The organism is Planotetraspora thailandica (genome assembly GCF_016863335.1).
Lineage (GTDB): Bacteria > Actinomycetota > Actinomycetes > Streptosporangiales > Streptosporangiaceae > Planotetraspora > Planotetraspora thailandica.
In genome coordinates, this window is sequence record NZ_BOOR01000037.1 from 1 (window position 1) to 57,671 (window position 57,671).

46 protein-coding genes, 1 tRNA gene and 1 pseudogene (1 of these 48 running past the window's edge) are annotated in these 57,671 nt (G+C 69.2%); 18 read left to right on the forward strand and 30 right to left on the reverse strand.

What is annotated here, in order from left to right; translation table 11 throughout:
- The first annotated feature begins 222 nt into the window (after positions 1 to 222).
- The 4 genes from Pth03_RS24075 to Pth03_RS24090 all read left to right on the forward strand — a co-directional run bounded on the left by Pth03_RS24075 (position 223) and on the right by Pth03_RS24090 (position 3,972).
- Entirely contained in the window at positions 223 to 804 is a 582-nt protein-coding gene (locus Pth03_RS24075) for a CGNR zinc finger domain-containing protein (RefSeq protein WP_203946640.1), read from the forward strand.
- The gene (locus Pth03_RS24080; protein ID WP_203946641.1) at positions 801 to 1,355 is read left to right on the forward strand and encodes a GNAT family N-acetyltransferase; all 555 of its coding nucleotides are present in this window, start codon (positions 801 to 803) and stop codon (positions 1,353 to 1,355) included. Before Pth03_RS24075 ends, Pth03_RS24080 begins: the two co-directional genes overlap by 4 nt.
- Positions 1,356 to 1,575: 220 nt before the next feature.
- Positions 1,576 to 3,528 carry a cytochrome P450 gene (locus Pth03_RS24085; protein WP_203946642.1) on the forward strand — a complete coding sequence of 651 codons (1,953 nt, stop codon included), beginning with the start codon at positions 1,576 to 1,578 and terminating at the stop codon, positions 3,526 to 3,528.
- A 108-nt stretch (positions 3,529 to 3,636) separates the two neighbouring features.
- Positions 3,637 to 3,972 carry a DUF2834 domain-containing protein gene (locus Pth03_RS24090; RefSeq protein WP_203946643.1) on the forward strand — a complete coding sequence of 112 codons (336 nt, stop codon included), beginning with the start codon at positions 3,637 to 3,639 and terminating at the stop codon, positions 3,970 to 3,972.
- 165 nt (positions 3,973 to 4,137) lie between these two features.
- Here Pth03_RS24090 and Pth03_RS24095 read toward each other — a convergent pair whose 3' ends face one another.
- The 5 genes and pseudogenes from Pth03_RS24095 to Pth03_RS24115 form a co-directional block, all read right to left on the reverse strand.
- Entirely contained in the window at positions 4,138 to 4,296 is a 159-nt protein-coding gene (locus tag Pth03_RS24095) for a hypothetical protein (protein ID WP_203946644.1), read from the reverse strand.
- A 185-nt stretch (positions 4,297 to 4,481) separates the two neighbouring features.
- The gene (locus Pth03_RS24100) at positions 4,482 to 6,539 is read right to left on the reverse strand and encodes a phosphocholine-specific phospholipase C (protein WP_203946645.1); all 2,058 of its coding nucleotides are present in this window, start codon (positions 6,537 to 6,539) and stop codon (positions 4,482 to 4,484) included.
- Between the two features lie 730 nt (positions 6,540 to 7,269).
- A pseudogene (locus tag Pth03_RS42590) lies at positions 7,270 to 7,428 on the reverse strand (IS481 family transposase); the annotation flags it as partial.
- A gap of 75 nt (positions 7,429 to 7,503) precedes the next feature.
- On the reverse strand, positions 7,504 to 8,712 hold the full coding sequence (locus tag Pth03_RS24110; protein ID WP_203946647.1) for a sensor histidine kinase: 1,209 nt from the start codon (positions 8,710 to 8,712) through the stop codon (positions 7,504 to 7,506).
- Positions 8,709 to 9,353, reverse strand: a complete 645-nt coding sequence (locus Pth03_RS24115) for a response regulator transcription factor (protein WP_203946648.1) — start codon at positions 9,351 to 9,353, stop codon at positions 8,709 to 8,711. The genes Pth03_RS24110 and Pth03_RS24115 overlap by 4 nt, the downstream gene beginning before the upstream one ends.
- An 87-nt stretch (positions 9,354 to 9,440) precedes the next feature.
- On the opposite strand from Pth03_RS24115, the gene Pth03_RS24120 reads away from it, so the two are divergent.
- The 4 genes from Pth03_RS24120 to Pth03_RS24135 are packed head-to-tail and all read left to right on the forward strand — an operon-like array spanning position 9,441 to position 12,857.
- Positions 9,441 to 9,968, forward strand: a complete 528-nt coding sequence (locus tag Pth03_RS24120; protein WP_203946649.1) for a hypothetical protein — start codon at positions 9,441 to 9,443, stop codon at positions 9,966 to 9,968.
- Entirely contained in the window at positions 9,965 to 11,017 is a 1,053-nt protein-coding gene (locus Pth03_RS24125; RefSeq protein ID WP_203946650.1) for a peptidoglycan-binding protein, read from the forward strand. Before Pth03_RS24120 ends, Pth03_RS24125 begins: the two co-directional genes overlap by 4 nt.
- The gene (locus tag Pth03_RS24130) at positions 11,014 to 11,667 is read left to right on the forward strand and encodes an ABC transporter ATP-binding protein (protein WP_203946651.1); all 654 of its coding nucleotides are present in this window, start codon (positions 11,014 to 11,016) and stop codon (positions 11,665 to 11,667) included. Before Pth03_RS24125 ends, Pth03_RS24130 begins: the two co-directional genes overlap by 4 nt.
- Positions 11,664 to 12,857, forward strand: coding sequence for an ABC transporter permease (locus Pth03_RS24135; protein WP_203946652.1), 1,194 nt, complete (start codon positions 11,664 to 11,666; stop codon positions 12,855 to 12,857). Before Pth03_RS24130 ends, Pth03_RS24135 begins: the two co-directional genes overlap by 4 nt.
- Positions 12,858 to 12,928: 71 nt before the next feature.
- Here the strand turns inward: Pth03_RS24135 and Pth03_RS24140 are convergent.
- From Pth03_RS24140 to Pth03_RS24160, 5 genes are all read right to left on the reverse strand, one after another.
- Positions 12,929 to 12,995 (reverse strand) — tRNA-Phe (locus Pth03_RS24140).
- A gap of 224 nt (positions 12,996 to 13,219) precedes the next feature.
- Positions 13,220 to 13,822 (reverse strand): DUF305 domain-containing protein, encoded by a 603-nt coding sequence (locus Pth03_RS24145; RefSeq protein ID WP_203946653.1) that lies wholly within the window; start codon positions 13,820 to 13,822, stop codon positions 13,220 to 13,222.
- Between the two features lie 226 nt (positions 13,823 to 14,048).
- Complete coding sequence (locus Pth03_RS24150; RefSeq protein ID WP_203946654.1) at positions 14,049 to 15,038, reverse strand: DUF1259 domain-containing protein; 990 nt, start codon at positions 15,036 to 15,038, stop codon at positions 14,049 to 14,051.
- A 422-nt stretch (positions 15,039 to 15,460) separates the two neighbouring features.
- The gene (locus Pth03_RS24155; protein ID WP_203946655.1) at positions 15,461 to 18,199 is read right to left on the reverse strand and encodes a helix-turn-helix transcriptional regulator; all 2,739 of its coding nucleotides are present in this window, start codon (positions 18,197 to 18,199) and stop codon (positions 15,461 to 15,463) included.
- 157 nt (positions 18,200 to 18,356) lie between these two features.
- Entirely contained in the window at positions 18,357 to 19,370 is a 1,014-nt protein-coding gene (locus Pth03_RS24160; RefSeq protein WP_239119324.1) for an aldo/keto reductase, read from the reverse strand.
- Positions 19,371 to 19,467: 97 nt separating this feature from the next.
- Between Pth03_RS24160 and Pth03_RS24165 the strand changes: the two genes are divergently transcribed.
- The gene (locus Pth03_RS24165) at positions 19,468 to 20,139 is read left to right on the forward strand and encodes a TetR/AcrR family transcriptional regulator (RefSeq protein ID WP_203946656.1); all 672 of its coding nucleotides are present in this window, start codon (positions 19,468 to 19,470) and stop codon (positions 20,137 to 20,139) included.
- On the opposite strand, the gene Pth03_RS24170 is transcribed toward Pth03_RS24165, so the two are convergent.
- Both Pth03_RS24170 and Pth03_RS24175 read right to left on the reverse strand, forming a co-directional pair.
- A complete protein-coding gene (locus tag Pth03_RS24170) occupies positions 20,100 to 20,771 on the reverse strand; it encodes a response regulator (RefSeq protein ID WP_203946657.1) in 672 nt (223 codons plus the stop codon). The genes Pth03_RS24165 and Pth03_RS24170 overlap by 40 nt on opposite strands.
- Complete coding sequence (locus Pth03_RS24175; RefSeq protein WP_239119325.1) at positions 20,768 to 22,219, reverse strand: sensor histidine kinase; 1,452 nt, start codon at positions 22,217 to 22,219, stop codon at positions 20,768 to 20,770. The genes Pth03_RS24170 and Pth03_RS24175 overlap by 4 nt, the downstream gene beginning before the upstream one ends.
- A gap of 265 nt (positions 22,220 to 22,484) precedes the next feature.
- Between Pth03_RS24175 and Pth03_RS24180 the strand changes: the two genes are divergently transcribed.
- From Pth03_RS24180 to Pth03_RS24195, 4 genes are read left to right on the forward strand one after another with little or no spacing between them, the layout of a single operon-like run.
- Positions 22,485 to 23,372, forward strand: a complete 888-nt coding sequence (locus Pth03_RS24180; RefSeq protein ID WP_203946658.1) for an ABC transporter ATP-binding protein — start codon at positions 22,485 to 22,487, stop codon at positions 23,370 to 23,372.
- Entirely contained in the window at positions 23,369 to 24,421 is a 1,053-nt protein-coding gene (locus Pth03_RS24185) for an ABC-2 membrane transporter-related protein (RefSeq protein ID WP_203946659.1), read from the forward strand. The genes Pth03_RS24180 and Pth03_RS24185 overlap by 4 nt, the downstream gene beginning before the upstream one ends.
- Positions 24,418 to 25,839: a S41 family peptidase gene (locus Pth03_RS24190; protein WP_203946660.1), complete on the forward strand. Its 1,422-nt coding sequence runs from the start codon at positions 24,418 to 24,420 to the stop codon at positions 25,837 to 25,839. Before Pth03_RS24185 ends, Pth03_RS24190 begins: the two co-directional genes overlap by 4 nt.
- A gap of 13 nt (positions 25,840 to 25,852) precedes the next feature.
- Positions 25,853 to 27,010, forward strand: coding sequence for an alpha/beta hydrolase family protein (locus Pth03_RS24195; RefSeq protein WP_203946661.1), 1,158 nt, complete (start codon positions 25,853 to 25,855; stop codon positions 27,008 to 27,010).
- A gap of 106 nt (positions 27,011 to 27,116) precedes the next feature.
- On the opposite strand, the gene Pth03_RS24200 is transcribed toward Pth03_RS24195, so the two are convergent.
- Both Pth03_RS24200 and Pth03_RS24205 read right to left on the reverse strand, forming a co-directional pair.
- Positions 27,117 to 27,749: a GNAT family N-acetyltransferase gene (locus Pth03_RS24200; protein ID WP_203946662.1), complete on the reverse strand. Its 633-nt coding sequence runs from the start codon at positions 27,747 to 27,749 to the stop codon at positions 27,117 to 27,119.
- A gap of 683 nt (positions 27,750 to 28,432) precedes the next feature.
- Positions 28,433 to 28,696, reverse strand: a complete 264-nt coding sequence (locus Pth03_RS24205) for a hypothetical protein (RefSeq protein WP_203946663.1) — start codon at positions 28,694 to 28,696, stop codon at positions 28,433 to 28,435.
- A 412-nt stretch (positions 28,697 to 29,108) separates the two neighbouring features.
- On the opposite strand from Pth03_RS24205, the gene Pth03_RS24210 reads away from it, so the two are divergent.
- Entirely contained in the window at positions 29,109 to 30,839 is a 1,731-nt protein-coding gene (locus Pth03_RS24210) for an L-aspartate oxidase (protein WP_203946664.1), read from the forward strand.
- A gap of 275 nt (positions 30,840 to 31,114) precedes the next feature.
- Here the strand turns inward: Pth03_RS24210 and Pth03_RS24215 are convergent, their stop codons facing one another.
- The 12 genes from Pth03_RS24215 to Pth03_RS24270 all read right to left on the reverse strand — a co-directional run bounded on the left by Pth03_RS24215 (position 31,115) and on the right by Pth03_RS24270 (position 46,579).
- Positions 31,115 to 31,369 carry a DUF2630 family protein gene (locus tag Pth03_RS24215; RefSeq protein ID WP_203946665.1) on the reverse strand — a complete coding sequence of 85 codons (255 nt, stop codon included), beginning with the start codon at positions 31,367 to 31,369 and terminating at the stop codon, positions 31,115 to 31,117.
- A gap of 26 nt (positions 31,370 to 31,395) precedes the next feature.
- Positions 31,396 to 34,035: a magnesium-translocating P-type ATPase gene (mgtA, locus tag Pth03_RS24220; RefSeq protein WP_203946666.1), complete on the reverse strand. Its 2,640-nt coding sequence runs from the start codon at positions 34,033 to 34,035 to the stop codon at positions 31,396 to 31,398.
- Positions 34,032 to 34,958, reverse strand: a complete 927-nt coding sequence (locus Pth03_RS24225) for a carbamate kinase (protein ID WP_203946667.1) — start codon at positions 34,956 to 34,958, stop codon at positions 34,032 to 34,034. The genes mgtA and Pth03_RS24225 overlap by 4 nt, the downstream gene beginning before the upstream one ends.
- Before the next feature lie 3 nt (positions 34,959 to 34,961).
- Entirely contained in the window at positions 34,962 to 35,963 is a 1,002-nt protein-coding gene (gene argF, locus Pth03_RS24230; RefSeq protein ID WP_203946668.1) for an ornithine carbamoyltransferase, read from the reverse strand.
- Between the two features lie 68 nt (positions 35,964 to 36,031).
- A complete protein-coding gene (locus tag Pth03_RS24235; RefSeq protein WP_203946669.1) occupies positions 36,032 to 37,294 on the reverse strand; it encodes an arginine deiminase in 1,263 nt (420 codons plus the stop codon).
- Entirely contained in the window at positions 37,291 to 38,706 is a 1,416-nt protein-coding gene (locus tag Pth03_RS24240; protein WP_203946670.1) for an amino acid permease, read from the reverse strand. The genes Pth03_RS24235 and Pth03_RS24240 overlap by 4 nt, the downstream gene beginning before the upstream one ends.
- 72 nt (positions 38,707 to 38,778) lie before the next feature.
- Positions 38,779 to 39,729, reverse strand: a complete 951-nt coding sequence (locus Pth03_RS24245; protein WP_203946671.1) for an alpha/beta hydrolase — start codon at positions 39,727 to 39,729, stop codon at positions 38,779 to 38,781.
- A 588-nt stretch (positions 39,730 to 40,317) separates the two neighbouring features.
- Entirely contained in the window at positions 40,318 to 41,286 is a 969-nt protein-coding gene (locus tag Pth03_RS24250; protein ID WP_203946672.1) for a hypothetical protein, read from the reverse strand.
- The gene (locus tag Pth03_RS24255) at positions 41,283 to 41,774 is read right to left on the reverse strand and encodes a hypothetical protein (RefSeq protein ID WP_203946673.1); all 492 of its coding nucleotides are present in this window, start codon (positions 41,772 to 41,774) and stop codon (positions 41,283 to 41,285) included. Before Pth03_RS24255 ends, Pth03_RS24250 begins: the two co-directional genes overlap by 4 nt.
- Before the next feature lie 3 nt (positions 41,775 to 41,777).
- Positions 41,778 to 42,992: a macrolide family glycosyltransferase gene (locus Pth03_RS24260; protein ID WP_203946674.1), complete on the reverse strand. Its 1,215-nt coding sequence runs from the start codon at positions 42,990 to 42,992 to the stop codon at positions 41,778 to 41,780.
- Positions 42,989 to 43,957: a patatin-like phospholipase family protein gene (locus Pth03_RS24265; RefSeq protein WP_203946675.1), complete on the reverse strand. Its 969-nt coding sequence runs from the start codon at positions 43,955 to 43,957 to the stop codon at positions 42,989 to 42,991. The genes Pth03_RS24260 and Pth03_RS24265 overlap by 4 nt, the downstream gene beginning before the upstream one ends.
- 333 nt (positions 43,958 to 44,290) lie before the next feature.
- A complete protein-coding gene (locus Pth03_RS24270) occupies positions 44,291 to 46,579 on the reverse strand; it encodes a helix-turn-helix domain-containing protein (protein ID WP_203946676.1) in 2,289 nt (762 codons plus the stop codon).
- Positions 46,580 to 46,961: 382 nt separating this feature from the next.
- Here Pth03_RS24270 and Pth03_RS24275 point away from each other — a divergent pair, with 382 nt between their 5' ends.
- Positions 46,962 to 49,730, forward strand: coding sequence for a helix-turn-helix transcriptional regulator (locus tag Pth03_RS24275; RefSeq protein ID WP_203946677.1), 2,769 nt, complete (start codon positions 46,962 to 46,964; stop codon positions 49,728 to 49,730).
- A 29-nt stretch (positions 49,731 to 49,759) separates the two neighbouring features.
- Here the strand turns inward: Pth03_RS24275 and Pth03_RS24280 are convergent, their stop codons facing one another.
- Positions 49,760 to 50,404 (reverse strand): TetR/AcrR family transcriptional regulator, encoded by a 645-nt coding sequence (locus tag Pth03_RS24280; RefSeq protein ID WP_203946678.1) that lies wholly within the window; start codon positions 50,402 to 50,404, stop codon positions 49,760 to 49,762.
- A 91-nt stretch (positions 50,405 to 50,495) separates the two neighbouring features.
- On the opposite strand from Pth03_RS24280, the gene Pth03_RS24285 reads away from it, so the two are divergent.
- The gene (locus Pth03_RS24285; RefSeq protein WP_203946679.1) at positions 50,496 to 51,506 is read left to right on the forward strand and encodes an NADP-dependent oxidoreductase; all 1,011 of its coding nucleotides are present in this window, start codon (positions 50,496 to 50,498) and stop codon (positions 51,504 to 51,506) included.
- 19 nt (positions 51,507 to 51,525) lie between these two features.
- A complete protein-coding gene (locus Pth03_RS24290; RefSeq protein ID WP_203946680.1) occupies positions 51,526 to 52,008 on the forward strand; it encodes a nuclear transport factor 2 family protein in 483 nt (160 codons plus the stop codon).
- 42 nt (positions 52,009 to 52,050) lie between these two features.
- Here Pth03_RS24290 and Pth03_RS24295 read toward each other — a convergent pair whose 3' ends face one another.
- Positions 52,051 to 53,016, reverse strand: coding sequence for a zinc-dependent alcohol dehydrogenase family protein (locus Pth03_RS24295; RefSeq protein ID WP_203946681.1), 966 nt, complete (start codon positions 53,014 to 53,016; stop codon positions 52,051 to 52,053).
- Between the two features lie 139 nt (positions 53,017 to 53,155).
- Here Pth03_RS24295 and Pth03_RS24300 point away from each other — a divergent pair, with 139 nt between their 5' ends.
- Positions 53,156 to 53,800: a TetR/AcrR family transcriptional regulator gene (locus Pth03_RS24300; RefSeq protein WP_239119326.1), complete on the forward strand. Its 645-nt coding sequence runs from the start codon at positions 53,156 to 53,158 to the stop codon at positions 53,798 to 53,800.
- A gap of 19 nt (positions 53,801 to 53,819) precedes the next feature.
- On the opposite strand, the gene Pth03_RS24305 is transcribed toward Pth03_RS24300, so the two are convergent.
- Both Pth03_RS24305 and Pth03_RS24310 read right to left on the reverse strand, forming a co-directional pair.
- Positions 53,820 to 55,031, reverse strand: coding sequence for an FAD-dependent monooxygenase (locus Pth03_RS24305; protein WP_203946682.1), 1,212 nt, complete (start codon positions 55,029 to 55,031; stop codon positions 53,820 to 53,822).
- Between the two features lie 45 nt (positions 55,032 to 55,076).
- Positions 55,077 to 57,671: the 3' portion of an ATP-binding protein gene (locus tag Pth03_RS24310; RefSeq protein WP_203946683.1), read on the reverse strand. 558 nt of this gene lie beyond the right edge of the window; only the last 2,595 of its 3,153 coding nucleotides appear in the window; the start codon falls outside the window, past its right edge — the gene reads right to left on this strand; its stop codon occupies positions 55,077 to 55,079.

A 57,671-nucleotide genomic window follows, 5' to 3' on the forward strand; every position in this document is an offset into this window, starting at 1 on the left:
TAGCGGTTTTCAAGAACGCTACGCACCTCGCCCCCATACCTGCCCTGACCTAGGAAGCGACCTGAAGTGCGTGCCGCGTACCTCTGGTAGGGGACGTTGCCGTCAGTTCCACCCGCATATTGAATGCGCGCGATGGCATCGACCCGACCGTCATGAACCGCGAGGAACTCTCGTCGATCCAGCTATTGCTGACGGTATGCATGCGATACTACCGTCAGCAATATGGACGACCCGGACTTCCCGATCCTTGGCACGGAACCGGTCGCTGTGGAGTTCGCCAACACCCGCTACGGCATCGGGGACGACCGTGTCGAATTCCTGGGCACGGCCCGGTGGATCGAGCTGTGGTTCACACGTGTTTCCGCGCACCACGGACTCCCACCTCCGGGAGGGGCGATGGGCTCAGAGACCGCGCGGGTCCGCGCGCTGCGCGACGCGGTGCACCAGGTGCTTTCGGCGACCGTAGACGGACAGGTCCCCGAGCCGGGGGCCGTCGACACGGTCAACGCCGCCGCGGCCGCCGCGCCTACCCACCTGCGCCTGGACTGGACCGCCGGGACGCCCAGCGCGCACCGCCTCGACACCACCGGCGGCAGCGCCGCCGTACTCGGCCGTATCGCGACCTGTTGCATAGAGCTGGTGACCCGGCCGCACTCCAGCGTCCTGCGGCGGTGCGGCAGCCCCGACTGCTCGCTGCTGTTCGTAGGCAACCATCCGCGCCGGCGCTACTGCCACCCGTCCTGCGCGCACCGAGACCGTCAGGCCAGGTACTACCGCCGCCACCTCACAGGAGCGACCCCATGACCATCACCTGGCGCCGGCTCGACGAGCCCGACTTCCCCCTGTTGCGTCGCTGGTTGGAGCAGCCGCACGTCGCTCGATGGTGGAACCATGAGACCTCGGCCGAGGCGGTGCTGCGCGACTTCGGCCCCGCGGTCCGAGGCGAGGAGCCGTCGGAGGACTTCCTCGCCCTGCTCGACGGCCTGCCAATCGGGCTGGTGCAGCGCTGCCGGCTCGCCGACTATCCCGAATATCTCGACGACCTGTCCCCCGTCGTCGACGTACCCTCCGGTGCGATGAGCATCGACTACCTCATCGGTGACCAGGCGTGGACCGGGCGTGGCCTCGGCCCTCGCATCATCGCCTCGATGGTCGCGCGCACCTGGTCCGACTACCCTGATGCCACCTGCGTTCTGGTGCCGGTGGTGACGGCAAACCGGACGTCGTGGCGGGCGCTGGAGAAGGCGGGCTTGCGACGGGTCGGCGAAGGGGACATCACGCCCGACAACCCCATTGATGACCCGCTGCACTACGTGTACCGAGTGGACCGGCCCCAGCCGGAGCCGGTCCTCTGATAGTGCGGGACGTTGCCGTCAAAGGCAAACAAAAGCGCCCCGGGTCAACCGCAACGGCGTAGCCAGCCGCAAGAGCTGGACGCCGGGTGTGGTTTCCCGTTCCCCCGCTCCCGGCTTCCCTGTCCGGCCCCGCGCGCGGGTGCCGCAGGAGATGCCTAGCTCCTATGAATCTGTGAAACCGGTTTGACCTTGACGCGGCGTCAAGGTCTTAACTGTGGGCATGCGGATCGGAGAACTCGCCGCGCTGCTGGGGGTGTCGACCCGGACGGTGCGCTACTACCACCACCAGGGCGTTCTGCCTGAACCGTCCCGCCGTGCCAACGGCTACCGCGAGTACGGCATGCGCGACGCCATCGCATTGGCGCGCGTCCGCCGTCTCGTCGATCTCGGGCTGAGTCTGGAGGAGGCGGGCGGCATCATCAGGGACGACCAGGCCAGGGATTTGCCCGAGATCCTGCGAGAGATCGATGCGGACCTTGCCCGGCGAGAGCAGGAGATCCAGGTCAAACGATCCCGCCTCGCCGATCTGCTCAGGCAGGCCGAGGTCGGGGCGCTGGGTCCGGACGACACTGCTTCGCCCGAACTGGTGGCCTTCCTCCGCGAGGTCGACATCGCATCGTCGAAGTCAGCGGCGTGGGATCGTGACCTGCTGGTGCTGATGGACAGTATGGCGCCGCCGCCTGACCGGGAACGCTCCTCCGCCAGGTACGCCGCACTGGCCGACGATCCTGAGGTGGCGGCCCGCGGCCAGGACTTCTATCGCAGACTCGACGAACTGGCCGAGGCCAAGCCGGATGACTCCCGCATAACGCCCCTGGCCACAGCACTCGCCGAGTACACCGCTGAACACATGTTGACCGGTCCCGCAACGGATCCGCCGGAGTGGAGCGTGGAGGTGGTCGAACCGTACCTTGACGAGCTCGCCCCCGCCCAAGCCGAGGTTGTGCGACAAGTGATCCGGCTCATCGCCGGGGGAAAGGTGCCCGCCATGACGACCACGACGCCGACCCTGCCGTTCGACCGGCCCGACCCCATGGAGCCGCCACCGGCCTACGCGTTGCTGCGCGACAGGACGCCCGTCGCCCGGGTGCTCACCCCGGACGGGCAACCTGCCTGGCTGGTCACCTCCTACGACGCCGTCGCAGCGGTCCTGTCCGACCGCCGGTTCGGGCTGGCGCCGCCCGGCTCCGATTTCCCCGGCAACGACACGTTGTTCCAGGACGGCGAAGCCCACGCCCGGCTCCGTCGCCTGGTGTCGAAGGCCTTCAGCCCTCGCAGTCTTGCCGCACTGCGTCCGCGCATCGAGCAGCTGGCCACCGGACATGTGTCGGCGTTCGCCGGTGCCGGCCCGCCCGCCGATCTTGTGGCGGAACTCGCCGCCCCGCTGTCGATCACGGTGATCAGCGAGCTGCTCGGCGTGGGGATCGACGAGCGCGAGCGATTCCGCGCCCTGGCTGACGCCGCGAGTGCCGCGGATTTCGTCTTCGGCGCGGAAGAGGACATGGCCGCGGCCGCACAGGCGTGGGACGCGCTCGGCGGTTACGCCGCCGGACTGGTCGCAGCCAAACGAAAGGAACCCGGCGACGACCTGCTCAGCAGCCTGATCGCGGTACGCGACACCGACGACGGGCGGCTCAGCGACCACGAGCTCATCGCCATGACCACCACGATCGTCTCCGCAGGCTACCTCTCGGCCACGAACGCCATCTCCGTCGGCACGATCCGGCTCCTTACCGAAGGGAGGCTCCCCACGCTGGCCACCGCTGACTCCGAGCAGGCCGACGCGACCGTGGCGGAAGTCCTGCGCATGCAGGCCGGACTGACCGGCGAACCGTTTCCCCGCTATGCCCACGAAGATCTCGAGCTGGCCGGCGTCCCAATCAGCGCCGGCGACCTGGTCCTCGTCCGGCTCGAAGCCGCCAACCGAGACCCCGGGCATTTCCCCGAACCCGACCGGTTCCTACCCGGACGGGAGTCCAGCCCGCCCTTGGTGTTCGGTCACGGGCTCCACTATTGCCTGGGCGCACCGTTGGCCCGCCTGGAGGTCGGCGCCGCACTCAGCGCGCTCGCCCGTCAACTGCCCGACCTTCAGCTTCGGGAGCCGGTCGACCACATCGAATGGACCCGCAACGCGGTCGACATCGGACCCGTAGCGCTCCGCGTCACCTGGTGAATGCTCGCGACGAACCTACGCCTGGAAACAACGCGGCGTAGGAACCGATGCAGGACGAAGAAGCAGCCAGACCCCGGATGCCCTCCTCGCCGCACGTCAGGAGACCCGATGAGTACCCCGCGACAACGCCTCTACCTGCTGCTGCTCGCCGTTGGCATCGTCGTGCCCTATCGCCACGCCATCGGCTGGCTCGGAGAGCACGGGCTCGACCTGCCGCGCTTCGTCGACGACATGGTCGCCAACGATGTCGCCGCGTTCTTCGGCTGGGACGTCGTCATCGCGGTGGTGGTGCTGCTCTCCGCGGCCGTCGCCGACCGCGCCCTGCGCGTCCGCGATCGCGTGTGGGTCGTCATCGGTTCGCTCGCCGGCGCCTCGGTCGGGCTCCCGCTCTACCTGTGGCTGCGGGAACGCCGGCGGCGGCCCGCGGAAGGCGCGCGCCTCTAGGTTCTGTCTCGCGGATCATGACGAAACCAACAGCAGCAGCGACTCTCTCGACCTTGTGATCAAGACAGTCGGCCCGTCGCAGAAGACTCAGAGCGAACGGTCCCGCTGCCTTCGATCTGCGTGAAAGCGCTGCGGGAGCATCGGCGTCGGCACTCTGCCGAACGCTCAGACCGCTGTCCTGGCTGCGAGCAGGAGATCCACGGCCGCGTGCGCGTTCAAGACGCCGTACACCGTCTTCTGGTGCGGCCACGCGGCCGAGATGCTGCCCGACTGGATGCTGTCGTTCAGGACCGTCCAGGTGGCGCGGGCCCGCCGCCGCGCCAAGGCCGCGGGTAGCCCGGCCGTGGTGGAGGAACCTGTGCCCGCCCCGGATGCCGTCCGCGGCGATCACCCCTGCAACGGGACGCCGAACGCTCCCGAGCGACGCCGGGAGCGTTCGAGCGTGCGGAAGTGCGGTCAGGAGAGCTGTTCCCGGCTTGTCCCTCTCCTGGCCGCGGATCCGTGGCGGGTCAGCCGGTGATGATGGCGGGGTCGCTGGTGCTGGCACGCCCTGTCTCGATGTGGCCGCACAGGCGGCGCAGGAAGGCGTCGTCCTGGTCGGACGTCACCGAGATGTCGTACCAGTTGTTGGCGTGGTGCGTGTTCACCGAGGTGATGAACTCCTTGCCCGGCTTGAGCACGTGGGTCTTCGGGCGGTGCTCGTCGTAGGCGTCGGCGACGGTGAGCCGCACCGTGGAGTTGCCCTGGTTGGTCACCACTAGCTTCACGTTGCCACTCTTGCCTTCGGGCCGCGTGCTCACCTCGAGGTCCGTGCTGTCGGCGCCGCCCTTGAACTGCCGCAGGAAACCGTTGGGCCCGTGCACGGTGAAGTCGTAGGCCGTCTGGCCGGAGGCGGCGAGGGCGAGCTGACCGGTCAGGTTCTGCCCGGCGCCGACGGTGTAGGCCCACGGCCCGGCCGGGTTGGAGCTCGACGTGACGTGGAACCAGGCACCCGTCTCGCCGTCGTTGGTGAACGTGAGTGACAGCTGGTCCTTGGTGACCGCGGCGTCCACGGCCAGGTCGTACGGGAGAGGCCGCGCGGAACGCAGGCCGCCCTCCTGCTTGGGCAGCACCGGGTTGGCCGGCACGACGGGCACGTAGTTGGGGTGGCGCTTGTTGTCCGGCGGCAGGTAGCCCGCGGTGTCGGGCAGGGCAGGGACCGCGCCGTCGGTACGGGCGAAGTCGAAGGCCGAGGTCAGGTCGCCGCAGACGGAGCGCCGCCAGGGCGAGATGTTCGGCTCGTGCACGCCGAAGCGGCGTTCCATGAACCGGATGATGGAGGTGTGGTCGAAGACCTCGGAGCAGACCCAGCCGCCCCTGCTCCACGGGGAGATCACCAGCATCGGGACGCGCTGGCCGAGCCCGTACGGACCGGCGGCGATCGAGGAGGAACCCGCGTAGATCTCTCCGGTGGTGTCCACCGTGGAGCCTCCCTCCGCGGCGGAGGACGCCGGGTAGGGCGGCACGACGTGGTCGAAGAAGCCGTCGTTCTCGTCGTAGGTGATGAACAGCGCGGTCTTGCTCCACACGTCCGGGTTGGCGGTTAGCGCGTTCAGGACCTGGGAGATGTACCAGGCGCCGTAGTTGGCCGGCCAGTTGGGGTGCTCGGTGAACGCCTCAGGCGCGACGATCCACGAGATCTGGGGCAGCTTGTCGGCCTTCACGTCGGCCGCGAGGATGTCGAAGAAGCCCTGGCCCTGCTTGGCGTTCGTACCGGTCCGGGCCTTGTCGTACAGCGGGTTGCCTGGCTGGGCGTTGCGGTACTGGTTGAAGTACAGCAGCGAGTTGTCGCCGTAGTTGCCACGGTAGGCGTCGTTGATCCAGCCCCACGAGCCGGCGGCGTTGAGGCCGTCGCCGACGTCCTGATAGATCTTCCAGGAGATCCCGGCCTCTTCCAGCCGCTCCGGGTAGGTCTTCCAGGAGTAGCCCTTCTCGTCGTTGCCGAGGACCGGTCCGCCGCCGACGCCGTCGTTGCCGGTGTAGCCCGTCCACATGTAGTAGCGGTTCGGGTCGGTCGAGCCCATGAACGAGCAGTGGTAGGCGTCGCAGATCGTGAACGCGTCGGCCAGCGCGTGGTGGAACGGGATGTCCTCGCGGGTGAGGTACGCCATCGAGGTGGAGCCCTTGGCGGGAATCCAGCCGTCGTACTTGCCGTGGTTCCAGGCGGCGTGGGTGTCCTTCCAGCCGTGCGGGAGGTCCTGGATGAACTGCAGGCCGAGGTCGTCGGCGTCGGGCCGGAATGGCAGGATGTCCCGGCTGCCGTTCGACTGGTACCAGACCGGCTTGCCGCTGGGCAACGTGACGGAACGCGGGTCGCCGAACCCTCGTACCCCGCTCAGGGTGCCGAAATAGTGGTCGAACGAGCGGTTCTCCTGCATGAGAACCACGATGTGCTCAACGTCCTGGATGCTCCTGGTCCGGTGGTTGGCCGGGAGCGCCGCCGCCTGGGCGATGCTCGTGGAGAGAGCCGATATGGCGGCGGTGCCGCCGGCCAACTGGAGGAACCTTCTACGGTTGACGTGCGTCATGAGGACCTGTCTTCGGTATGTAGATCAAGCAAAACCGCGACAGTATGTTCGGATGATCAAGAACATGCCGTCCCCTTCTTTCGGAATTCAGGGCAAAACCCGCGTTAACGATCAAATGGTCAGGACTCAGCTATGCAAGTTGAGATCGGGCGCGGCGGCCGGTCCCGCCTCCTGGACGTTTGCCTGACTTGTCCGGACTTCCGGTCTGCGGTCAGCTGGGTGCGACCGCCTCGGCTTCGGCACGCTGTGGATCGGCCGACGGCAGTGGAAGCGCTGGCTCGCCGGCGACCTCCGCACGGCGCCGTACCCGACCGCTTGTGCAGTGTTGGAGAGCATGTTCGGGCGGCGAGTCGAGGAGTTGTTCGCAATTGCCCCGTCCACAGGTGACGGTCCACGCCTCGCGCCCGTCGAAAGCCCCATTGGGATGTACGGGATGACGATGTCCGCGGCCGACCAGTCGAGGGAGGCCGCCGAGGAGGCCGAGAGGAGCTAGGCCAAGCGACGATGGAGCAGCTCCACGACGACGTCGTCCACTTGGCTCGCACATACCTGCAGCGTTCGCCCGCGCCCCACCGAGCCCGCCGGCTTACAACATGTGGGCCAAGGCCCCTCAAGACGATCAGCTAGCTCAACGTGCAACCGACCTGGCGGAGACCACACACCTTCTCGGCGAGAAGCTCAGCGAAACCATACGGCGCAAGGTCCTGGCAGGACGACCCGTCACGCCTTCCAGCATCCGGTAGAACTCCTCGGCGTCGATGCGGTGTGAGCGTTCGACCTTGCCGTTGAGACGCGGCGTCCGCGGCTTGATGTAGGTGTGGGCGATGCCCTTGTCCAGGACGTGCCAGTGGAAGGCGGTCTGGAATTCTGCGCCGTTGTCGGTCTGGATGACCTGCACCTGGAAGGGCAGGCGTTGCAGGACGTAGTCGAGGAACGGTCGATCCACCTGCCGGGATCGCCCCAATCAAGGGGCGTGATCTGACGACTGCTCGCGCGGTGCAGGCCCGGCCGCTGGAACCGTCAGAGTGACGCTCAGGCCCCCTTCCGGGCGGGGAGCGGCGGTGACCGTGCCGTCGTGCACGGCCGCGATCGACGAGACGATCGCCAGCCCCAGCCCGAACCCGTCCGACACGGTGCGATCGTGCAGGCGCTGGAAGGGCTCGAACAGGGCGCCGACCCGGTCCGCGGGGACATCCGGCCCGGTGTTCCCCACTGAGAGCGTGACATGCCCGTTCCTGGCGGAGGTGGTGAGCCAGATCTCGCCGTCGGGCAGGTTGTATCGGATGGCGTTGTCGACCAGGTTGGCGACGAGCCGTTCCAGCAGCACGGGGTCGCCCCACGTCACCACCGGCTCCAGTGTCGTGTGCAGCTTGCGCTCTCCGAGCCGGGCCTCGTCGAGGACGTCCTCGGCCACGGTGGCCAGGTCGACCTTCTCCCGGACGGTCAGCCCGCGCTCGTTGCGGGCCAGGGTGAGCAGGGCTTCGACGACCGCCTCGGCCTGGCCGACCGCGACCCGGACGTCCCGGCCCATGCCGAGCAGCTCCTCCTCCGTGGGCGCCCGCTTGCCCAACACGACGTCGACCGTGGCGCGCATGAGCGTCAGCGGCGTGCGGAGCTCGTGGCTGGCGTTGGCGATGAACCGCCGCTGGCTCTCGAACGCGGCCTCCAGGCGGCCCAGCATGTCGTCGAAGGTGTCCGCCAGCTCGTGCAGCTCGTCACGGGGGCCGGTGAGCGACACTCGGGCCGACAGGTTGTGCTCGGACGCGGCACGCGCGGCCGCGGTGATGCGGTGGACCGGGCGCAGCACCCGCCCCGCGACGATCCACCCGGCGAGCGCGGCGAGGAGGGTGACCACCACGAGGGTGATCAGCGAGTACCGCAGCAGGTCTGACAGGGTCGCCTCGCGCTGGCCCGCCGCGCCGGCCACGAGGCCTTCCAGGTAGGTCAGATCGCACTTGAGCCGAAGCTCGCGGTCGGCGTCCACGCGGAGGGCCTGCCTGCAGTGCGCGAGGAACTGCTCGGCATTGTCCGTCTGGCGCGTCGCACCTTGGATCTCGGAAAGCCCAGCCACGAGGAAGTAGGTGATGGCGATGACGATCGCCCCGCATGCCGCGAACAGGCCAGTGTAGAGCAGCGTCAGGCGGACCCGGATGGTGAGGCGCGGCCGGGTCACAGCCGGTACCCCCGTCCGACGACGGTCTCGATCACCGGTGGCGGGCCGAGTTTGCGGCGTAACCGGGTCATCGTGACCGAGACGATGTTGCTGAACGGATCAGCGTTGGCGTCCCATACGTGCTCCAGCAGCTCCTCGGTGCTGACCACGCCGCCGTCGGCGGCCATGAGCATCTCCAGGATCCCGAACTCCTTACGGGTGAGCGACAACGCGTGGGTGCCGCGGCTGGCACGGTGGCGGGCCCGGTCCACGACCAGGTCGCCGCGGCGCACGATCGGCGGCGCGGACGGTGCACGGCGGCCGAGCGCGCGCACCCGGGCGACCAACTCGTGGAACGCGAACGGCTTGCCCAGGTAGTCGTCGGCGCCCAGCTCCAGCCCGTCGACCCGGTCGTCAACCCCGGCCGCCGCGGTGAGCATCAGGATGCGGGCGGCGACGCCGGCCAGCGATCGGCACACCTGGTCGCCGTGGACCTCGGGCAGGTCCCGGTCGAGCACGATCACGTCGTACGCCGTGGCGGCCGCCTCGACCATGGCGGCCGCTCCGTCGGTGACCACGTCTGCCGCCATCCCGGCGTCGCGGAGCCCTTCGGCGATCCGATGGGCCAGCGTGACGTGATCCTCGACCACCAGGACTCGCATGAGGTCATTCTGCGTCGCTGGGCATGACATCGGTACGACATCGGACGTAGCGGTGCTGTCACCGGCCGGGGCGTAGACCTCGACGGCATGAGACCAATTCTCGTGATCCCCGTCCTGCTGTGCGGATTAGCGCTGTCCGCCGCCTGCTCCACATCCCCCAAGGGCCCCGGCATCGCCTCGGCCAACCGCGGCACCGCAAGCGCGCGCCCGTCCGCATCCCCGACCAGTGATCCGGCCGCCTTCGTGAGGTGCATGCGGGAGCACGGCCAGGCCATGCCGGATCTCGGCCCGAACGAACCTCTCCGGCTCATCCCGCCGCGCGGCGAGCTGGAACGCGCGTGGCGAACCGCCCTACAGGCGTGCCAGCGCTTCCTCCCGGAGGGGGAACGGCTGGCCGGCCCCCCGCCGGAGCAACTGGAGCAGCTCCGGGCCTTCGCCGTGTGCATGCGCGCCCACGACATCGAGATGACCGATCCCGCCGCAGTTGACGGAAACATGGTGATCAAGGGCCGATTCGCGAACGTCACCCGGGCGCAGCTCGAAAGCGACCCGGTCTACAAGGCGGCCATCGCGGCCTGCAAGGACAAGCTGCCCCAGGAACAGGAGCGTAAGTGAACCGGCCGGCCCGGACGGCGCTGGTCGGCGGGTCGGCTCTGCTGGCGGTCGCGGTGGTGACGGCTGCCGCGATCGGCTTCGGCGGGAAGAGCCCGGCGACCTCGTCGAGCACCACCCGGGCACTTCCCGCCACTGCTCCGGTCACCCGGACCACCTTGACCCGGAGCCAGCAGGTGAACGGGGTGCTGGGCTATGGGGCGTCGGTGACCATCGCCGGACGCGGCTCCGGCACTCTCACTTGGCTACCGCGCCTCGGCACCACGATCAAACGCGGCCAGTCGGTCTACCGGGCGGACGACGACCCGGTGCCACTGTTTTACGGCAGGCTTCCGCTCTACCGGCAGCTGCGCATCGGGGACACCGGCAGGGACGTCGAGGAGGTGGAGCGCAACCTGGCCGCCCTCGGCAACCCGGGTCTGACCGTGGACCGCCGGTACACCTGGGCCACGGCGGTCGCCGTACGCCGGTGGCAGAAGGATCTCGGGCTGACCCAGACAGGGGTGTTCGACCCGGCGTCCGTGGTGATCGCGCCCGGCGCGATACGGGTGGCGTCACTCACTGGGCGCCTCGGCGAACCCGGGAGCGGGCCGATCCTCGCCTACACCGGCACCACGAAGGTGGTCGGCATCGCCTTGGACGTGGCGCTGCAAACCCTGGCCAGGCGGGGGCTGCCCGCGACGGTCGAGCTCCCGGACGGCAAGACCGTCAAGGGCAGGATCGCCACGGTGGGTACCGTGGCCACCCCCGGGCAGGATGAGCAGCACCCCGCGACGATCGACGTGACCGTGGCCCTCCGGGACCAGTCGAAGATCGGCCGGCTGGACCGGGCCCCGGTCGTCGTCAGCCTTCTGTCGGACAGTGTGCACGATGTGCTCACGGTCCCCGTCGCGGCGCTGGCCGTGCTCGCCGAAGGCGGGTACGGCCTGCAGGTGGTGACCGGCTCCACCAGCCGGTACGTGCCCGTGAGCCTGGGCATCTTCGGCAACGGCCGGGTGGAAGTCAGCGGTGACGGCATCACCGAGGGCACCCGCGTGGGGGTGCCCGAATGATCGTCCTCAGTGGAGTGGGCAAGACCTACCCGGGCGGCTTCCAGGCGCTGCGCGACGTCTCGCTGACGATCGACGCCGGCGAGCTGGTCGGCGTCGTCGGTCCGTCCGGGTCTGGCAAGTCGACGATGCTCCATCTCATCGGGGCGCTGGACCTGCCGACCAACGGGACGGTGACGATCGCCGGAACCGACGTGTCCCGGCTGCCGGACCGGAGGCTCTCGGCGCTGCGGGGGCGCACCGTCGGCTTCGTGTTTCAGCAGTTCCACCTCGCGGCGGGCGTGCCGGCGGTGGACAACGTGGCCGACGGCCTGCTCTACGCCGGCGTCCGGCTGCGCGAGCGACGCCGCCGGGCGACCGCCACCCTGGAGCGGCTGGGACTGGGCGACCGGCTGGACCACCGCCCGCACGAGCTTTCCGGCGGAGAGAAACAACGGGTGGCCATCGCCCGCGCGGTGGTGGGCGATCCGCCCGTGCTGCTCGCCGACGAGCCGACCGGCAACCTCGACTCCACCTCGGGCGCGGAGGTGATGCGGCTGCTGCGGGACCTGCACTCCACCGGCACCACCGTCGTGGTGATCACCCATGACCGGGACATCGCGGCCGGGCTGCACCGGCTGGTGCACGTACGTGACGGGCAGGTGGTCGCATGACCGCGCCGTCGCGTCTTTCGCCGGCGGACGCCTTCCGGGTCGGCGCAGCCGGTCTGCGCGCCCGGCCACTGCGGGTGTTCCTGTCCGCGCTCGGCATCGCGATCGGCATCGCCGCGATGGTGTGCGTGGTCGGCATCGCGAGCTCCAGCCGGGAGAGCCTCAACCGGCAGCTCGCCGCGCTCGGCACGAACCTGCTGCGGGTGTCCCCCGGGCACACCCTCCAGGGCGATCAGTCGCACCTGCCGGAGGAGTCGGTGGCAATGATAGGCCGGATCGGCCCGGTCACCTCGGTGACGGCCACGGCGACGCTGGCCACCGCCAATGTGTACCGGAGTGACCGTGTCCCGCCGGGCGAGACGGGCAACCTGACGGTGATGGCCGCGCGGACCGACCTGCTCGGCACGGTGGGCGCGGGCGTGGCCAACGGAACGTGGCTCAACGCGGCCAACGCGCGGTACCCGGCCGTGGTGCTCGGGGCGTCGGCGGCCAAACGGCTCGGCGTCGTCAGAGCGACCCCGGACGTGAAGGTGTGGCTGGGCGGCCAGTGGTTCACCGTCGTCGGCGTCCTGCGCCCGGTCACCCTCGCGCCGGAACTGGACTTCGCCGCCCTGGTCGGCTGGCATGCGGCGAAGTCCACCCTGCGCTTCGACGGGTATCCGACCACCGTCTACACCCGTACGCGGGACGACGCCGTACTGGCGGTGAAGGCGGTCCTGGGCGCCACCGCCAACCCGGAGAACCCGAACGAGGTGGACGTCTCGCGGCCGTCGGACGCGCTCGCAGCCAAGCAGGCTACGGACACGGCCTTGACCGGGCTGCTGCTCGGCCTCGGCGCGGTGGCACTGCTGGTCGGCGGCGTGGGCGTGGCGAACACGATGGTCATCTCGGTGCTCGAACGGCGTGCGGAGATCGGCCTGCGCCGATCGCTCGGCGCCACCCGGGGACACATCAGAATCCAATTCCTCGCCGAGTCGCTCCTGCTGTCGGCGCTCGGCGGCCTCGGCGGAGCGCTGCTCGGGGTCGCAGTGACGGCGGCGTACGCGGCGTATCAGGGCTGGCCCGCGGTTGTGCCCGCGTGGGCCACCGTCGGCGGCGTGGTCGCCACGCTCGCGATCGGCGGCTGCGCCGGCCTCTACCCGGCCTGGCGGGCCGCCCACCTCTCCCCCACCGAGGCCCTTGCCACACCGTGACCCTCCGCCAGGGCAACACAAAGCGCCCCGGAGCGATCAAGCTTCGGGGCGTTTGGGCTGTTCAGGTGCTGTGGTCAGGGGCAGGGTCGAACTGCCGACCTTCCGCTTTTCAGGCGTAGCGTTCGCCCTGCTGACTACCCATGAGCTGGGGCTGGATAGTGCTCTACGGTGCCCAACATGTGCCTGCGGTGGCCGACGTTGCCGTCACTGTTGCCGTCACCTCTCACGGCTATCCAGTGGCAAGGCCCGACGAAGGAGGGCCTCGGCAGCGATCGCCCAGCCCTGTGCGACAGCAGCGAAGTGGGCGATCGTCACGGCCTCACCCCACCGGGTGGGACCTCTCCTCGATACCCGTCGGATGCCTATTGCAGGAGGTCCTTCATTGTCGTGATCTCCGCCGACTGACTGGAGATAATCGAACCAGCCAACTGCTTGGCCGGTTCATAGGCGCCGTGGCGCTGCTCATCCTCGGCCATGGAGACGGCGCCCTCGTGATGATGGATCATCATTTCCAGGAACGCCTTGTCGAAGGCAGCACCCGAGAGCCCTTCCAGCTTCTTCATGGCTTGCTCGGACATCATGCCGGGTACGCCGTGGTCCATCGTCATGGCTCCCCGGCTGGGCACCTGCACGCCCCAGCTCCTTAGCCAGCCGCTCATCGTCTGGATCTCCGGGGCCTGCGCCGCTTCGATCCGCTGGGCCAGATCCTTGACCTCGGGGCGTGAGGCCTGTGCCTCAGCCAGTTTGGCCATCTCCACCGCCTGGCGGTGGTGCGGGATCATCATCTGACTGAACTTGACGTCGGCATCGTTGTGATCCGCCGCGGGGCTCATGGCTGCGGCCGACAACATGGCCGGCATCGTCGACGTCGACATGCTGCGGAGAGTGGTGTCCGTGGTCCCGCATGCCGAGTTCAGCAGCCCGGTCGCAGCCAGCGCAACTGAGGGAACGACAAGGCGTTTCATGAGGAAACCTCCGTGCTTGTGATCCGCTGTCAGCGGCAGCGGTCCCGGCGTCTCACGTGTACGTCGATTGGAAGCCCAGAGCGTGGCAGCCCCTGAGACCCTGCCGAATGCGAGCAGAACCGAGAAGAAATAGCGACACGTCGCGTGGAACGTCGATGAGGCGCAGCAGACACCTGCGTGCGGACGACGATCCGCTCTATGCGTCCACGATCGGCCATACGAGGCCTCACGCTGCCGGGGTGGCGGCTTGTTCGGCGACGGCTTTGTGCAGGGTCCCGGCGAGCTTGACAGCGTCTTCGTTGGCCCAGAAGTGCATGTAGAACAGGCGGGGCTGTTCGCGCAGGGTGTGGTTGTGGATCTCAACGATGTCGATGCCGCCACCACGCAGGGCTTTGATGATGCGTTGAATCTCGTCGGCGGTCATGACGAAGTCCCCGTTGATCGCGGCTTTGCCTCCTCCGGTGGGCTGGAAGTTGAGCGCGGTGGTCACTCCCATGCCTGGAGGGACGAGGCGACCGTGCTCGGTGACTGGCCCCGTGCGTTTGAAGGTGAACTTGTAGATGCCGCCGTCGTTGGTGCCCTTGGTTCCCATGGCGCGGTCAATGGCGGCGGTGTCGATGTCCAGGGCCGGCGCCGGACTCGAGGGTGCCGGCGGAGCAGTCGGGGTAGCGGTGGCGTCCAAGGCGGCGCGGACCGATTGGGCGATGGCCGTGTCGTCGCGACCCATCGCGTGGATGTGAGTCCACCACACCTCCGGCTGGTGAGACAGCAGGTGCTTGTGGACGGCGGTCTGCTCGATGCCGTGGCGTTGCAGGACATCGGTGACCTTCTGCAGCTCTGGTTCGGTGACCACCAGATCGCCCATCATCAAGACGTTGCCGTCCGGATAGCGAGTGAAGGCGGCATAACCACCCAGAGCAAGACCAGGCTTGATGTGCACCCCGTATGAGGTGACCTTCAGATCCGAGCGCGGCAGCGAGACGCGATAGACCCTCTTATCCGACGACAACTTCCCGGGCCGTCCCAGGGCACGCGCTACCCCCTCCCATCCCGCCTCATCGTCTGCCGGAGATGGGTCGACGCTGGGATCGCCGCCATCCCGGGCGTGGGCGATGGTGTAGGAGATGCGCGCATCGCGTCCGGTGAGGGCACATCCGGCGCCCAACGCCGCAACCACAGTCAGCGACACCAAGGTCTGCACCTTCACCGTGATCACGCTCCAATCACGTCAGAGCCAGATCGCTACCTGTTGTACCCAAACCGACGCAAAGGGCAACTGTGGGCATACAGCCGAAATAGGTACACGATGGGACAGAGAGTGGCCCAGACCTCAAGGGACACGGAGCAATGAGGAAGAGCGACCCATCTCATCGATGGGGGCAGGCCTATCGCCTGCTGATCCCCGACCGACGTTCGGGGATTGCGGCACTGCGCTGCGGTGCCGAGTGGCGGCGTTTCGGTGCCCGGCTCGGTGCACATCCTGTCCTTACCAGTCATCAGCACAGGTATTCGATGACACACGGGCCCGGACGGCACGGCCAGTAGCCCCGGCACTCCCCCATCGGCCACGACTCGTGTGTGAGCCCGGCAATGTGCCATGCGATCACGGGGGCACCTTCGAGTGATCGACATAGTGGCTCAGCGGTCGGCGGCGTCCAGCCTTTCCGCGAGCTGGCGCCGTGAGGAGATGCCGAGCTTCTGGAACACCTTGCGCAAGTGGTAGTCGACCGTGTTCACACTGATGAAGAGATTGGCCGCTATCTCCGGATTTGTGTGTCCGACCGCCGCCAGCCGGGCGATGGTCAGCTCCTGAGTGGTGAAATCGGGTGCCCCGGAGCCGCTGTGCACGACCGGCTTCGCCCCGACGGCCTCCAGTTCGGCCTGCGCCCGCGGAACGAACATCTGGGCCCCGCTGTGCTCGAAGTGCTGGACCGCCAGCTGTAACTGCTCGCCTGCTTCACGGCGACGCCTCGTCCGCCTCAGCCACTCGCCGTAGAGCAGGTGGGCGCGGGCGAGGTCGATCTCCGCACCTGTTCGCTCAAGCGCCTGGACCGCGGCCACGAAGTGGTCCTCCGCCGCCGAGTCCTCGCTGGTCAGCGCTCGCGAGCGCTCGGCGACCCCGCGGCACCACAGCGAGTCGTTCGCCATCGCACGCTCCATGAGCAGGCCGACGTACGGCCGTGCCTCGTGCGCGTGTCCGCTCCGGACCGCCGCTTCGACGAAGTCGGGGTACTGCAAGGGCGTCACCTGCAGAAACGGGTCCTGGATCAGCGGCTTGAGGCGGTCGTAGGCATCGCGGTAACCGCCCTCGGCGAGGTCGCGGAGAGCGACGGCCGCGACCGCGGTAGCCCCGACACCGCCGAAGCCGACGGAGTTCGCACCGTCCGCGATGGCCAGCACGACGTGGCGCGGCGCACCGGTCCACGCCATCAGGGCGGCGTTGATCACGTTCTCCGCGTCATAGCCCATCGCCAGCCGTACCTCGCGGACCTGTTCGATGGCCTCCTCGGCCAGTTTCACGGTCCCACCGGACAGCTCGGACAACGAGGCGACCCACATCAATGTGTCGAGGGCCTGAAGCGCCCCGGCGTCGCGGGCCGCCGCGGCGGCCCGCGCGAGCGCGGCGCTGCGACCGGCGTCGTCCCACAGGAAGGCACCCAGTGCCGCGATGGCCGAGCCCATGTGCATCATCTCGTGGTCGGGCAGTTCCACGATCGCGTCGAACGCCGCCCGCACAAGGGGCACCGCCTCCGCGTAGGGCTGCAGGATCAACGACCCGAGGCCGGCCAGGATGGTCGCGTCCGGTCCGCCGCCCGACTTCGATGCGGCCTCGAAACGGCTGCCCAGGGCATGCTGCGAGACGCCCTGCATGAGCCGGTCGGTGACCGCACAGGACTCGAAGGCCTTGAGGAGTGCGCGTTGTTCACGCTCGGTGTCGCGCCCGTGGAACTCATCCGCGGCACGGACGAGTTCGGCCGCCGCGAGCGACAACACGGCCGGATCCGCCGTGAACAGGCCGAGCGCACAGCGGACGACGATCGCACGCCCACGATCGACGCGATCGGCGGAGTCGACGTCGACCCTTTCGAGCAGCTCGTGGGCGATCTGGGCGGCCCCCACGACGAGCGCGGCCTCTGCCGCGCCGACCAGACGCGAGTCCTTGACGCGGCCGGGCGGGGTCAGCTCCGCGGCACGGGTCAGGATGCTCGCCCGAGACGCGAAACCACCACGACGCGCCGCGAGGTCCGCCGCGTACTCCAGCCGGTCGGCCACCTGCGCGTCCGTACCCAGCGTGGCCTTCGCGGAATGCCATGCCTCGAGCTCGACCATCCCGAGGTGGTCCGCGGCCCCGGCCAGGGCGCGGTGTGCTCGCCTGCGGTCCGCGCCCGAGGCCGCGTTGTAGACCGCGGATCGCACCAGTGGGTGCCGGAACCGGAGCGTTTCCCGCAGTTCCACCAGCCCGGCGGTCTCGGCCCGATCCACGACGTCCTCACCCAGACCCATCGTGCGTGCCGCGGAGGTGATGAAGTCGACATTGCCGGTGGTGTCCGCGGCGGCCAGCAGCACCCACTGCTGGACCTCGGTGTCGGTCTGCCGCACCCGCCGCACATAGTGCGCCTCGAGACGAGGGCCCACCGGGATCGGATCGGTGCCGAGTCCGAGACCGCCGAGTTCCTGTGCGGACAGGCCCTCGGCGAGATCGATGAGCGCTAGCGGGTTGCCTCCCGTGGCCCGCGCGATCGCGGCCGCCGAGGCCGGGTCGACCGGAGCGGCGAGCGACCTGCTGAGAAGCGCGGTGGCCGACTCCTGATCGAGCCCGCCGAGCGCCAACTCGGAAACGCCGCCCATGCGAGTGGCCACACCTCCTTCGTCCCTGGAGGCGAACAACATCGCGACCGGCTCGACGGCCAGGCGCCGGGCCACGAACGCCATGACGTCCAGACTCTCCTGATCCAGCAGGTGCGCGTCGTCCACCGCACACACGACAGGCGTCTCGACGGCGGCCGCGGCAAGGAGCCCGAGCACTCCCAGCCCCACCAGGAAACGATCCGGCGGCGGGCCCTCGGCGACACCGGAGGCGACCTCGATCGCCTGCCGCTGGCGCTCGGAAATGGCGGCTAAATGCTCGCTCAGCGGGATGGTCAGCCGCTGGATGCCCGCGAACGGGAGCGTCATCTCCGACTCGAAACCGTCCAGCCGAATCATCGACAAACCGGTCCCGCCGGCAGCGGCCGCCTCGAGCAGAGCCGTCTTGCCGATCCCCGGTTCTCCGGTGATCAGCAGTGATCCACCACGACCGTTGCGCGCGTTGCCGAGCAACAGCCCCAACCGCCGCCGCTCGTCATCGCGACCCAAAAGCCCACCGATTTTGATCACGTGGACGAGGCTAGGTCACCTGCGCGGACGACACCAGGGCCGGAGGACTACGAAGATCACGTCGTCCCGGCAAGATGCCGTCAGCCCACACGTACACGTAGTCGGTGCCGCCGTGCCTTCCGCGCAGGCCCCCGTCACCCACTGGGTAAGGGCGTCTTCAGCGAGACGGGGTGACCCCGTTGAACCAGTTCTGCGCGGCGACAGCGGTGTCGTGTTCGCGATCCCCGATCACGGTGATGCGTTCGAGCGCGGCGATGTGGTCTTCGGTGAGAGTGACGTCGGCGGCGAGGCTGTTCTCTTCGAAGAACGCCGGCCGGCGGGTGCCGGGGATCGGGACGACGTCGGGTGCCTTGGCGAGCAGCCAGGCGAGCGCGACCTGGCCGGGGGTGGCGTCGAGGTCGGCGGCGATGCCGCGGACGACGTCGACGGTCGACAGGTTGCGGTCGAAGTTCTGCTCGGAGTACCAGGGCATGCCGCTGCGGTGGTCCCCGCTCTTCAGGTCGTCCCGGGAGGTGATGGTGCCGGTGAGGGCACCGCGGCCGAGCGGGCTGTAAGGCACGATCCCGATGCCGAGTTCGCGGGTGAGCGGGAGGATCTCATCCTCGATACCTCGCTCCCACAAGGACCACTCGGTCTGGAGCGCAGTGATCGGATGCACGGCCGCGGCCCGGCGGATGGTGTCGGGCGCGGCCTCGGACAGTCCGATGTGGCGCACCTTTCCCTCGGTGACGAACTCGGCCATGGCGCCGACGGTGTCCTCGATCGGGACCGTCGGGTCGACACGGTGCTGGTAGTACAGGTCGATGTGGTCGGTGCCCAGGCGCCGCAGCGACCGTTCCAGGCGCTCGCGCGCGTAGGCGGGGCTGCCGTCGATGCGTGCCTCGGCTCCGCCGAACGGGGCCGAGACGATGCCGAACTTCGTCGCGACGACGAACTCGTCGCGGCGTCCGGCGATCGCACGGCCGACGATCTCCTCGCTGGCCCCGTAGCCGTCGGCGGTGTCGATCATGGTGACGCCGAGCTTGGCGGCGCGGTCGATGATCTCCCGGGCCATCGTGTCCGGGTCGTACTCGCCATTCTGCCCGTAGGGATTGGCGAAGCTCATCGCGCCGTAGCCGATCGCGCCGGCCTCGAGACGGTCGGGCCCGAGGAATCGGGTGGTGATGCTCATGACTAGGTCCTTCCAGACAGCCAGGTATGTCCTCACTTGGGGACAAGAATAGTCCTCAAGTGAGGACAACGGTCAAGGGGGGCCTAGGATGAGGGCTATGTCCACTGGTGCGTCTGCTCCCGCGCCTCGGCGTACACGCGACGCCGAGGCCACACAACGCGCCATCCTCGGCGCGGCGATCGACGCGTTCGCCCGCAGCGGCTATGACGGCGCGAGCACCCGCGACATCGCCCGCGACGCCGGAGTCGACCCCCGGTTGATCACCCGCTACTTCGGGTCGAAGGAGGCGCTGTTCGCGCGAGCGGTGGAGGAGACCTACCGCCACCCCCTCATGATGGTCCCGGGGCGCAACCGCGACGTAGCCGAGGCGCTGCTCGGCGACGCGCCGCTGGAGCAGGCCAAGGGGCTTCTGCTCACCATCCGCTCGGCCGGGAACGAGCGGGCCGTCGAGATCATGCGCGACCACCTCGAACAGCACTACCAGCGTGACCTTTCCGACGCGCTCTCCGGCCCCGATCCGGGGACGCGGGCCGCGCTGCTGATCGCCGTCTGCACCGGCGTGCAGATGCAACGCAACGTTCTGCGCAACCGGGCACTGCTGACCGCGGATTCGGCCACGGTCATCGATCTGCTCGCCGCCGCACTCGACCTCATCGGTGCGAGCGACGTGCCCGCTTCCGCCGACAGCCGACCAAGCCGAGTCCACGAAACCCGAGGCACAGATTCAGGTCAACCGGTGCCGCCAGGGGAGATCAGGCCGGTCTCGTAGGCGACCACCACGGCTTGGACACGGTCACGCAGGCCGAGTTTGGACAGGATGCGCGCGACGTGGGTCTTCACCGTGGCCACGCTGAGGGTCAGCCGGTCGGCGAGTTCGGCGTTGCTCAGGCCGGTGGCGAGCAGGCGCAGCACGTCCAGTTCCCGAGGCGTCAGCTGGGACAGATCGCGGTGGAGGGTGGGCTTCACGTTGTCGCGGCGGGCGAAACGTTCGACCAGGCGGCGGGTGATGGTGGGCGCGAGCAGGGCGTCGCCGGAGCGCACCAGGCGTACCGCGGCCACCAGGTGTTCGGGTGTGACGTCCTTGAGCAGAAACCCGCTCGCCCCCGCGGCGAGCGCGGCGTACACGTAGTGGTCAAGGTCGTAGGTGGTCAGGATCAGCACGCGGGTGTCCTCGGCGCCGCCCGCGAGGATCCGCCGGGTGGCTTCGAGGCCGTCCATCTGCGGCATCCGAATGTCCATGAGCACGACGTCGGGCCTGGTACGGCGAACCGCGGCGACGGCTTCGTCCCCGTTGGCGACCTCGGCCGTCACTTCGATGCCGTCGGCGGCGAGGATCATGCGGAATCCCGTGCGTACCAGTGCCTGGTCGTCGGCGATGACGGCGCGCAACCGCTCGGTCATGTCGTCCTCCACGGGACGCGGGCCTTGATCCGGAATCCGCCCCCGAGAGTCCGTCCGGCGTCCAGAGTCCCGCCGTAGACGGCGAGCCGCTCGCGCAACCCGATCAGCCCCCTGCCGTCGCCTGTCCGCGGCCAGGCGCTCCGTGTCCCGCCGGTGTCGGTCACCTCGATCTCCAGCCAGTCGCCGTCCTGACCGATCGTGACGAACGCGGCGGCGCCGGTCGCGTGCTTGATCGTGTTGGTGAGGGCCTCCTGTACGACGCGGTAGGCGGCGAGGTCGATCCCGGGAGGCAGCGGCCCCGGCGGCGACGCCTCGACGCTCACCGGCACGCCGGCGGCGCGGACCCGTTCCACCAGGGCGTCGAGCTGGTCGAGCCCGGGTTGGGGTTCGAGGCCGTCGGGAGGCCCGTCGAGACGCTCGCCACCCGGGCCGGCGAGCAGGCCCATGACGTTGCGCAGTTCGGCCATGGCGGCCCGGCCGCCGGACTCGATCGCGAGCAGAGCCTGCTTCGACTGTTCCGGCTCCACGTCCATGACCTTGCGGGCCGCGCCGGCCTGGATCACCATCACGCTGACATTGTGGGTCACCACATCGTGGAGCTCGGCGGCGATCCGGGAGCGCTCCTCCGCGACAGCCCTGAGCATGGCGTTCGCCTGCGCCTGCTGTAGCTCGGCGAGCCGATGCCGGCTGGCTCCCAGCTGTCGCCGCCAGAAACGGACGAAGCTCCCGAAGACGCCGACGCTCAGCAGGACGACGAACGGGCCCATCCAATTCGGCAGCGCAGGCGCGACGTCCTGGAAGGCGCCACCGGCGAGCCCGGCCGCGAGCACGAGGCCACCCATTGCCAGGAGCCGGTTACGGCTGTAGGCGACGGCACCGTACGCGGCGACAGCACAGGTCAGCACGGTGATCCACGTCGCACCCGCGTGGGTGGCCAGCGCCGCGGCCAGCACCACCCAGAAGGTGATGAGCGGGTACCGGCGCCGCGCCGCCAGCGGCAACGCCGTCAGCGCCACAAGGAACACGGGCGGGTCGTAGGGCCGAGGCTGGGCAGGCACGTTGCCGGACGTGTCGCCAGGAGGCCGGGATGGGACGTCGGGCAGGACGCGAGGAGGTGGTGGGCGGCCGGTCGGGGGATCAGGAGCGGGCGGGAGATCAGGAACCGGCGCCGGGGGCGGCGGAGCAGGTTGGAGCCGGAAGTATTCGATCACTTGGGACCGATCCGCATCAGAGTCGTTCACGGAATAGCTCACCGATACGGTCACCGCGATGACCGTCAGAACGATCGCGACCACCACGTCGGCGGCGAGTGCTCTGCGAGACAGCCGTGGAGGTCCTTCGCTGCTCAGCCCCGGCGTCTCCCGGACGCCGCGCCGGTCCGGGTAGTCCAGCCGGCTGTCCAGGTCGAGCACATGCCGCCACCACGGCAGTCGTTCACCGGTTTCCACCGGCACATTGTCACCGCCTGCCTGTCCGTCACGCATCGGCCGTTGTGACGGGCCTCACGGTCTTCGGGAGTACATCGCAGGGATGACCTGACGGCCCTTCGTTCTCCGGAGGTACGCGATCTCGGCATGACGGCCGACGCGCACCGGCAGGGGCAGTGCCTAGTTTCGTTCCCGCCATCACGCCGCTCTGAAGCCGAGACCTCACCGAAGGCATCGGGGCGCTGTTCATGACCGCCTTTCGGACCACCTCTCAGGAGGACACAGCGTGACTTCTGTTCTGCAGGCCCAGGCACTGGGCAAGAGGTACGGCAAGCGCTGGGCGCTGCGCGAGTGCACCGTCGACATCCCGGCAGGCCACGTCGTCGGGCTGGTCGGCCCCAACGGAGCCGGCAAGACCACGCTGCTGAAACTGGCCGGCGGCCAGTTGGAGCCCACGACGGGTGACATCACGGTGCTCGGCGGGCGGCCCGGGAGCACGCCTGCGCAACTGGCCAGAGTCGGGTTCGTCGCCCAGGACACCCCCCTCTACGCGGCACTGACCGTTGCCGAACACCTGCGATTGGGCGCCCGGCTCAACCCCCGCTGGGACGCCGCGCTCGCGCGGGAGCGCAGCGGACAGCTCGGGCTCGATCCCTCGCACCGGGCAGGCAAGCTGTCGGGTGGCGAGCGCGCCCAACTCGCCCTCACCCTGGGCCTGGCCAAACGACCCGAACTGCTGATCATGGACGAGCCGGTCGCTTCGCTCGACCCGCTCGCCCGCCGCGAGTTTCTCCACCGGCTGACGGAGGCCACCGCCGAGCACAAGCTGAGCGTGGTGCTCTCCTCCCACCTGGTCTCCGACCTGGAAAAGGTCTGCGACTACCTGATCGTCCTTGTCGACTCCCGCGTCCGGGTAGCCGGGGAAGTCGACCGGTTACTGGCCACCCACCACCGCCTCACCGGCTCCCTCCACGCCTTCGACCGGTTCCCTTTCGACCAGCGAGTGATCTCCGTCAGCCACACCGATCAGCAGAGCACCGTCGTCGTCCGTACCGGCTCCCCGATCCACGACCCCGCCTGGACGGTCAGCCGGCTCAGCCTGGAAGACCTCGTCCTGGCCTACATGGACAAGTCCACGGAGAACCGGCGAGCCCACCTGGAGGTGCAGCGATGACCTGGCTGACCTGGCGCCAGTTCCGCGGCTCGGCCACGATGATGGCCGCCGTACTCGTCATCCTCACCGTCGTGCTGGCCCTGACCGGCCCGGACCTGGCCTCCCGCTACGCCGCCGGACTCGTCGGCTGCACTCCGGACGACACCTGCGACCGGTTCTTCGACCGCTTCTTCGACGAACATCAGCTCCCTTTCGTCGCCGTCAGCTTCGTCGTGCTGGCCCTGCCCGCTCTGGTCGGGCTCTTCTGGGGGGCACCGTTGATCACCCGCGAACTGGAGGCGGGCACGCATCTGCTGGTGTGGAACCAGAGCATCACCCGCGGCCGCTGGCTGGCGGTCAAGCTCGGGCTCATCGGCCTGGCGGCCATGGCCGCCTCCTGCGTGTGCGGCCTCACGGTGACGTGGTGGTCCGATCCCCTGGACAAGTCGGCCGTTCCGGACCTGGCCTTGATGGCTCCCCTGGTGTTCGGCGCGCGTGGCATCGCACCGATGGGGTACGCGGCCTTCGCCTTCGTTCTCGGCGTCGCCGTGGGCATGCTGGTGCGCCGTACGTTGCCCGCCATGGCCCTCACCCTGGCCGTCTTCGTCGCGATCCAGTTCGCCATGCCGCAACTGGTCCGTCCCCACCTGATGCCCCCGGTCACCGCGACCTTCGAGCTCAGCCAGGTGAACATGGGCGGCATCCACGTAGCAGAACAGGGCGGACCTGTGCAGATTTCCACGAAACTGGCGGTTCCCGGCCACGCGGGCTCCTGGGTCCTGTCCAGCGACCTCCTCGATTCGTCGGGACGTACGATCGCCGGCAGCGGCGAGGAAGCGCCCGTCCCCGTCTCGGTGACTTCTGGCCCCTGCTCGCCGCAGGAGGCGGGACCACACGGCTTGGACGCGTGCTGGCTCGAGATCAACCGCCTCGGCTACCGCCAGCAGGCGACCTACCAGCCCCTCGAGCGCTTCTGGCCCTTCCAGTGGATCGAGACCGGGATCTACGCCTTGCTCACCCTCGGGCTCACATGGTTCTCCTTCTGGTGGATCCGGAGACGCCTGTCATGACCGTCAACAGGACCGCAGCCGCCGTACTCGCCCTCCTCCTGGCGGCGGCCTGCACGGCGCCGACTCCACCGCGCACGCAGGCGAGCACTGCGGGCGCAACGGCCTGCGCGCACCCCCAGGGACCGCTCGGGACCGAGACGGCCACCACGATCGACGTCATCGAGCAGGCGTACTTCTGCATCCTCGGCAACTACTACGGCGGCCCGACGCTGGACGCCCGCTCGCTGCTGACCGCCGGATTCCTCGCCCTGTCCCAGGAGCTCAACCGCGACGGCCGGGACGTGCCCGAAGCGACCATGCCGGCGCTGACCGGCGACCGGAAAGCCGACTGGGCCGCCTTCGAGACCGCCTACCGGAAGATCACCGATCAGGTCCCCGACCTGCGCGACAAGCTGGCCGTCGTCACCCTCGAGGCCATCGTGGCCGGCCTCGGCGACAACCACGCCCGATGGACGCATGATGACGCACGGCCGCTCGACTACTACGACGGCGACGGCTACGGCCTGGGTCTCCAGGCGAACGTCAACGGCTCGCAAACGGACGGCAGCAGCCCCCGCGTCGCCCTCGCTCCGCTGTTCGTCACCACCGTGCTCGGCGGCGCCGCGCGGGCCGCCGGACTGCGCCCGGGGGACGTCATCGAAGCGGTCAACGGCTCGGCGCTCTTCGTCGACGGCAAGGTCACCCCCGCGATCGCCGCGCTCTATCCGACGTATCCCGAGGCACGCCCGGTCGAGTTGCGGCTCCTGCGGCAGACCACCGGCCGCCGCTGGACGGTCACGCTCAAGCCCGGCCTCTACCAGCGGGACCTGGCCGCTCTGCAAGTGGTGCGGTCGAAGCTGCTGGACGACGACGTCGCCTATGTACGGATGACCGGATTCGCGCCCGACTCCGCGAACCGGGTGTTCAAGGCGATCTCCAGGCTGCGCGCCGGCCGCCCGCTGGCCGGCGTCGTGCTGGATCTGCGCGGCAACGGCGGCGGCAGCCCTGTGGAGGCGGCCCGTCTGGTGAGCGCGTTCGTCCAAGGCAAGGTCACCGCCTACCAGTGCACCGTGGACAACAGATGTGCGACCGCGCGGACCGACGACACCGTCGAACTGCTCAACCTGCCGCTGGTCGTGCTCATCGACCACGGCTGCGCCTCGGCGTGCGAGCACTTCAGCTCGGCGGTCAAGGACCTGCGCCTCGGCCAGTTGGTCGGCACCAGAACCGCCGGCGTGATCTCCGGCCCGGCGCAGTCCTACCTGCTCGCCAACAACACCGTCCTGAGCTTCCCCCAGCGGCACCACCTGGGGCCCGACCGCGAGGTGATCGACCGGATCGGCGTGCCGCCCGACCACTACGTGCCCTTGACCCCGCAGGACGCGGCCGCCGGGCGCGACCCCGCGCTGGCCGAGTCCCTGACCCTGCTGCACAAGTGAGATGGACCTCCCCATGAGACAGATCCTGGCCGCCGCCCTGGGACTGGCCGTCGTCCTGGCCGTGTCCGCCTGCTCCACCCCCGCACCGCCCCGGTCCGACGCCCCGTCGGTCACACCGACCGGCCCCGCCACCCTGCCCGCGCCTACCGGTGACCGTCCGGTCGGCACCACCGTTCTGCATCTGACGGACACCTCCCGCCCCGACCCCTGGGACCTCGACGTCCAAGCCAGGGAGCTCAAGGTCACCCTGTGGTACCCGACCGAGCAGCGCGACGGGCGGCGTGCTCCGTACATGACACCCAAGGAGTCGGAGCTCCTGATGAAGGGCTCGGGGATCGCGAGCGCGCCGTACGACACGCTGAGCAAGACCCGCACGAACGCCATCCAAGACGCCGCACCCGCGGGACGAAAGTTTCCCCTGGTGGTGCTCTCCCCCGGCTTCACCAAACCGATGAGCACACTCACCTCCCTGGCCGAGGACCTGGCCAGCCGCGGCTACGTCGTGGCCGGCATCGACCACACCTACGAAAGCTACGCCACCACCCTCTCCAATGGACGGGTCGCCGAATGCCTCGCCTGCGACAGCGACACCGACCCCGGCTTCGGCACGACGGCGGTCCAGGGCCGGGCCGCCGACGTCTCCTTCGTGCTCGACCGGTTGCCCTCGGCGTGGGACGGCTCCCGCCTGATCGACCGGTCCCGCATTGCGATGGTGGGCCAGTCGATCGGCGGGGCCGCCGCCCTGGCCGCCATGGTGCAGGACCCCCGGGTACGCGCCGGAATCGACCTGGACGGCACCACCTACGCCCGCATCCCCAGGACCGGGTTCGCCAAACCGTTCCTGTTCCTGGGCACGGAGCAGCACCTTCCCGGCGGCCGCGACACCTCCTGGGACCGCGACTGGAAGTTGCTGACCGGGTGGAAGCGCTGGCTCGTCCTCTCGGGCGCCGAACACGAATCCTTCACCGACAGCCCGCTGATGTCGGGTGCCCTCGGCATCAAGCCCCTGCCCGGCGTCCTGCCCGCGGCTCGCACCGCCGAAATCACCCGCACCTACGTGGCGGCCTTCCTCGACCAGCACCTGAAGTCACAGCTACAGCCCCTCCTGGAGGGACCGTCACCCCGCTACCCCGAGGTCAAGTTCTGCCCAGCGACCTGCGGTCGTTCCTGAGACTCCGCGCATCCTAAAGCCGTCGGGGATGTTGATCTGCGCTCCGGCCGCCTTGAGCGTGTACACGTCGCCGACGCTCCACATGGTCGGGCCTGCGGGACCGTAATCATCGCAGGCCAAAGTATGGCAGGCATGGCTGCAGGCCGTGAATCTCCACCGGGACGGGATTGGTGAAACCATCTCGATCGAGGCGCAGGCGCTGCTGAACGGCCCGCTGGCCGCGCACCTGGTGCACCGACAGGCCGTCGCGCTGGTAGCCGAGCTTGCCGGAGACGGCCAGCGAAGCCAGGTTATCCAGAAAGGCGCTGGAAACCGCCGTCTGCGCACCAAGCCCAGCGAAGGCCAAATCCAGTACAGCGGCACGCATTTCGGTGCCAAGCCCGTGGCCCTGATGAGCGCGGCCCAGCCACGAGCCGGTATGCACTTCACGGGTGACCAGAAAGTCGGAAGCGGATACGTCCTGAGTACCGACCACGCGTCCCTTATGAACGACGACGAAGTTGCAGCACCACTGCTCCGGTTGCCACCGCGAGATGACGCCGAGATGAAACCGGACGATGTTGCCTGGTAGCTCGTCTACGGGGGCGTCGGTCCAGGGGATGCCGAACGGCATCAGGTCCGGGTCGTGGACGCCCTCCAGGGCTCGGTCAGCCAGTTCGTCGAGATCATCTAGGGTTGGCAGTCGCAGTTCAAGCCGAGGCGTGGTCAATCGCAGGTTGAGCAGGGGCCAATGGCGCATGTCTGCCCATTCTTCCGATCTTCTCCGATGCGGTCATTCGAATTACTGGCGTCTGGGCGATCTGGCCGTGGCCGGCCATGGCGGTGAGCCGTCTGGATGCCGGAGACGAGCCGCCAACCCCGGGACTCAGAACACGCATGACCGGCGCCCGGGGGTCGAACCCTGAACCTATGGATCCAAGGAAGACGCCTCGACCAAGGCGCAGGGCGCTGACCTGGAGATGTGGTGTCCGTTCGTTAAGGCTCGCCGCGACACACTCGTCGTCCTCCACGGCACGGCGCGGAGCGACGAAGGTCAGCGCCCGGTTAACGAGGCGAGCGGAACGCCCGGTACATTTAACCCTGCATGAATCTACGTCCTTCGCTTCAACGTGAAGAGCGTGGAGGCAGGGGCCGGGGGTGGCAATCCGGCCCCTACGCCTATGTGGGGTCCTCCGCTTCGCATTCAGCGAGGACCTTGTCTCCCGTGCCGCGGTCGCCCCACGGCCACCCCACTCCGACGGATCGCACGCCTGGCCGTGCTGGTCATGCTGGAGCGCCTGCAACCGGGAAGATGCGCTGCGCGCCGCCCAGACGAGAGGGCTTCCTGGTGATCCGGTTGGCCCCGGAGGCGGTCTTTCCCACAGCGCTCCCCCAGCGGCACGCCAACGAGCGGGGCTTAGGCACGCCTCTGTGGGTTCAGTCTCATCCGGCAGATTCGTCACGGGCGGCCAGCGCGCCACGGTACTGACTCGCGAGATCCTGAACGCCACGAGCACCCAGCGGGTAGCCGATGCCGACCTCGCGCAGGGCCTGGTTGACGGCGTCGAGTTCGGCGCGGCACTGGTGGAGTTCGGCCTCGTGCGCCGCCGGGGTCTGCATGCGGGCAACCAGGAGCACGAAGGCATCGCGGGCCTCAGGACTGATGCCGAGTTGCTCGGCAGCCTGCGCGGCGGTCAGGTCACTCATGAAGTCATCCTGCCGATCCAACTCTCACGTGTCCTGAACGACCCGCCCGCCACAGGCGAACTCCCCGTACGGGTTCTGCTCCCGATCGACGGAGCCAAGCCGGCCAGCTCGCGTTCTTGGGTGGGCGGCCGCGTCGATTCTCCTCGGGCCGGTACGGTGCCAGGCCGGCGAGTACGCCGGCGGGGTCTCCGGTTTCGGGGTCCGACGCCTAAGGAGCCTCACTGAATCCGCGCCAGTGCGGATAGCACGTGATCCGACGGCCGACGACTGGGCCACTCACCACGCGGCGCTGCCGTGCGTCACCGTGCTCTGCGGCAAGCGACCGTGCGCCCCGGTGTGCATGTCACAAATCATGCCGCTACCCGGTCGTCTGTCTCGGAATTGCTTTCGTCGATGCGGCCTAAGGAGCACCATGCACGCGTCAGAGCAACGGATCGCCACGTCGGTCCTGGTCATCGGCACGGGAGGATCCGGGTTGCGAGCCGCCATCGAACTCGCCGCACGCGGGGTCGACGTCCTCGCGGTGGGCAAGCGGCCCAAGTTGGACGCGCACACCTCACTCGCGGCGGGCGGCATCAACGCGGCACTCGCCACGATGGACCCCGAAGACAGCTGGCAACAGCACGCGGCGGACACCCTCAAAGAGAGCTACCTCCTCGCCGATCCCCAGACGGTGCAGATCGTGACCGAGGGGGCAGCGCGGGGCATCGAAGACCTCGAACGCTATGGCATGCCGTTCGCGCGCGAGAAGGATGGGCGAATCTCGCAGCGCTTCTTCGGCGCCCATACTTACCGGCGCACCGCCTTCGCCGGCGACTACACCGGACTTGAGATCCAGCGCACCCTGGTCAACCGGGCGGCGCAACTGGATGTCCCCATCCTCGACACCGTGTACATCACCCGCATTCTCGTCCGCGACAACGCGGTCTTCGGCGCATATGGTTTCGACCTGACCGATGGCAGCCGCTATGTCATCCATGCCGATGCGGTGATCCTGGCCTCCGGCGGCCACACGCGGATCTGGCGGCGCACCTCCTCCCGGCGGGACGAGAACACAGGTGACTCGTTCCGTCTGGCCGTGCTCGCCGGCTGCCGCATCCGCGACGCCGAGCTGGTGCAGTTCCACCCGTCCGGTCTCATCGCACCCGAGGACGCGGCAGGCACCCTCGTCTCCGAAGCGGCACGGGGTGAGGGCGGAATCCTGCGCAACGGGCTCGGCGAACGATTCATGTCGCGGTACGACTCCGAGCGGATGGAGTTGTCCACGCGCGACCGCGTCGCGCTCGCCGCCTACACGGAGATCAAGGAGGGCCGCGGAACTCCGGCCGGCGGCGTGTGGCTGGACGTGTCGCATCTGCCCAGGCAGACGATCATGACGCGGTTGCCCCGCGTGTACCAGACCCTGCTGGAACTGCAGATGCTCGACATCACCAAGGACCCGGTCGAGGTCGCACCGACGGCGCACTACTCGATGGGCGGGGTCTGGGTCCGGCCGGAGGACCACAGCACGGACGTCGACGGCCTGTACGCGATCGGGGAGGCGTCGAGCGGCCTGCACGGCGCCAACCGCCTGGGCGGCAACTCACTCATCGAACTGCTCGTCTTCGGCCGCATCGTCGGACAGGCGGCGGCCGAGTATTCCGCGGGCCTCGTCGCCCAGCGCCGCTCAGCCGAGGCACTCGAGGCGGCACGGGCGGAGGTGGACCAACTGCTCGCGTCCGACGGCCCCGAGAACGTACGTTCACTGCAGCGGGCCATCCGCGACCTCATGACGGAGCACGCCGGGGTGGTACGCGACGAGAACGGCCTGCTGAAAGGCCTCGCCGAGCTCACGGCGGTAGAGGCACGCATCTCCCAACTCGGCGTGCACCCGGACATCGCCGGTTTCCAGGACCTGGCCCACGCTTTCGACCTCAAGTCCGCGGCGCTCGCCGCACGCGCGACGATCGACACGGCATTGGAGCGTCGCGAGACCCGCGGCTGCCACAACCGGTCCGACTATCCCGAACTCGACCCCTCCCTGCAGGTCAATCTGGTGTGGTCCGCTCCCGGATCGGTGGAGCGGCAGGCCATCCCTCCGATTCCCGCCGAGATCGCGGCACTCATGCGCGAGGTCTCAACTGCCGGAAAACTCGTCGAGTAGCAACCCTCGAACGCGTGAGCGCCGACCTCTTTCCGACGTGATGCGCACCTGCTTGGCCGGCGCGCCCGGAACCGACTGGCCCGGGGCGCCGGGCCAACCGGGCACCGTACTCATACGTGGGGATCGTCGGCGCGAGCACGGTGACGCAGAAGTAGCAGTCGCGCTACCGTCTCCGCGTTCTCGTCGTAGAAGACGCGCTGCGATCGGCAGGCGAGGTGGACGTCGACGACGCGCGACCAGTGGTCGACAGTACCGGCTTCTGTGACGAGGCCCGCTCATCCCCACCAATGCAGGTAATACTCAACATGCGAGATCGGTGCCGCGTGAGCGTCGTCGGGGTTCATCCCCGCGTCACGCAGGGCGCGCCGTCGGCGCAGCAGGTCCCAGCACTCGTCGAGCATCTGTTCCAGGTCGGTGAGCCGCTCATGTTGGGGCTGGGCGACGAGTACGGCCGAGCTGCGCCGGGTGCGCAGGTGATGCTCCTCGTCGACGAGCGCATGCATGCGCTGAAGAATCTGCTGTTCATCCATTGGGGCATCCTGTTCTGTTCAAGGAATCAGCCCGGCGCCCGGTGAAAGCCACGCGCAACAGGCTTGTTGCTGCTGAACGGAGCCACGCGGCGGTTCACCTGGTGCGACGCGTCCCTGCGCCGCCCGGCCTCGTATGGGTGTGGCTCGGCGAAGAAGCGCTTCTTGGCATACTCGACCGCGGCCAGGTAGGCGACCACGAGTGCAGCCACGGCCGGGTAAAGGGCAGCGGGCGGGGTGACGAACCCGAGCGCCCGGGACATCGGCGCGAGCGGGAGAGCGACCCCCACCGCGACGACCGCGACGACACTCAGGACGAGGGGCCGGCTCGGCCGGCTGCGCAGAAACGGCACCCGCCTGGTCCGGACCGCGAAGATGATCAATGTCTGGGTGGCCAGCGACTCCACGAACCAACCTGTGCGGAACAGCCCCGCGCCGGCGTGCAGCGGCCCGAGCAGGACTCCGAAGGTGAGGAAGTCGAACAGGGAGCTGATCAGACCGAAGACGAGCATGAACCGGCGGATGAGCCCGATGTCCCAGTGCGCGGGCGCGGCGAGTTGCTCGGGGTCGACGTGGTCGGCCGGAATCGTCAGCTGGCTGGTGTCGTAGAGGAGGTTGCCCAGCAGGATCTGCGACGGGAGCAGCGGCAGGAAGGCCAGCACGGCCGAGGCACCCGCGACGCTGAACATGTTGCCGAAATTGCCGGCCGTACCCATCAGAACGTATTTGACGGTATTCGCGAAGATGCGCCGGCCTTCAGCGACTCCGTCGGCGAGTACGTCGAGGCTCTTCTCCAGCAGGACTATGTCCGCGGCGTCCTTGGCGATGTCGGCAGCGGTGTCGACCGAGATGCCGACGTCGGCGTCGTGCAGGGCGAGTGCGTCGTTGACGCCGTCGCCGAGGAATCCGACCGCCCGGCCGTCCCGCCGGAGGACCCGGACCAGGCGCGCCTTTTGCTCGGGCGAGACACGGGCGAAGATCCCGCCCTCCTGCGCGGCCGCCCACAGGTGGTCGTCGTCGAGCAGGTCGAGTTCGGGCCCGGCGACCGTGCGCCCGGCGGGGAGACCGAGATCGGCGCAGAGCTTCCGGGCGACGAGCGGATGGTCGCCGGTGGCGACGACGACGCGGATGCCCAGCCCTGCAAGTCGGCGCAGGGACGAGGCGACCCCGTGTTTGGGCGGGTCGAGGAAGATCAGGAACCCGACCAGGGACAGGCCCCGTTCGTCCGACGCGCTGACGGTGGCGGCTCCGGGGGCCGGGCGAGTGGCGACGGCGATGACCCTGCTGCCGGCGGAGAGGAGGGCGTCCAGGGTGGTGCGGGCCTCGGCGGGGACGTCGTGGCACGCGTCGATGACCGTTTCCGGAGCGCCCTTGGTGACCAGGACCCGGTCACCCTCCGGGGTGTCCACCAGGACGGTGCTCATGCGCCGCTCATGGTCGAACGGCGCGGACGCGAGCCGGGTGTAACCGCGCGGCTCGGCTCCAGCGGCTCGCAACGCGAGGTCGAGGGCGTTGCCGAGGCCGGGGTCGGTGGCGAGCAACCCGAGTTCGCGTGGTCTGTCATCGTCGTCGCCTGCCGGGCCGACGGCACGCGTGAACGTGATCCGCCCCTCGGTCAAAGTGCCGGTCTTGTCGGTGACCAGGATGTCGATGTCGCCGAGGTCCTCGATGCTGACGAGGCGTTTGACCAAGACCTTCCTGCGAGCGAGCTGCCGGGAGCCGGTGGCGAGGGCGGCGCTGACCACGGCGGGCAGCAACTGAGGCGTTATTCCGACCGCGATGGCGAGGGAGAACAACAGCGAGTCGATCAGCGGTCGGCTCAGGAGGATGTTCACGACGAGGATCAGCGTCGTGAGAGCCACTGCCACCTTCAGCAGCAGGAAGGAGAACCGGCGCAGCCCCGCCTGGAAATCCGTTTCAGGATGGACCCCGCCGAGGTCTGCGGCGACACGGCCGAACTCCGTGTGCACTCCGGTGGCGATCACCAGACCCGCGCCCGCGCCCGCGTGGACGACCGTGCCCATGAACGCGATGGACGCGAGATCTCCCTGAGGGGTGCCGGGGGTGACCGGGCCGGCGCTCTTGGCCGTGGGAAGTGACTCCCCGGTCAGGATGCTCTCGTCGCATTCGAGGCCGTCGGTCTCGGTGATGCGCATCTCGGCGGGCACCACGGTACCGAGACTCAGCCGGACGAGGTCGCCGGGCACCAGGTCGACGACGTCGGCAGGAGCCGGCACGCCGTCCCTGATGACGGTGACGGTGTGGCGCACACCGGAATGCAGCGCCTCGGTGGCCCGCTCGGCGCGGTACTCGTTGGCGAAGCCGAGCCCGACGCTCGCCGCCAGGATTGTGGCGATGACGACGGCATCGGTTCGCTGGCCGAGGATGAAGGACGCGAACGCCGTCGCGAGCAGCAGGGCGAGCAGCGGGCTCTTCACCTGCCTGAGCAGCACCTTCAGGGCGTTGGCGCTGTGGTCCCGTACGGCGTTGGGCCCGGCCTGTGCCAGCCGCCCGGCTGCCTCCCTGGCGGTGAGACCTGACCGGAGGTCGCTGCCGAGGGCCGTGGCGACGGCGCTCACCGGCATCGCGGCCGCCGTCTCGACTGGCAGCCCGGCGACGTCCGTCACACCGGACGTGCCGGTCCGGCGTGCCGTCCGGGTTCCGGTCATGGGACGGCCTTCGCCGGTGCCGGGGTGATGCTCGTCCCGGCGTCTCCGGCGAGCACGGCTGCGGCGTCGGCCAGTGCGCCGATCGCGGCGGCCCGGCCAGAGGCGCGGACGAACCGGACGCAGGCCTCGATCTTCGGCCCCATCGAGCCTGCGGGGAACCCCATGGCCGACAGCTCGTCGACGTCGGCGGCCAGGATCGGCGTGGCGGCGGCCGTGCCGTACCCGCGCATCACCGCGGGAACATCGGTGAGCACGAGCAGATGCTCGGCTCCGAGCTCGAGGGCGATCGACGCCGCGGTCAGATCCTTGTCGACGACCGCTTCGACGCCCGACGGCCCGTCCTGGCCGCCTTCGACGACAGGAACGCCGCCCCCGCCGCCGCAGACCACCACTGCCCCCGACTCGAGCAGCGTGCGGATCGCGCCGATCTCGACCACGCGCCGAGGCTCGGGCGACGCGACGACCCGCCGCCAGGTCTCACCGTCCCGGGCGACGTGCCAGTCGTACCGTTCGGCGAGCCCGGCCGCGCCTGCCTCGTCGTAGGTGGGGCCGATGAACTTCGTCGGTGCGAGAAACGCCGGATCATGGGCGTCGACGACGGTCCGCGTGACGACGGTCACCACCGGCCGGGTGACGCCCGCCGCGCTCAATTCCTGGGCAAGCCAGTAGCCGATCATGCCCTGGGTCTGGGCGCCGATCACGTCGAGGGGGTACGGCCGGCTCAGGGTCCGGTCGGCCTCACTCTCCAGTGCCAGCACACCGACCTGCGGCCCGTTGCCGTGGCAGACGACCAGCTCGTGCTCGGCGGCCAGCGGGGCCAGGGCCCGTGCAGCCTGGCGGACGTGCCCGAGCTGGATCGTGGCGTCGGGCCGCTCGCCCCGCTGGAGCAGCGCGTTCCCGCCGAGTGCGACGACGATGCGCACGGATCAGTCCCCCAGGGCCTGGACCAGGAGGGCCTTGATCGTGTGCATCCGGTTCTCGGCCTGGTCGAACACGATGGAGCGGGCGGACTCGAAGACCTCTTCGGTCACCTCGGCCCCATCAAGCCCGAAACGCTCGTACAGCCGGGCACCGAGGACGGTGTCACGGTTGTGGATCGCGGGCAGGCAGTGCATGAACCGGACGCCGGGATTGCGGGTGGCGTCCAGAAGCTCCTCTGTGACGCGGTAGGGCAGCAGGGAGGGGATCCTCGCGGCCCATTCCTCGTCGGCTTCGCCCATGCTCACCCACACGTCGGTGTAGACGAAGTCCGCGCCGCTCACGGCGGTCTCGACGTCGTCGGAGACCAGAACCCGGCCTCCACTCTCCTTCGCGACCCCCTGAGCGGTCGCGACGACGTCGGCCGGCGGCTGCAGCCCGGTGGGAGCCGCGATCCGCACGTCCATCCCCAGAAGGGCGCCTGTCACCAGCAGCGAGCGGGCGATGTTGCTCCGCCCGTCGCCGGTGAAGCAGTAGGCGATCTCCCGGAGATCACCGGGGAAGTGCTCGGTCATGGTGAGGACGTCGGCGAGCGTCTGCGTGGGATGCCAGGAGTCCGTCAGGGCGTTCCACACGGGCACTCCGGCGTGTTCGAGCAACTCCTCCACGGTGTCCTGGGCGAACCCGCGGAAGGCGATGCCGTCGAAGACGCGGCCCAGCACCCGCGCCGTATCGGCCGTCGACTCCTCGCGGCCGAAGTGCGAGCCCTCCGGCCCCAGGTAGGTGACGTGGCCGCCCTGGTCGTGCGCCGCCACTTCGAAGGCGCATCGGGTCCGGGTGGAGTTCTTCTCGAAGACGAGCGCGATGTCCGCGCCGTTCAGCCGGGGCAGTTCCTCGCCGCGGAACTTGTCGCGCTTGAGCCGTGCGGCCTGCTCGACGAGGCCGAGGAACTGATCCTTGTCCAGGTCGAGGTCCTTGGTCAGCGACCCGGGGTGGCGTTTCGACGTCATGGTGCCTTCTTTTCTGGAAGCAGGGAGAAGCAAATCGGGCGCGGATCGGAGGCGCGGCCGTGCGGGGATCAGAGGGGGTCGCGGCGCACCGGGCAGCTCATACACCGTGCCCCGCCCCTGCCACGGCCCAACTCGCTCCCTGCGAGGGTGACGACCTCGATGCCATGGCGGCGCAACATCGTGTTGGTGACGACGTTGCGGTCGTAGCCCATGACCACTCCCGGCGCGATCGCCAGATAGTTGACGGCGTCGTTCCACTGCTCACGCTCCGCCGTACGGCTGTCCTCGTCGGCCGTCAGCAGCCGGACCTCGTTGTCGAGCACCCCGTTGAGCGCGCCGGTCAGGCCCACGGTCTCCTGGACGTCGACGCCCGCGGAGTCGTCAGCGGAGTCGTCAGCGGGGGTCAGCCGCCAGCAGCGGACCCCGCTCCAGTCCAGGTAGGGGTGAGCCACGAACGTGCCGAAGTCGACCATGGTGAGCAGGGTGTCGAGGTGCATCGCGGATCGGGCCCTGGGCAGCTCGACGGCCAGCACGAGGCGGGCCTGGCCGGTGGCGAACAGCCGCCGGGCGAGCGCCTCCACACCCGTGGGGGTCGTGCGCTCCCCCATGCCCACCAGCACCACGCCGGGCGCGACGACATGGATGTCGCCGCCCTCGAGGGTCGCCGGAGCCCGGTCGGCGTCGTCACCACCCAGGTAGATCGGGAAACCCAGGTCCCGGAACGCCGGATGGTGGCGGTAGACGGTCCGCGTGTTGATCGATTCCCGGCGCCTGGCGGCCTTGGCCATCGGGTTGACGGTGACCCCGCTTCCGATCCAGGCCGCGTTGTCGCGCTGGAAGAGCGTGTTGGGCAGCGGAGCCAGGACGAAGTCCTCGATGTCGAGGACCTGCCATGCGAGGCTCGGACGGCCCAGGGGCGACAGGTCGGATTTGGTGATGCCCCCGATGAGGTACCGCGCCAGCGTTTCCGGATCGCTGTCGCCAAGCAGGGCCCTGATCTGGGCGGAGAGGGCGGCGCCGAAACGGTCGTCGGTGCAGACCTGACCGAGCGCGTACGCCCTGCCGTCCGGGGTGGCCAGCGCCTCGGCGAGCAGGTCGCCGAACAGATGGACCTCGATGTCGTACTCGCGCAACGCCTCGACGAACGCGTCGTGCTCGCTGCGGGCGCGCGAGCCCCAGATCACGTCGTCGAAAAGCAGGTCCGTGATGTTGCCGGGGGTGAGCCTGTCGATCTCCAGCCCGGGGCGATGGACGATCACCTCCCGGAGGGGCCCGATCTCGGAGCCGATGCCGACGGTGACGCTGCCGGGAGCGGGGGTCGTGAGGGTCATCGGTGTGCGCCTTCCGTGGGCAGAATTCCGGTGGCCAGATGAGGACGCACCGGCGTTTCGCCGTACTCGCCGCGTCCCGCCTTGAGCCAGATGTAGAACGGCACTCCCAGCAGGAGGCAGAACAGGCCGTAGTAGACGGCCTGGTAGCCGCTGCCGGCCAGAGCCCAGAAGCTGAACAGCAGCGCGACCGCCGCGACTCCGATGTCCCGCGCGAGATGCCCCGCCCGGATCCGGCGGCCCTCGGTCATCAGCCAGTAGAGCTGCGCCGCCGCGGAGAACAGGTACGGGATGACCGCCGTGAGAACCGACAACAACACCACCGTGGTGAAGACCGTGGCGAAGCTGGTGTAACTGACGATCGTGAGGGCCGAGGCCAGGACGGTCCCGATGACGATGCCGAACGCCGGGACGCCCATCCTGCTGTCGGCGGCGAAACGCCGGGGGAACAGACCGTCGGCCGCTGCGGCCTGCGGCATCTCCCCGACGACGAGCGTCCAGCCGACCAGCGCGCCCGCCCCCGAGATGATCGCGGCCACGGCGACGGCGTCGCCCGCCCAGTGGCCCCCGAAGATCGCGTTGGCAGAGTCCGTGAACGGCGCGGTCGACGTCAGCAGCGCGCCGTGGGAGACGGTGCCGAACACGGTGAGCGTGCCGAGGATGTAGACCAGCGCGCACGCCGCCGTGCCGAGCACCGTCGCCCTGCCCACGTTGCGGCCGGGGTTGCGGACCCGCCCGGCGGCCACCGAGGCGGTCTCGATGCCGATGTAGGAGAACAGCGCGATGGCCCCCGCCGCGCTGATCGCGCCCATCGCCGAGCCTCCGCTGGCGTTGAACGCGCCGAAATTGGCCGACTTGATGAACAGCAGGCCGGCGGTGGCCATGAAGATCAGCGGGATGAACTTGAGCACCGTGGTCAGCCCCTGTATGACCGCGATGCCGCGCAGCCCGCTCAGGTTGACCGCGGCGGGAATCCACAGCCCGACCAGGGCGATCACGATGGACCAGCCCTTGTCGTGGGAGGTGTTCCAGAACACCTCCACATAGCCGACCCAGGCGACCACGATGGCCGCGTTGCCCGCCCACGCGGTGATCCAGTAGCTCCACGCGTTGACGAACCCGGCGAAGTCGCCGAACGCGTCCCTCGCGTAGAGGTACGGTCCGCCGGACCCCGGTATCCGTTTGGTGAGCGCCTGATAGGTGAAGGCGAGTGCCAGTGCGCCGACGGTGACCAGTGCGAACGCGACGAGCGAGATGGGCCCGAAGCCCGCCAGCGCGGACGGCAGGGCGAAGACGCCGGTGCCGATCACCGATCCGACGACCAGCGCGGAGGCGGTCCCGAGACCGAACGAGCCCCGCTGCGCCTCGACCTGTTTCGGCTCGGCCGAGGCAGGCGGCACGGATGCGCCGCTCATGAATCCTCACCCCGCGCGCCGTGCACGAGGACGACGGTCGGTTTCTGCTGAGTCATGATTCCGTCTCTCTGATCAGTAGCGGCCGAGGGCCTTGCGGAGGACGTGGATCGCCTGCTCGATCGCGGCAGTCGCGGCGGCGGTCCCGCGCACGGGGTTGAGCATCATGAAGTCGTGGAGAGTGCCGTCGTAGCGGACGGTCGTGGTGCGAACTCCGGCCTCGATGAGCTTGCGACCGTAGGCCTCGCCCTCGTCGCGCAGGACGTCGTTCTCGTCCACGATGAGAAAGGTCTCGGGTAGTCCGGCGAGTTCCTCGACGGTCGCCCGCAGCGGCGACACGGTGATCTCGCCGCGCTTGTCCTTCTCGGGCAGGTAAGCGTCCCAGAACCACGCCATGGCCTTGGCCGTCAGATGCGGCCCGTCGGCGAATTCGCGGTAGCTGTCGGTGTCCTGGCCCGCGTCGGTGACGGGGTAGTACAGCGACTGGTGCACGAAGCTCACGTCGCCGCGCTGCTTGGCCAGGATGGCGAGGGCCGCGGTCATGTTCCCGCCGACGGAGTCCCCCGCGACGGCGAGTCGAGAGCTGTCGAGGCCCTCGGAGGCCCCGTACCTGCTGATCCACTGTGCGGTCGCGTACGCCTGCTCGATCGCGACCGGGTAGACGGCCTCGGGCGAGCGGTCGTACTCGACGAACACGACTGCGGCGTTCACCCCGACGGCCAGTTCCCGCACGAGCCGGTCGTGGGTGCCGGCGTCGCCGAGGATCCAGCCACCTCCATGGACGTACAGGACGACCGGCAGTTGATCTTCGGCGCCGACCGGCTTGACGATGCGGACCCGCACCTCTCCGACCACGGCAGGGACGATGATCCACTTTTCCTGGACGTCGGGCTTGTCGATCGGAGCGCCCTGGACGTCGTCGAGCACCTTACGAGCACGATCGGGCCCGAGCTCGTACAGGAAGGGGGGTTTTGCGGCAGCGTCGGCGAATTCCTGCGCCGCTGCTTCCAGAACGTGCTTGCTCATGCAACTGCCTCTCTGTCGTGGTAATCAGCAAGACCGCGCAGCCACTCGGGTTTGTGACGGGGCGGCGCGAATGTCTTCGCGGCCCGGTGCGCATCGCCGTGTCGGTGAGTAGTCCCAGCGGTGAAGGGTTCGGCACGAGCACGCAGTTCCGCAACGGCAGCACTTGGAGAGAGTTACTCGACGGCCTGTGCGACGTGCTGGCGCACCATCGGCTGGAGAATCCCTATGATCCCTATGCGCGCCTGTCGCCGTGCGCCGTCGTGGTGCAGTGGGCGTCCACCGCAGCGCTCGTGATGAGCGAGCACCCGATGAGGCGAGGCCGGAGGCCGAGCATCTGGACCCGCGTGTCGGAGACCGAGGATTCGCGCGAGGCCGTGAGCTGGTTACGTCGGCTGGAGTTACGTGCCCTCAGCTGCGAGGCGTGCGGGAACTGCCCAATCCCCCCGGTTCCATCCTGGGAGCCAGATTCCCCGCCAGGTGCGATCGTGTGAGGTGATGGCGCTGCCGTAGAGCAGATGGCTCCTGTTCTGGTTGCCGGCTCGAACCGTTTGTTTCGCCTGCGTCAAGCTCTTTCGGCGAACGCGGTTTTCAACGCCATCCTGCGCTGCGCGCCCCGGTCGGCCCCTCAGGCGACGGATCATCTGTCGCAGCGGTCGCGCCGCGCCGGATGAGTGCGAGCACAGTGTCGGCGGTGCGGTCGAGGTAGCTGCGGCCATCGGGCAGTTGCGCCTCCGGGCTGATGTAGCTGTGCTGCCCGATGTGGGTGGCCGGGTCAAGCCGGTGCACAGTGATCTTTCCGGCGCGGCGGGCCCGGTTCCATTCACTGCGGCGAAACAGCCGCCAACGCTGAGGGAAGATCCAGGTGCAGACCCGCTCAATCCAGTCGCTTTCACTGGTGAGCTGATACAGGTGATCAGCGTGCGTGAGATCGTTTGCGCCGTTGTGGAACCCACCGATGGTGATCAGCAGGAGCGGAGCGCGCAGCCGGGTGTGCAGTTCTTCGACCGCGCCGGTCGCGACCTGGGCGCCTCCGCTGTAGCTGAGCAGTACCACGGGTATGCCGCTGTCGGGCCGGTAACCGGCAAGGCGCAGCTGGTCGGCGATTTGGGCGCCCACGGCGCGGTTGTACAGGGGACGGTACCGGCGGTCGGCTGCGACAAAGATCTGCATGACGTTGTGCAGGAACAGCAACAGCCCGATCCTGTGGCGAAGCCACTCCCACACGGGCCGGTTGACGAGCGGGTCGGCCAGCGGAGAGTAGGGCTGCACCTGACCCAGCACCCGCAGCTCCGGCGCTCCGTCGATCAGGGCCTTGACCAGCTTGCCGCCGTCGCGGGTGTCGCGGAAGAACCGTTTCCCAATGCCGTCCAGATAGACCAGGTAGGCGTCCGGAGGACGATCGGGGTCCGCACCCCGGGCATAGGGCATGCCCTGTGGGAGGTCGGTGGCCGGAGTCCGCCAGCCGGCGGCGTAGGCCATCACCTCGTAGCGGGCGAGCAGAGCTTCGGCGAGCAGGACCGGACCAAGCACCAGGGCAAAGAGCGGAAACTCGATCATGCGACCAGCTCCTGCGCCCCTGTGGCGCTGATCTTCACGACCACGCGTCGAACCGCCTCGACGGCGACGCCGAGCCCAACTCCGGCGATGGCCACGTAGCCGGCGGCAGCCCACCAGCCCAGCCCCGTCGTCGCGGCGAGCGGGGTGGCGAGGCTTGCCCCGACCCCCACGAAGAGCAGCAGGTGCAGCAGGGGCCCGAGCAGCGGGAACGCGAGGACAGCGGCGAGAAGCAGCGGAGCGACCAGGCCGGGTGTCCAGGCCAACGCGGCGACGGCTGACAGTGGAGCGGACAGCATCAGCTCGGCAAGGGTCCATGCGGTCAGTGGCCACAGCGCGAACACGGCGCCCTCGACCACGGCCCCGGTCAGCAGAAGCAGGATCGCATGGGACCGCGACACTCTGGGCCGGCGAGCTACCAGGGGCAGGAGCCGCCCGGCGGCCTCGGACAGCCCGGCGGACAACAACAGCAGCAGGACGACGGGTGACATCGCTCAGCGCTCCTGCGGCGAATCCGCCGGGGCCGGCCCGCTGACCCGGTGCAGGTAGTGCTCGAGTTCGTCGGCGGCGCGCAGATAGCCGCCGGCCTCGCGCTGGGCAACCTGCAAGCCTTCCGCCGCGGCCCGGAAGCGTGGTTCGTCGAGCAGACGTCGGGCGAGGGCGTTCACGCGTCCCGCGGTGGCGTCCCGGGTACGGATCGACAGGCCGGCGCCGAGCTCGACAACCCGCCGGGCCACGAACGGCTGATCTGCGCCCTGCGGGACGACCAGCATCGGAACCCCGGCGTACATGGCCTCGTTGACGCTGTTCATCCCACCATGAGTGACGAACAGCGCAGCACGGGCCAGCACGTCTGGTTGCGGTACGAAGCGGCGGGCGATCACGTTGTCCGGTAGCGGATCCAGTGCGGCCGGATCTGTCTCTCCGGTGGAGATGATCACGGTGCCGCCCAGCGGCGCGAGGGCGGTGGCGAAGTTGCGCAGCACCTGCGGGCCGGCATTGAACACCGTGCCCAGTGAGGCGTACAGCACCGGGGCTTGCAGGCGACCGGCCGGGAACGACGGGTCATGTGGACGGGCACCGATGCTTGGGCCGACGAACTGGTACGACTCATTGAAGGTACCGACGCCGGGCTGGAACGCGCGCGAGGTGAAGACCAGGTTGATCGGCTGGCGTACGTTCGCCAAATCGAGAAACGGCAACCCACGGGTGTTGTAGCGGCGGCGCAGCCTCCGCCTCGACCGCAGATAGTTCAGGGCATTACGGGGCCGGGTCGCCGCCGCAGCCAGCAGCTCCCACGAGGCGCGGGTGGGGCTGGGCACATAGCGGTTGAACGCAAACGTGGTGAACAACGATGCCGCCGGCAGGCCGAGTTCGCGGGCGGCGACTGCGCCCCAGAGGCAGGCCGAGCCGTGGACGATCAGATCAGGCCGGACCCCACGCAGCTCGGAGAGCACACCGGGCAGCAGGCCGACAGCCGTTTGCGCGAGCCCGTCCAGCATCGTGAGCGGCATCGGCGGATCAGGGAGCGGTTGATCACCCCCGGGGTAGAGGCAAACGGTCGCACCGGTGGCCTCGATCTCCTTCGAGAACGCGGGCGAGGTGTGATACGTGACGGTGTGGCCCCGACGGACAAGCTCGGCCACGACCGGCAGCGTCGGATTGACGTGCCCGTGCATCGGGATGTTGAGGAACGCGATGGTGCTCATCGGCCGCCCTCCGATACGGAAGCGGTTCGCGCCTTGTTCAGGCCGACCGATGTCGCAGGAGGATCGTCCCCCCGATACAGGCCAGGCCCACTGATGCGCAGTCCGTCGAGAAAGCGGCCCGCCGCGAGGGAAGCAGTATCGATCAGCTGCTGGGAATGGCCGAAGTCCCAAGGAGCGGGCCAGGTCTCGATGCCGGTCGGCAGCACGACGGTCGGAATCCGGCTGGACACCTCGTGCAGGTCGCGCTCGATCTGCTGGTGCCACAGCAGCAGCCCTGCCCTGGCGGCGACCGCGGCGGCCCGCCGGGGCGGGATGGTCGGGCGCAACGGCGCGCTTTCCGGCCCGACCGACAGCACCACCACGCTGGCCGCCCCTGCCTGCTGGGCCGCCCGTACCGGGACATAGGCGATCACCCCGCCGTCGACGAGCCTCCGGCCTTCCCGATCGACCGGGGGCAGGACCCCCGGAATGGCCGCGCTGGCCAGCAGCGCGGACTCGAGATCTCCGTGGTCGAGCACCGCTTGGGCACCTGTGGCCAGATCCGTGGCCACCGCGGTGAAGGGGATCTCCAGCTGTTCGATCCGCGACGGCAGTCCGGCTTGAGCGATCAGCCTGCGCAGGCCGCGATCGGCGAAGACGCTGGCCCGCGAGGACAGGTAGCCGAGCGGAAACACCTCGCGGCGCCGCAGCCGGGTCCACACGCGATCCAGCCATGCCGCGGCCTTGCCGGGGTGGGCGGCCATGATTGCTCCGTTGAGGGCGCCCACCGAGGTTCCGACGATCAGGTCCGGGACGAATCCTCGCTGCTCCAAGGCGTACCCGGCGCCAACCTGCGCGGCCCCGAACACTCCCCCGGCCCCTACCACCACCGCTGCGGGACGGGGAAGGGCGCGCAAGCCCACCGACAGCGGACCTTCGTCCGGCCGGCTCGATGACGAGGAACGCGTCCCCTCCTCGCCCGTCATGGCACGACGCTTCTCGTAGCCGTGACCACCCGGCGAGCCGCCCTCGATTGAGCGCCGAGTAGGTCGATCTCCAGCGATATGGAACCTCATGGTCCGCCCTCTCACACCACGGGGCCGATTCGGTTTCGTGGCTAAGACCGGACGCCACGGCTGTCTGTGACACCGTCGGTCGGCTTGCTCGTTGAAGTCGTCGCTGTGATCGGTGACAACGCACGAGACGATCGGATGGCATGGCGGCGGTGACGCCACCTGCCGCGGCGTCACGAACCGGTGTGGCCGGGTGCCCTCATCTGCGGCCTCGCTCAGGCGACCAAGCGGGGGGCTGCCCCGGCGTCACCGAGCAGCGTCTGGTGCGCCAGGTTCGGCGATCTCCTCAAGTTCCTTGGCCGCCTCGGCGGCTTGCTCGGTATCGCCGGATTCCTCCAATAGCCGTGACGCCTCGGTCAACGCCTGGCGGGCCTCCTCGACCCGGCCCGCCTGCCGCAGGGCGGTGCCCAGCCTGCGATGGGTACGTCCCAGGAGGATGGGAATCGGGTGGGTGCGTAGCTCGGGGAGCGCCTGCCGGTAGGCGTCGGCCGCCGCCTCCCAGCGTTCGAGCGCGAGGTAGGCAGAGCCGAGCCGGTCCAGGGCGGTCCCGAGACTGAAGCTGACGATGACCGGGGAACCGCCGTAGGCAGGATCACGCAGCATGGCCACCAGTGCCAGACTGCGTTCCAAGGCCTCTTCTACTCTGCCCGCCCGCCGCAAGGCGCTGGTGTGACTCGCCATGGCTTGGGGATAGCCCTCCAGATCCCCGGCTTGCAGGAGGAGATCAGCGGCTCGCCGGGTGTAGTCCAGCTCGCGCTCCAGGTTCGCCGGATCGTCCCGGATGGCCCAGCTGGCATACAGCAGCGCCCATCCCTGCTGGCGTATGTCGCCGGCCTCGCGGGCCAGCTCCAGCGCCCGCAACGCGGCCGCCTCGCCGTCGTCGGCACGACCCTCGCACCGATGCAGCGCCCAGGACAGGTAGTTGAGGTGCACCGCCTCCTGAAGCCGGTCGTCCATGGCTCGTGCCGCACTGGAGGACAGCTCGAACACCTCGCGCCAGTGCCCCCACTGAATCCATTGGTCGGAGAACCAGTGCATGGACTCGGCCAACTCGACCACCGTCGCGTGTTCTCCGTGCCGGTCCGCTGAACGCAGCGCCTCCAGCCAGGCCGTCCCCTCTGTTTGCAGCCAATCGCTCGCCTCCTGCGGGCTGTCGAGCGTGACCAGGGAGCGCCACTCCGGCGGCGGTTCGCCGTAGCCTGGCTCGAACCAGCGCCCTGCCACCGTGGCCACCTCCAGCAGCCAGCCCTCCATCCGCAAGCGCGCCTCCTGCCGGGCCTCGACCGGCTCCTCCTGCTCCAGTCGGGCGCGGGCATACAACCGGACCAGGTCGTGGAAGACGTAACGGCCGGCGTACGGCGATGTGAGCAGGCCCAGTTCGACCAGCTCCTCCAGCGCGTTCTCGGCCTCGAACAGGTCAACCTGGGTCAGAACGGCGGCCATCGGCACCCCGAACCCCGGTGCGGCCGCCAGCGCCAGACGCCGGAAAGCGACCCGTGCCGTTCCGGACAACTGCTGGTAGGACAGCGCGAACGCGGCGGCCACCGCCAGGTCCCCGACCGCCAGGGCCTCCAACCGGCGCTCCTCATCACCCAACCGCCCTGCCAGCTGGCTGATCGTCCACCCCGGCCGGCTCTGCAACCGGTTGCCGGAGATCCGTACCGCCAGCGGCATATTCCCGCACAACCGGGCCAGCTCGGCCACGCCGTGCGGATCCGCATCGGTCCGTGCCTCTCCCACGATCGCCCGCAACAGCCCCGCCGCCTCTTGACTGGACAGCTGGGCCAGCGGAATCTGCCGCACCCCCTCCAGCCCGGCCAGCGACCGGCGACTGGTGATGATGGTCATCCCAGGACCACCGGACGGCAGCAGCGGCCGCACCTGCGCCTCATTCGCGGCGTTGTCCAGCACGATCAAGCACCGTCGATCAGCCAGCAGCGCCCGATAGAGCCCGGCACGCTCCTCCTCGTCGCTCGGAATGCGCTGCTCGTCCACGCCCAAGGCCTTCAGCAGCCGCGACAACACCGTCCCCGGGGCCGGCGGAACGCTGTCCATGCCGCGCAAGTCCACGTAGAAGCGGCCGTCGGGAAACGTCTCGGATAGGTGCAGGGCGGCGTGCACGGCCAGCGCGGTCTTGCCCATCCCCGCCGCACCCCATACGGTCGCGGTGACGGCTGGACCATGTCCACCGGTGTGCTGGGCGGCCAGCTCGCGCAACAAGCCGAGCTCATACTCGCGTCCGGTGAAGTCGCCCACTCCCCGGGGCAGCTCACAGATTCCGGCGGCAGACGGGGCGGGGCGCGGCCGGCCGGCCTGGGCGGCGGCGATGAGGGCGTCGTGGTCTTCGGGTGGCAGACGCAACACCTCGGCCAGCGCGGCAACCGTACGGCGCTGCGGGCCGCGGCTGACGCCTCGCTCCATATCGCCGATCGCCCGCACGCTCACCCCGGAGGCATGCGAGAGCTCCTCGATCGTCAGGTCCGCCGCCTGCCGGTAGGCCCTCAACAGGGCCCCGAAGGACGCCTCCTCGCTCAACCCCGTGCCTCCCTCGTCCCGGCGAGAGGCGGAATCCGCCGGCTACTTCTGCCTGTCGTTCTGCCTCGCCCCACGGCCCCCACGCTTGCTTTCATTGTCCCGCGCACCCAATCGGAACAGATCCCGACTTAGTCGCCAGCACAGCTGCCCATTTACCGTACGTTGCTTCGATCTATGTCGAAGCACTGACAGATGTGGAAACCCATGACCTCCTCCCTGTCTTCGGCCGAGCGGCGATGCACGGTACGGGTGAGCGCATGAGCCGCAACGGTGTGGCCGCCACAAGCGCCTCCCCCCCACTGCCGCTGGAACCCGCGTCATGGTGCCGCTCGGTAGCAGTGGGACCAACGTTCCCCGGTAGACGATCGACGGGGCGGTGCTGATGGCCGGCAGGGATTCCCGGTTGCAGTTGCGTGGCCGGCAGATCGAGTGCGAGACGCTGGATCAGCTCCTGGCGACCGCGCAGGCGGGCCGCAGCTCGGTCCTGGTCCTGCGCGGCGAGGCCGGTATCGGCAAGACCGCGCTGCTGGAATACGTGCGAGACAGCGCCTCAGGCTGCCGGATCGCCCGGGCGGCGGGCGTCGAGTCGGAGATGGAACTGGCCTTCGGCGGACTGCATCAGCTGTGCGCCCCATTCCTGGACCATCTCTGCCGCCTGCCCACCCCGCAGCGCGAGGCGCTGGAGACAGCATTCGGCCTGAGCGCGGGAACCCCACCCGACCGCTTCCTGGTCGGGCTCGCCGTCCTCAGCCTGCTCGCCGAGGTGGCCGAAAAAGAGCCGCTGATCTGCCTCGTCGATGACGCCCAATGGCTGGACCGAGTCTCCGCGCAAACCCTCGCCTTCGTCGCGCGACGCCTGCTCGCGGAGCGGATCGGGCTGGTGCTCGCGGTGCGCGAGCCCGGCCTCGAACACGAGCTGACCGGGCTGCCGCAGCTCGAGGTGGGGCGATTGAGTGACGGCGACGCCCGCGCCCTGCTGGACTCCGTGACTCCCGGGCGACTCGACGAGCGGGTCCGGGATCGGATCGTCGCCGAGACGCAGGGCAACCCGCTGGCCCTGCTTGAGCTGCCGCGGGGACTGGCGGCGGCGGAGCTGGCGGGTGGGTTCGGGCGGCCCGACGCGCGGCCGCTGGTGAACCAGATCGAGCAGAGCTTCCTGCGGCGGGTCCGGTCGCTACCGGCCGAGACGCAACAGTTGCTGCTGATCGCGGCGGCTGAGCCGGTAGGCGATGTGACCTTGCTGATCCGAGCGGCGGAGCTGCTGGGAATCGATGCGGCTGCCGCGGCGCCGGCGGAAGCGGCGGGGCTGATCATCATCGGGACCCGGGTGCGGTTCCGGCATCCCCTCGTACGTTCGGCGGCCTACCGTGTGGCGGCCCCGCAGGATCGGCAGAACGTGCACCGTGCGCTGGCCGACGCGACCGATCCTCAGTCGGATCCTGATCGTCGGGCGTGGCATCTGGCCAACGCGACCCCCAGTCCCGACGAGACGGTGGCCGCCGAGCTGGAGCGCTCCGCGGATCGGGCGCAGGCTCGGGGCGGAGTCGCCGCGGCGGCCGCGTTCCTTGAGCGGGCTGCCGAGCTGACCCCCGATCCCGCACGCCGCGGCGCCAGAGCGTTGGCGGCGGCACAGGCCAAGTGTCAGGCCGGGGGTTTCGACGCCGCGCTCGAACTGTTGGACGCGGCCGAGCTCAGCCCCCTGGACGAACGCGAACTCGCCCAGTCCACCCTGCTGCGCGGTCAGATCGCGTTCGCCTCCACCAGTGCCGGCACCTCCTTGCCGCTGCTGCTCAAAGCGGGTAAGCGACTGGAGCCGCTGGACGCCGGACTGGCCCGCGAAACCTACCGCGACGCGCTGTACGCGGCCATGACCGCCGGCCATCTGCCGAGCGGCGCTCAACTGGTGGACGTCGCCAAGGCGACACTCGCCGCACCGCCCGGGCCGCCACCGGAGCGCAACGATCTGCTCCTGAACGGCCTGGCACTGATGACCACCGAGGGTTATGCGGCGGGCGTGCCGATGGTGCGGCAGGCCCTGGACGCCTTCCGCACCGAAGGGGTCTCCCGGGAAGAAGGGCTTGGCTGGCTCCCGCTCGCGGCCGGCATGGCCTTCAACGTCTGGGATTTCGACAGCTTTTCGGTGCTCTCGGCGAGGCTGGTCGACCTGGCACGCGAGACGGGGGCTCTGTCGGTGCTGTCACCGGCTCTCGTACTGCTCGTGTCGAATCGGACCCTGGCCGGCGAGCTTGCCGTCGCGGATTCGCTGGCCGCTGAGGCTGCGACGATCGGTGAGACGACGGGCAGTCGCTTCATCCCGCAATATGTACCCCTGATGCTTGAGCCGTGGAGAGGCCGGGAGGCCGCGACGCGCCAGGCGATCGAAACGATCACGCGAGACCCGGCCCTGCAAGGGGAAGGGATGGTGGAGACCGTCACCCAATGGGCGAGTGCGGTGCTCTACAACGGCCTCGGCCGCTACGAGGAGGCCTACGTCGCGGCCGAGCGAGGCGCCGCGCACCCACAGCAACTCGGAGTGGCCACCAGGTCCATGGTCGAGCTCGTCGAGGCAGCTGCCCGGAGCGGGCGGCCGGCCCGCGCCGCCGAAGCCGCCCAACACCTCCACGAGCTCGCACAGGCCAGCGGCACCGACTGGATCCTCGGTGCCTCGGCGATGGTGCGTGCCCAGGTGAGCGACGGGTTGGCCGCCGAAGATCTGTACCGTGAGGCGATCGAGCGGCTCGGCCGTACCGAGGTCCGGATCACGCTCGCCCGCGCCCGGCTGCTCTACGGCCAGTGGCTGCGCCGGGAGAACCGCCGCCTCGACGCACGCGAGCAACTGGGCATCGCCTACGAGATGCTCAGCCAAATGGGACTCGAGGCGTTCGCCGAACGCGCCCGACGCGAACTGCAAGCCACCGGCGAGACGATCCGCAAACGCCCCGCCGAGGCGGGCGCCACTCTCACCGCCCAGGAAACGCAGATAGCGCGCCTGGCCGGTGACGGGCTGACCAACCCCGAGATCGGCGCTCAGCTTTTCATCAGCCCGCACACCGTCGAATGGCACTTACGCAAGGTCTTCGCGAAGCTCGGCATCGCGTCCCGCAAACAGATCCGCACCACGCTGCTCGAAGGCACAGCGGCTATGGCCTAGCGCTCGTGAATGGGTGGAACTGATCCGGCTCAGTGGATCTGATGCGAAGGGAGCGGCAAACTGGGTGTCTCAACTCGGGTCTCAGCGGCGGGTGCAGGGCGGCGTTCCTCGCCGCCATCGCTGCTCGCTCGATTCGTCAGGATCGTGCTGGCGATCACACCGAAGAGATGATCGGCGCGTGGCGAGAGCGAAGGTTGGTCGTTGAGCCACGCGAGGGCCCCGACCAGCGCAAACAGATCAGTGCCATCGATGTCGGCCCGCGCCATTCCCGCGGCCTGAGCCCGGGCGAGGAGCCGCGTGCCTGCCGCGCGCATCGTGACGCACGAAGCATGGAGTGCGGACTCGGTGTCCTCAATGGCGGCCATCATCAGCGCCGTAACGCCCCGATACTCATGTGCGCACGCGACGCAGTCGCGTAGCCACGAAACGAGAGCATCCTCGGGCGAACTCGACGTTTCGAGTTCGTCTGCCCTTGTCGTGAGGTCGTCGAAGCTTGTACGGAGCAAGGCCTCAAGCAAGGCGTCCCGCGTCGGGAAGTGACGGTACAGCGTGGCGAGCCCGACGCCGGCTCTGCGGGCGATATCGCGCAGCGATGCGTCGGCGCCTTCCTCGGTCACGACGGCGCTCGCGACCGCGAGTAGCTGGTCGTAGTTCTTCCTGGCGTCAGCCCGCATATGCCCACCTTGACAATCGGAGCAGTGCTCCACATAATCGGAGCACTGCTTCGTTTAAGCATAACCCATCTACACTGATCAAGAGGAAACGATGCCGACGAACACGATGAAGGCGATCCGGCTGCACGAGTTCGGTGGCCCTGAGGTGCTGCGTTACGACGAGGTGCCGATTCCCGAGCCGAAACCGGGTGAGGCGCTCGTTCGCGTTCACGCGGTCGGCGTCAATCCCCCCGACTGGTACGTACGCGAAGGAATGCCCAACGTCCCTCCTGAGCTGAGGCCACCTTTGAGCTTGCCCGCCATTCCGGGCACGGACGTGTCGGGCGTCGTCGAGGCCGTCGCCGCGGACGTAGACGGTCTCTCCGTCGGCGATGAGGTCTTCGGCCTCCTTCGCTTTCCCGGCCTCGAGGGCAGCGCATATGCCGAGTACGTCGCCGCGCCCGCGTCAGACCTTGCACGCAAGCCGGCGCACATCGATCACGTGCACGCCGCAGGGGCGCCTATGGCAGGACTCACCGCATGGCAGTTCCTGATCGAGCTCGGACACGATCATCCGTCGCCGTTTCAAGCGGCACAGCATCGCCCGATCGCACTGAACGCCGAGACGACGGTGCTCGTCAATGGCGCTGCGGGGGGCGTGGGGCACTTCGCGCTGCAGTTGGCGAAATGGAAGGGTGCGCGCGTCATCGCGGTGGCATCGGGCGTGCAAGAGTCGTTCCTGCGCGAACTCGGCGCCGACCAGTTCATCGACTACACCAAGAGCCGTCCCGAGGAAGTCGCGCACGACGTTGATCTCGTTCTCGATACCGTCGGCGGTCCCGACAGCAGTCGTTTCCTGCACACGCTCAAGCGCGGCGGCGCGTTGTACCCGGTGTTCTTCGCCGAATACGACCCCGAAGAGACCGCGAAGCTAGGCGTCACGGCCTCGGGCACCCAAGTGCGCTCGAACGGCCCGCAACTCGCAGAACTCGCGCGCTTGCTCGATGCGGGCACGCTTCGCGTCGCCATAGACAGCACGTTTCCCCTTGCTGATGCTCGAAGGGCGCACGAACGAGCCGCCCGTGGCCATATCCAAGGCAAGATCGTGCTCACGGTCGCATGAGGACGATGTGAGTTTCGATATGAAGACAACTGCGGCCCCCGCCTGGGGGAGCACCTACCTCACTGCAACGCCTGCGGGGGGCGTGGATCTGGACCCTGCGGAGCAGCTCGCCGTCCAGCAGACGCTGGCGCGCTACGCCTTCGCCTTGGATCAGCAAGATCTGGCGGCATTAGAGAGCGTCCTGACCGTGAACGCCATCTGGACGTTCACGATCGCCGATGAGGTCGACCTTGGCCCGTTCGTCGGACGCGCGGCGATCCTCGACTTCGTGCGAGGTGCGATGGACGCCCAGACCGATCAGCGACGGCACAACCTCATCAACATCGTCTTCCACAGCGCGGACGTCGGCACGGCCGAGGTGCGGGCCTACCTGATGCTGACGTCGAACGCAGGCGGAAGCCCGAGCGTGATCACGACCGGCTTCTACACGTTCAGCCTGGAACGCGCCAAAAGCGAGTGGCGTATCGCGAAGCTGTTCCTCGGCATGGACAACGCCGAGTAGTGGGCGTCGATCCAGATCGGCCCGAGCGCCGTCCGCACCAGTTCAGGGGGCCAGCACGACCCTGCCGAACACCTCGCCCGCATCCATCTTCCGGTGGGCCAGCACCGCCTGGTCCAGCGGAAGCACTTCGTGCACGACCGTGCGCAGATCCCCGTGTACGGCATCCGCGAACTGGGACGACCGTACGGCCTGCCTGTCGGGGGCGGGCACGGTATCGGAGCTGAAGGTGGCGAACGACAGCGACTTGCGGAAAGCATCCATCAGTCGCATGCCGAAGTCCGCCGGCGGTTGCCCGCCGACTACGCCGACGGCCACGAACCGCCCGTTGGAGTTCAACCTGTCCAGCAAAAGGGGAAGCTGGGAACCCCCCACCACATCGATCACCACGTCGAAGCCCGACGGTGCGTCCGAGCCGCCGCCCCCGCCGGAGCGGTCGAGGACATGGGTCGCGCCCAGGTCCCTCAGGCGGGCGCCGCGCTCCGCCGATGAGGTGGTGACCACCACAGCGCCCGCGCCGCCCCTGGCTGCGAGCTGGACAGCCGTGATCCCGATGCTGCCCGCCGCACCGCGCACGAGGACCGCCTCGCCGGGTGTGAAACGGGCGCGGTCGAGGGCGAAGTGGGCGACCACGCCGGAGCCGCCGAGAGTCACCGCGGCGGCGCCGGTCAGGCCGTCGGGCAGCGGAAGTATGTCCTGGACCGCGGCGACGGCCTGCTCGGCGTACCCACCGGACAGGCCGGTGAACGCCCACACCCGCCGCCCTATCCACGAGGCGTCCACGCCCTCTCCCACGGCGGTGACGCTTCCCGCGACCTCGCTGCCGAGGAGATGGCCCTCCCGGAAGCCGTAGGCGGCGAGCGTTCCCCGGCGGATCACGGCGTCCACGCCGCCTACCCCGATCGCCTCCGTGGCGATCCGCACCTGCCCGGCGGCAGGGACGGGCACGGGCAGGTCGACCACCTCCAGGCCGTCGGGGTTTCCGAACGTCCTGATCAAGACGGCTTTCATTTGGGCTCCTCAAGTCGGTGCATGGACGGGTCACAGCCGCGACGGCCGTGCGCGGCGAGCCGGCCCCGACAGCCGGGGCGGCGCCACTGCCATCGGACCGTAACGGACGCACCCGTCCGTTTGGCTAAAATGAGAAGCGATGACCGCTCGTTTGCCTCACACCGTGCGCTCGGACGCCCGCGACAACCAAGCCCGCATCCTGGACGCTGCCCGCGCTGTGTTCGGCGAGGAGGGGCTGAGTGCGCCCATGCGCGAGGTCGCCCGGCACGCAGGCGTCGGCCCCGCCACGTTGTACCGGCACTTCCCGACCAAGCGTGCCCTGATCGTGGAAACCTTCGCCGAACAACGGCGGGCCTGCCACGCCGCCGTCCGCGACGCCCTCGCAGACTCCGACCCGTGGCACGGATTCACGTGCCTGATCGAGCGGATCTGCGAACTTCACGCCAACAGCCGGGGCTTCGCCGACGCCTTCATGACGGCCTTCCCCGAGGCCATGGATTTCACAGCCGACCGAGAGCGGACCTTGCGCGCGGTCGCCGAACTGGCCCGCCGCGCCCAGAAGACCGGCCAACTGCGCCCCAGCTTCGTCATCGACGACCTGATGCTGATGCTCATGGCCCACCGGGGCGTCCAAGACGCGCCGCGTACCGCCCGGCTCACGGCCTCCCGCCGCTTCGCCGCCTACGTGATCGAGGCGTTCCGCGCCGTACCGGAGACGGGAGCGCCTGCGCCGCTGCCACCGGCTCCACACCTGCAGCTCGCACACTCGCCCATCACGTCGTAGCTCCGACTGGCCATCGCTGCTAAGCGACGGAAAGATCATGGTCGTACGGTTTCAGGGTGATGGCACTCGCCGTCTTCCTGATGCTCCGGACCATGAGGCCCTTCCAGGGGATGTAGGGCATCACGCGGTAGTTCTGGTTGACGAACCAGGTCATGAGCCTGTTGTCGGGAACCATCCACTTGGCCACTCCCTGCCCGGCCTTCTGGCAGCCCGCGACGTAGTGGCGCATCGCTTGCTGGTAACCGGCGAAGCCCGCGCTGTGGTCGGCGCCGGCAGCCGCCAGTTCCCCCGCCAGGACGTACGCGCCGACCATGGCCAGTCCGGTGCCCATGCCCGACAGCGGTGAGGGACAGTAGGCGGCGTCGCCGAGGAGCGCGACGCGGCCGCGTGACCAGATGTCCAGGTGGACCTGGCTGACCGAGTCGAAGTAGAAGTCGGGTGCGTCCCACATGGCATCCAGCAGCCGCGGAGTCTCCCACCCGATTCCGTCGAACATCCGGGCGACGATCTTCTTCTGCTGTGCGACATCGCTCCGGTCGTAGGTGAGCGGCGGCGAGCCGAAGTGGAACATGACCTTGGCCTCGGTGTTGTGACGGGCACTGTAGAGGGCCGCGACTTTGCCCGGGAGGCCGTACATCCGCCCGGTGTGGTCCAGCCCCAGGTGGTTGTCCATGGTGAAGATCGCGGTGTACAAGCCCAGGTGCTCGACGTAGTCGTGCTCGGGGCCGAAGGCCAGCGCGCGTACGTTGGAGTGCAGCCCGTCGGCGCCCACGACCAGATCGAACCGGCGTGGCGCGCCCCGCTCGAAGGTGACCTGTACACCGTCGTCGTCCTCGGTCATGGCGGTGATGGAGTCGTCGAAGAGGTATTCGGCGTGGTCCTTGGTGGCGTCGTACAGGATGCGGGCCAGATCGCCGCGCAGGATCTCGATGTCGCCGCTGAACATGCCGGCGGGAATGGTGGCGATTTTCTTGCCCGCGGCGTTGACGTAGGACATGTCACCCATGTGGGTCCGCTCGCGCTCGATGGCGGCCAGGATGCCCATGCGCCGAAGCACGGTGAGGTGCACGTCGCCGCGGAAGTCGACCGCGTAGCCGCCGTCGCGCAGCGCGGGGGCCCGCTCGACCACCGTGGGAGTGAATCCGTGCCTGCGCAGCCAGTAGGCCAGCGCCGGGCCGGCGATGCTCGCTCCCGAGATCAGAATCTTCGCGTTCGCTGGTGTAGTTGCCATGCGATGAGCGTGTCCGACCATCCACACCGGCCGCTCACCGGCCGCTCACCGCCGACTCACCGATTTGCGGCTCGGGCCCCGGGCGAGGACGTGAAGGGCCGGCTCCGGTACGCCCGCCAGGCGGAGGGCATCGGCCAAGGGGAGCTGTGCTCCTGCCTGGTAGGCGGCCTCGTACGGCACGTCGCCCAGGACGGCCCGTACCGCGGTGGCGATCCTCGCGGTGTCGGGATCAGGCCCGGCGGCGACTCCCCGCAGCACCGTGGCGGCGCCGAGCAGCCGCGCCCCCGACGTCGCGTCGTCCTCTGCCAGGGCGATTCCGGCGAGGGCCTCGACCGCGCGGGCACCTTCGGGAAGTGGCCCGGCCAGCGCCGCCTCGACGGCGCGCACGTACCAGACCCGAGCCTCGCCGGGCGCACCGGACGCCTCGGCGACCTTGCCGAGTCCCATGAGCGTGTTGAGGCGGCTCCAGCCGCTCTTGAGCCAGTGGGTCTGAAAGCGTTCCAGCGCCTGCTCGTACAGGCGGCGCGCGCCGGCCAGATCACCGCCCAGCCGGGCGATGTCACCGAGCCCGCTCATCGCGGCCGCGAGGTAAGTGGGACTGCCCGCACGGCGCGCGATCTCGGCGGCCCGCTCGTAGTCCTCCCCCGCCGCGGCCAGGGCCCCCGACGACCTGGTCCTGGCCTGATGGACGCGGTAGTCGCCCCGGTTGCACAGCAGGTCGGCCATGTCCTCCATCGCACCGAGCCGCTCAGTGTGGGCGAGCGCCTCACCGGTCAGGACGATCGCGGTGTCGAGGTCGTCGCACAGGTGTGCCAGGACGGCCAGCGAGTCCAGGGCGAGCGCCGTACCCCATCGGTCGCCGAGCGTCCGGAAGGTCTCGGCGGCCGCGCCGAACGCCTGCTCGGCCGCGGCGAACTCGCCCATCATGAGCTGCGGATGGCCCCACACCACGTGGCTGACCGCCGCCTGCCACGGATCCGACGCCGTACGCCCTCGTGTGATCACCGACATCAGGACCTCGGGATCTCCCATGTCGGCGGCAATGATCAGGGGCCACAGGAACGGGATGGCCGGATGTCCCAGCGGCCGGTCCTGGCCGCCGACGATCGACTCGGCCGCCGACCGGCAGCGCTTCCACACCCGCTGATCGCCCCCTGCGGCCGCGATCAGCGCACACAGCACATAGTCGGTTTCCCGCCCCTCAGGCGGGGTGGTGCCGACCGCCTCCAACAGCGCGGCCGCCCACGGCGTCACCGAGGCGCGGGTGCCCCGGAGCCAGACGTACCAGGCCATCGACGCGAGCAGCCCGAGCCCCAGCCCGGTCTCGCCCGATTCGGCCGACCACCGCAACGCCGCGTGCAGGTTCCCGTCCTCGGCCGTGAGCGTGGCCAGCCACCGCAGCTGCTCGGGGCCCCGCAGCTGCGGATCGGCGGTCCTGGCCAGTCGCAGGTAGTGGTCAGCATGCGCGCGCCGTACGGCGCCGGCCTCCCCCGCCTCCTCAAGCCGCTCGGCGCAGTAGGCGCGGACCGTCTCCAGCATGCGATAGCGGCCGTCGGCGACCTCGATCAAGGACTTGCCGACCAGGGAGTCCAGCACGTCCTCGGCACCGGGAACCGCACAGACCCGCGCCACCGCCTCGGCGGTGGCGCCGCCGGCGAAGACGGTCAGGCGCCTGGCCATCACCCGCTCGGTCTCCGAAAGCAGGTCCCAGCTCCACGCCACGACCGCGCGCATCGTCTGGTGCCTGGCCTCGGCGGTGCGGCTGCCCCGCGACAGCAGCCGGAACCGGTCGTCCAGCCCGGCCGCGAGTTCCTCGACATCGTGAGTGCGCAGCCGCGCAGCCGCCAACTCGATCGCCAGCGGCAGGCCGTCCAGGCCATCGCAGATCCGCCGCACGGTCGCGGCCTCGGCGTCGTCCACGACAAAGCCCGGCCGTACCGCGGCGGCCCTGTCGGCGAACAGCCGCGCGGCCCAGGTCGGCGCGAGCGGCCGGACCGGCCACAGGCTCTCGCCGGTGATGCCCAGCGGCTCCCGGCTGGTCGCCAGGACCCGCAGCGTAGGACAGCGCCTCAGCAGCCGCTCGGCCAGCGCCGCCACCGCGTCGACGAGATGCTCGCAGTTGTCGAGAAGTAACAGCACCGCGCGCTGGTCCAAAGCAGCCACCAGCCGTGACTCCGGCGTCACCCCGGCCTGTCCGGCGTGGAAGCCGCTGTCCCGCAGTCCAAGCGCGCCGAGTACGGCCGCGGGCACCTCTGCCGCGTCACGCACCCGTGCCAGCTCCACCAGACACACCTCGGGCTCGGCACTCAGGCTCGCGGCCTCGATGGCCAGGCGTGTCTTACCTACGCCACCGGCACCCAGCAGCGTGACCAGGCGGGTTCTCGCCAGCAGTTCGGCGACCGCGGCCAGGTCCTCCGCGCGGCCCACGAAAGTGGTGAGCTGCGCGGGAAGCGCGAGCGCGACCGGCTCGCCGCGCAGCAGGGAACGGTGGATCGCGGCGAGCTCAGGTCCGGAGTCCGCGCCGAGTTCGTCGGCCAGCAGCCGCCGGATCTCCTCGAACACCGCGAGCGCCTCGGCCTGCCTGCCATCGGCTCGCAGCGCGCGCATGAGCAGGCCCCGCAGCCGCTCCCGCAGCGGATT

Bases quoted from the DNA above. Each gene is read 5' to 3' on its own strand.
- Pth03_RS24075 (WP_203946640.1), top strand. From the start codon at position 223: ATGGACGACCCGGACTTCCCGATCCTTGGCACGGAACCGGTCGCTGTG.
- Pth03_RS24080 (WP_203946641.1), top strand. From the start codon at position 801: ATGACCATCACCTGGCGCCGGCTCGACGAGCCCGACTTCCCCCTGTTG.
- Pth03_RS24085 (WP_203946642.1), top strand. From the start codon at position 1,576: ATGCGGATCGGAGAACTCGCCGCGCTGCTGGGGGTGTCGACCCGGACG.
- Pth03_RS24090 (WP_203946643.1), top strand. From the start codon at position 3,637: ATGAGTACCCCGCGACAACGCCTCTACCTGCTGCTGCTCGCCGTTGGC.
- Pth03_RS24100 (WP_203946645.1), bottom strand. From the start codon at position 6,539: ATGACGCACGTCAACCGTAGAAGGTTCCTCCAGTTGGCCGGCGGCACC.
- Pth03_RS24115 (WP_203946648.1), bottom strand. From the start codon at position 9,353: ATGCGAGTCCTGGTGGTCGAGGATCACGTCACGCTGGCCCATCGGATC.
- Pth03_RS24120 (WP_203946649.1), top strand. From the start codon at position 9,441: ATGAGACCAATTCTCGTGATCCCCGTCCTGCTGTGCGGATTAGCGCTG.
- Pth03_RS24130 (WP_203946651.1), top strand. From the start codon at position 11,014: ATGATCGTCCTCAGTGGAGTGGGCAAGACCTACCCGGGCGGCTTCCAG.
- Pth03_RS24135 (WP_203946652.1), top strand. From the start codon at position 11,664: ATGACCGCGCCGTCGCGTCTTTCGCCGGCGGACGCCTTCCGGGTCGGC.
- Pth03_RS24145 (WP_203946653.1), bottom strand. From the start codon at position 13,822: ATGAAACGCCTTGTCGTTCCCTCAGTTGCGCTGGCTGCGACCGGGCTG.
- Pth03_RS24160 (WP_239119324.1), bottom strand. From the start codon at position 19,370: ATGAGCATCACCACCCGATTCCTCGGGCCCGACCGTCTCGAGGCCGGC.
- Pth03_RS24165 (WP_203946656.1), top strand. From the start codon at position 19,468: ATGTCCACTGGTGCGTCTGCTCCCGCGCCTCGGCGTACACGCGACGCC.
- Pth03_RS24170 (WP_203946657.1), bottom strand. From the start codon at position 20,771: ATGACCGAGCGGTTGCGCGCCGTCATCGCCGACGACCAGGCACTGGTA.
- Pth03_RS24185 (WP_203946659.1), top strand. From the start codon at position 23,369: ATGACCTGGCTGACCTGGCGCCAGTTCCGCGGCTCGGCCACGATGATG.
- Pth03_RS24190 (WP_203946660.1), top strand. From the start codon at position 24,418: ATGACCGTCAACAGGACCGCAGCCGCCGTACTCGCCCTCCTCCTGGCG.
- Pth03_RS24195 (WP_203946661.1), top strand. From the start codon at position 25,853: ATGAGACAGATCCTGGCCGCCGCCCTGGGACTGGCCGTCGTCCTGGCC.
- Pth03_RS24200 (WP_203946662.1), bottom strand. From the start codon at position 27,749: ATGCGCCATTGGCCCCTGCTCAACCTGCGATTGACCACGCCTCGGCTT.
- Pth03_RS24205 (WP_203946663.1), bottom strand. From the start codon at position 28,696: ATGAGTGACCTGACCGCCGCGCAGGCTGCCGAGCAACTCGGCATCAGT.
- Pth03_RS24210 (WP_203946664.1), top strand. From the start codon at position 29,109: ATGCACGCGTCAGAGCAACGGATCGCCACGTCGGTCCTGGTCATCGGC.
- Pth03_RS24215 (WP_203946665.1), bottom strand. From the start codon at position 31,369: ATGGATGAACAGCAGATTCTTCAGCGCATGCATGCGCTCGTCGACGAG.
- mgtA (WP_203946666.1), bottom strand. From the start codon at position 34,035: ATGACCGGAACCCGGACGGCACGCCGGACCGGCACGTCCGGTGTGACG.
- argF (WP_203946668.1), bottom strand. From the start codon at position 35,963: ATGACGTCGAAACGCCACCCCGGGTCGCTGACCAAGGACCTCGACCTG.
- Pth03_RS24235 (WP_203946669.1), bottom strand. From the start codon at position 37,294: ATGACCCTCACGACCCCCGCTCCCGGCAGCGTCACCGTCGGCATCGGC.
- Pth03_RS24240 (WP_203946670.1), bottom strand. From the start codon at position 38,706: ATGAGCGGCGCATCCGTGCCGCCTGCCTCGGCCGAGCCGAAACAGGTC.
- Pth03_RS24245 (WP_203946671.1), bottom strand. From the start codon at position 39,729: ATGAGCAAGCACGTTCTGGAAGCAGCGGCGCAGGAATTCGCCGACGCT.
- Pth03_RS24250 (WP_203946672.1), bottom strand. From the start codon at position 41,286: ATGATCGAGTTTCCGCTCTTTGCCCTGGTGCTTGGTCCGGTCCTGCTC.
- Pth03_RS24255 (WP_203946673.1), bottom strand. From the start codon at position 41,774: ATGTCACCCGTCGTCCTGCTGCTGTTGTTGTCCGCCGGGCTGTCCGAG.
- Pth03_RS24260 (WP_203946674.1), bottom strand. From the start codon at position 42,992: ATGAGCACCATCGCGTTCCTCAACATCCCGATGCACGGGCACGTCAAT.
- Pth03_RS24265 (WP_203946675.1), bottom strand. From the start codon at position 43,957: ATGACGGGCGAGGAGGGGACGCGTTCCTCGTCATCGAGCCGGCCGGAC.
- Pth03_RS24275 (WP_203946677.1), top strand. From the start codon at position 46,962: ATGGCCGGCAGGGATTCCCGGTTGCAGTTGCGTGGCCGGCAGATCGAG.
- Pth03_RS24280 (WP_203946678.1), bottom strand. From the start codon at position 50,404: ATGCGGGCTGACGCCAGGAAGAACTACGACCAGCTACTCGCGGTCGCG.
- Pth03_RS24285 (WP_203946679.1), top strand. From the start codon at position 50,496: ATGCCGACGAACACGATGAAGGCGATCCGGCTGCACGAGTTCGGTGGC.
- Pth03_RS24290 (WP_203946680.1), top strand. From the start codon at position 51,526: ATGAAGACAACTGCGGCCCCCGCCTGGGGGAGCACCTACCTCACTGCA.
- Pth03_RS24295 (WP_203946681.1), bottom strand. From the start codon at position 53,016: ATGAAAGCCGTCTTGATCAGGACGTTCGGAAACCCCGACGGCCTGGAG.
- Pth03_RS24300 (WP_239119326.1), top strand. From the start codon at position 53,156: ATGACCGCTCGTTTGCCTCACACCGTGCGCTCGGACGCCCGCGACAAC.
- Pth03_RS24305 (WP_203946682.1), bottom strand. From the start codon at position 55,031: ATGGCAACTACACCAGCGAACGCGAAGATTCTGATCTCGGGAGCGAGC.